Here is a 56631-nt window from a genome sequence, read left to right on the forward strand (position 1 = left end):
AAGGGCTGGACGCGGTCCGCAAGCGGCCCGGCATGTACATCGGTTCCACGGGCGAGCGCGGTCTGCACCACCTGGTCTACGAGGTCGTCGACAACTCGGTCGACGAGGCGCTGGCCGGATACGCGGACACGATCGACGTCACGATCCTCGCCGACGGCGGCGTCCGCGTCGTCGACAACGGCCGTGGCATCCCGGTGGGCATCGTGCCCTCCGAGGGCAAGCCGGCCGTCGAGGTCGTGCTGACCGTGCTGCACGCGGGCGGCAAGTTCGGCGGCGGCGGTTACGCCGTCTCCGGCGGTCTGCACGGCGTCGGTGTGTCCGTCGTGAACGCGCTGTCCATGAAGGTCTCCGTCGAGGTGAAGACGGACGGTCACCGCTGGACGCAGGACTACAAGATGGGCGTCCCGACGGCCCCGCTGGCCAAGCACGAGGCCACCGAGGAGACCGGCACGACGGTGACCTTCTGGGCCGACCCGGAGATCTTCGAGACCACCGAGTACTCCTTCGAGACGCTGTCGCGGCGTTTCCAGGAGATGGCGTTCCTCAACAAGGGTCTGACGATCAAACTCACCGACGAGCGCGAGTCGGCGAAGGCGACCAGTGGCGCGGACGAGGCGGGTGCGGACGAGAAGGCCGAGGTCAAGACCGTCACGTACTACTACGAGGGCGGCATCGTCGACTTCGTGAAGTACCTCAACTCCCGCAAGGGAGAGGTGGTGCACCCCACCGTCATCGACCTGGAGGCGGAGGACAAGGACAAGAGCCTGTCCCTCGAGGTCGCGATGCAGTGGAACAGCGGCTACAGCGAGGGCGTGTACTCCTTCGCGAACATCATCCACACCCACGAGGGCGGTACGCACGAAGAGGGCTTCCGCGCCGCGCTGACGTCGCTGATCAACAAGTACGCACGCGACAAGAAGCTGCTGCGCGAGAAGGACGACAACCTCACCGGTGACGACATCCGTGAGGGTCTGACCGCGATCATCTCGGTCAAGCTGAGCGAGCCGCAGTTCGAGGGCCAGACGAAGACCAAGCTGGGCAACACGGAGGCCAAGACCTTCGTGCAGAAGGCGGTCTACGAGCACCTCAACGACTGGCTGGACCGCAACCCGGTCGAGGCCGCGGACATCATCCGCAAGGGCATCCAGGCGGCCACCGCGCGCGTGGCGGCCCGCAAGGCACGCGACCTGACCCGCCGCAAGGGCCTGCTGGAGTCGGCGTCCCTGCCGGGCAAGCTCTCCGACTGCCAGTCGAACGACCCGACCAAGTGCGAGATCTTCATCGTCGAGGGTGACTCCGCCGGCGGCTCGGCCAAGTCCGGCCGCAACCCGCAGTACCAGGCGATCCTTCCGATCCGCGGCAAGATCCTCAACGTGGAGAAGGCCAGGATCGACAAGATCCTGCAGAACCAGGAGATCCAGGCGCTGATCTCGGCCTTCGGCACGGGTGTGCACGAGGACTTCGACATCGAGAAGCTCCGCTACCACAAGATCATTCTGATGGCGGACGCCGACGTCGACGGCCAGCACATCAGCACCCTGCTGCTGACCTTCCTGTTCCGCTTCATGCGGCCGCTGGTCGAGGCCGGGCACGTGTACCTGTCCCGTCCTCCGCTGTACAAGATCAAGTGGGGCCGGGACGACGTGGAGTACGCCTACTCGGACCGTGAGCGCGACGCCCTGATCGAGATGGGCCGCCAGCGCGGCAAGCGCGTCCGCGAGGACTCGATCCAGCGCTTCAAGGGCCTCGGCGAGATGAACGCCGAGGAGCTGCGCGTGACCACGATGGACCAGGAGCACCGGGTCCTCGGCCAGGTCACCCTGGACGACGCCGCCCAGGCCGACGACCTGTTCTCGGTCCTGATGGGCGAGGACGTCGAGGCGCGCCGCCAGTTCATCCAGCGCAACGCCAAGGACGTCCGCTTCCTCGACATCTGAGTCGGTCTCAGCTGACCGCACCAGGAAGGATCTTCACCAGCAATGGCCGACGAGAACACCCCGCAGACCCCCGAGACCGAGGGCGGCGAACTCGTGATGCGCGTCGAGCCCGTCGGGCTCGAGACGGAGATGCAGCGCTCGTACCTGGACTACGCGATGTCCGTCATCGTGTCCCGTGCGCTGCCCGACGTCAGGGACGGCCTCAAGCCCGTCCACCGGCGCGTGCTGTACGCGATGTACGACGGCGGCTACCGCCCCGACCGCGGCTTCTACAAGTGCGCCCGTGTCGTCGGTGACGTCATGGGCAACTACCACCCGCACGGCGACAGTTCGATCTACGACGCCCTGGTGCGCCTCGCCCAGCCGTGGTCGATGCGGATGCCGCTGGTGGACTCCAACGGCAACTTCGGCTCCCCGGGCAACGACCCGGCGGCCGCCATGCGGTACACCGAGTGCAAGATGGCGCCGCTGTCGATGGAGATGGTCCGCGACATCGACGAGGAGACCGTCGACTTCACGGACAACTACGACGGCCGTTCCCAGGAGCCGACCGTCCTGCCGGCCCGCTTCCCGAACCTGCTGATCAACGGCTCGGCCGGTATCGCGGTCGGCATGGCGACCAACATCCCGCCGCACAACCTGCGCGAGGTCGCGGCCGGCGCCCAGTGGTACCTGGAGAACCCCGAGGTCTCGCACGAGGAGCTGCTTGATGCGCTCATGGAGCGCATCAAGGGCCCGGACTTCCCGACCGGCGCCCTGGTGGTGGGCCGCAAGGGCATCGAGGAGGCGTACCGCACCGGGCGCGGCTCCATCACGATGCGCGCGGTGGTCGAGGTCGAGGAGATCCAGGGCCGGCAGTGCCTGGTGGTGACCGAACTGCCGTACCAGGTAAACCCAGACAATCTGGCGCAGAAGATTGCCGACCTGGTCAAGGACGGCAAAATCGGCGGTATCGCCGACGTCCGTGACGAGACCAGCTCCCGTACGGGCCAGCGGCTCGTCATCGTCCTGAAGCGGGACGCGGTCGCCAAGGTCGTGCTGAACAACCTGTACAAGCACACCGACCTGCAGACGAACTTCGGCGCCAACATGCTGGCGCTGGTCGACGGCGTGCCACGCACGCTGTCCCTGGACGCGTTCATCCGCCACTGGGTGACGCACCAGATCGAGGTCATCGTCCGCCGCACCCGCTTCCGGCTGCGCAAGGCCGAGGAGCGCGCGCACATCCTGCGCGGCCTGCTGAAGGCCCTGGACGCCATCGACGAGGTCATCGCGCTGATCCGGCGCAGCGAGACCGTCGAGGTCGCGCGCAACGGCCTGATGGGTCTGCTCGAGATCGACGAGATCCAGGCCAACGCGATCCTCGAGATGCAGCTGCGCCGCCTGGCGGCCCTGGAGCGGCAGAAGATCGTCCAGGAGCACGACGAACTCCAGGCGAAGATCAACGAGTACAACGAGATCCTCGCCTCGCCCGTCCGCCAGCGCGGCATCGTCAGCGAGGAACTGGCCGCGATCGTCGAGAAGTACGGCGACGACCGCCAGACCAAGCTGATCCCCTACGAGGGCGACATGTCCATCGAGGACCTGATCGCCGAGGAGGACATCGTCGTCACGGTCACCCGCGGCGGCTATGTCAAGCGGACCAAGACGGACGACTACCGGGCGCAGAAGCGCGGCGGCAAGGGTGTGCGCGGCACGAAGCTGAAGGAAGACGACATCGTCGACCACTTCTTCGTCTCCACCACGCACCACTGGCTGCTGTTCTTCACCAACAAGGGCCGGGTGTACCGGGCGAAGGCGTACGAACTGCCCGAGGCCGGCCGGGACGCGCGCGGTCAGCACGTGGCGAACCTGCTCGCCTTCCAGCCGGACGAGGCGATCGCCGAGATCCTCGCGATCCGCGACTACGAGGCTGTGCCCTACCTGGTACTGGCCACCAAGTCCGGCTTGGTCAAGAAGACGCCTCTGAAGGATTACGATTCGCCTCGCTCGGGCGGCGTGATCGCGATCAATCTCCGTGAGCGCGAGGACGGAACGGGCGACGAACTGATCGGCGCCGAACTGGTCTCGGCCGACGACGATCTGCTCCTGATCAGCAAGAAGGCACAGTCGATCAGGTTCACCGCCTCCGACGACTCCCTGCGCCCGATGGGCCGCGCCACCTCCGGCGTGAAGGGAATGAGTTTCCGCGAAGGCGATGAACTTCTGTCGATGAATGTTGTTCGACCCGGTACGTTCGTGTTCACTGCCACAGACGGCGGGTACGCGAAGCGGACCCTCGTCGACGAGTACCGCGTCCAGGGCCGCGGTGGCCTCGGCATCAAGGCCGCCAAGATCGTGGAGGACCGTGGTTCGCTCGTCGGGGCGCTGGTCGTCGAGGAGACTGACGAGATCCTTGCGATCACTCTCTCCGGCGGCGTGATTCGTACGCGAGTCAACGAGGTCAGGGAGACGGGCCGTGACACCATGGGCGTCCAACTGATCAACCTGGGCAAGCGCGATGCCGTGGTCGGGATCGCACGTAACGCCGAGGCGGGGCGCGAGGCGGAGGAGGTCGACGGCGAGGAGGCTGTCGACGCCGCCGAGGGTGCCGCGACGATCGGCACGGACGAGGGTGAGACGCCCTCGGCCGAGTAGCACGAGGAGAGAGTCATCGTGAGTGGAGCCACGGGCGCCGGATCGGCCGGTACCTCCCCGGGTACCGAAACGGACGGCGGCGGCCGTGGCTCCGCCGCGCACGGGGCGGGTGCGGGGAGCACGACCGACCCGCACACGACCAACCTGAAGCCGGTGAAGGTGTCCGAGCAGGGCTCCTCCGGCACATCTGGAACCCAGGGGGGAACTGTGGCGGACACCCGAGGCCCGGCCGCGGCCGGCGAGGCACAGTCGTCGTCGCCGCTCCCCGGGGAGCGGCGCCCGGAGCAGCCCGCCGGGCCGTACCACCCGCCGCAGGCCTATCCGGCGCAGGCACCGGCCGGTGCCGTACGGCGGCCGCGTACGGGCGCGCGGACGGCACCGCGCACCCGTAAGGCGCGGTTGCGGGTGGCCAAGGCGGACCCGTGGTCGGTGATGAAGGTCAGCTTCCTGCTCTCCATCGCGCTGGGCATCTGCACGATCGTCGCCTCGGCGGTGCTGTGGATGGTCATGGACGCGATGGGTGTGTTCTCGACGGTGGGCGGCACGATCTCGGAGGCGACCGGCTCGAACGAGGCGAACGGCTTCGACCTCCAGGCGTTCCTGTCGCTCCCCCACGTCCTGATGTTCACGACGGTCATCGCGGTCATCGACGTGGTCCTGGCCACGGCGCTCGCGACGCTCGGCGCGTTCATCTACAACCTCTCCGCGGGCTTCGTGGGCGGCATCGAGCTGACCCTGGCCGAGGACGAGTGAGTCGCTCGGTGCTGCGCGCAGTGCCGAGCCGACGGTCCCCCGACAACCGATTTTGGGACTGACGTGGTCGTGCGCTAATCTTCAGGAGTCAGCGCGCGGGACACACACCGCAGAGCGCGGCGGGGCTATAGCTCAGTTGGTTAGAGCGCATCCCTGATAAGGATGAGGCCACAGGTTCAAATCCTGTTAGCCCCACCAGCAGAAAGACCCCCTACCGATCACGGTTGGGGGTCTTTGGCATCTACGGACCACCGGGTCCACCGGGCGACAGGGCCGGTGGCCATGAGACGAGCATCGCACAGAGCGGCCCGCGGTCCCGGTGGCCATGAGACGAGCACCGCACAGAGCGCCTGCAGCCCACACGGCTGTGAGACCGGCCAGTTCTCCGTATGGATCTTCGTGGAGGTGATCCGGCTGGTCTTGCAGGCCGAATCGCGGTGATCCCTGCGCTGAAGCCCCTCGCTCGTGCCCGACGCGGGGAGGACGCCGACACCAGCGCCTGACGCCGACAGGCGGCATGCAGCGGGTGTCTCAGGTCCGGATCCTGCCGGAGTCGCAAGGAAAAGGCCAGCTCAGGCGCATCTACCGGGGTCGCCGGTGTCCAGAGCTCGCGGGGGCCGACGGGCATGGAAAGGCCCGATCGCTGGCGACGGGGGATGCACCAGCGATCGGGCTGTGGCCAAGGGTAACAAGCCTGAGCGCCTCGCGGGGCAAGTCGAGCAGGAATAAGTCAGGTTGGCCGATCAACGACCGCATGGAGGGTCGTAGGAGAGGCGGGGCAGGTACTCGTGCCACTTCTGCGGGGTCAGTACGCCCCGGGTGTCCGAGCAGATATGCCCGATCGCCGCATCGGCCTCCAGGCTCCACAGACGGACCGTATCGGTGCCGCTGGAGACCCCGAGGACGCGGCTCTCGGGGCTGAAGGACAGGAAGTTGCCCGTCTTGGCGTTGGGGCTCATCGACTGGCCGATGGGCGTCGCCGAGGCGGGGTCGGTGACGTTCCACAGCCGGACCGTGTTGTCGTCGCCGCCGCTGGCCAGGGTGCGCCCGTCCGCGCTGAACGTCAGTGACGTCACCGCCTCGGTGTGGCCGGTGAGCGGCTTGCCGGAGGCGGTCGCCGAGGCGGGGTCGGAGACGTTCCACAGCCGGACCGTGTCGTCGTCGCTGCCGCTGGCCAGGGTGCGCCCGTCCGGCGTGAACGCGAGAGCGTTGACCGGCCCGGAGTGCTCGGTGAGGGGGGCGCCGAGCCGGGTCGGCCGGGCCGGGTCCGTGACGTTCCACAGGCGGACGGTGCTGTCCGCGCTGCCACTGGCGAGCGTGCGGCCGTCCGGGCTGAAGACGAGCGCGTTGATGTATCCACGGTGGCCGGGGACCGGCTTGCCCAGCGGGGCGGCGTGCGCGGGGTCGGCCACGTTCCACAGCTGGAACCGGTGGTCGTCGTAGGCGGTGGCCAGGGTGCGCCCGTCCGGGCTGTACGCCAGGGCGTCGGGCCCCATGAAGCGGGTCTGCAGGGTGAGCGGCGGTCCGGCGGGAACCGGACGCGCCGGGTCGGAGACGTTCCAGAGGTACACCTTCCGCTCGCCGGTGAGGACGGCGAGCGTGTGGCCGTTCGGCGAGAACACCATCGTGTCGGCGCCCTCTCCGCTCAGAAACGGCCGGCCCAGCAGTACGGGCCGGCCGGGCCGCGCCGCGTTCCACAGCCGGATCCGGCCGTCGCGTGCCGCCGTGGCCAGCACCCGTCCGTCCGGCCGGAACGCCCCGCTGCGGCCGATCATGTCCGAGGTCGGGACCGACCACAGGCGCACCTTGCTGTCGCCGCTGCCGGTGGCCAGGGTCCGCCCGTCGGGACTGAATCCGAGGGCGTACATCTCCCCGCTGCTGCCCGTGAGCGGCTCGCCGACCTGCGACGGGGACGCCGGATCGCTCACGTTCCACAGACTCGCCGTGCTGTCCGCGCTCGCGGCGGCCAGCCTGCCGCCGTCCGGGCTGAACGCCACCGACCAGATCGGACCGGTGTGACCGGTCAGCGGGGAGCCCAGCGCGGACGGACGGCCGGGGTCGGCCACGTCCCACAGCCGTATCGTGGCGTCCGCGCTGCCGCTGGCCAGGGTGTGCCCGTCGGGACTGAACGCCACCGAGTGCACGAGGTCCGTGTGGCCCTTCAGCGCCGTGCGGTACTGCTTCGGGTGGCGCGGGTCGGCCGTGTTCCACAGCAGGATCGTGTCGTCGTCACCGCCCGCCGCGAGGGTGTGTCCGTCGGGGCTGAACGCGACGCTGCGCACCGCGGCGGTGTGGCCGCGCAGGGCCCCGAGTTCGCTCGGCCGGTGCGGGTCGGCCACGTTCCACAACCGCACCGTGCGGTCCTCGCCGGCCGAGGCCAGCGTGCGTCCGTCCGGACTGAAGGCGACCAGGTAGATCGTGCCCCGGTGACCGGTGAGCGGCTTGCCGATCGGTGACGGGTGGGCGGGGTCGGCCACGTTCCACAGCCGGATGGTCCCGTCGTCGCCGGCGCTGGCGAGGGTGCGTCCGTCCGGGCTGAAGACGGCGCTGCTCACCCAGCTGGTGTGCCCGGTCAGCGGCCTGCCGAGGGGCTTCGGCCGGTGCGGGTCGGCCACGTCCCACAGCCGGACCGTCCGGTCGTAGCTGGCCGTGGCCAGTGTTCTGCCGTCGGGGCTGAAGGAGGTGAGGTAGACGGCACCGGTGTGGCCGGACAGCGGGGTGGCGAGCGGCGCGTTCACGATCGAGATCAGCCTGCTGTACGTCCCTTCGTCGTCCGGCCGCAGCTGATGCGCGACCAGGTCGAGCTGGGCGGACAGGGACGGATCCGTGCGTTGTACCCGGTCGGCCTCGGCGAGCACCTGTTCGAACACGGCGTCGTCGCGCTGCTGCCAGGCGATCACCGCCGAACCGCCCGCGACCAGCGCCAGCACCACCAGCGCCGCCACCGCGGCCCGGCTGAGCCACACCGAGCGCTTGCGCAGCCGGACCGCAGCGGCCAGGAACTCCACCGCACTGCGCGTCAGATACGTGTCCCCGGCCGACCTCGCCCAGCCGCGTGCCTGCTCCAGCCGGGAGCCCCGATAGAGCAACGAGCTGTCCCGGCCCGAGTCCTCCCAGGCGCGGCCGTCCTCCTCCAGCCGCTGACGCAGCAGCTGGTCGCCCCGGTCGTCGTCGATCCAGTGCCGCAGCCGGGGCCAGGCGTGCAGCAGCGCCTCGTGGGTGATCTCCACGGTGTCGGCGTCCAGCGTCACCAGCCGGGCCCGCACCAGGGCTTCCAGGGACTCCTCCGTCTTGCCCGGGTCCGCCGACTCCGCCGCCAGCTGCCGTCGGGTACCCCGCCGGCGCGTGGCCTGGGTGTCCTCGCCCAGCCGGACCAGCCGCAGCAGGAGCAGCCGCGCCGCCGTGCGGGCCGCGGGATCCAGCCCCGACCAGGCCCGTTCGGCGGTCGCCGCGACCGCTCCCTGGATGCCGCCCGCGGCACGGTAGCCGGCCAGGGTCAGCCGCCCGGCCTTGCGGCGCTGCCAGGTGGCGAGCAGGGCGTGCGAGAGGAGCGGGAGCACGCCCGCGTCATGCGCACCGCGCGGTCCGTCGGCGCTCACCTCGCGGACGATGAGCTCGGCGAGCCCCGGCTCCAGCTCAAGGCCCACCGCCTTGGCCGGACCGGTCACCGCGTCACGCAGCTCGGCACTGGTCAGAGGGCCGAGCACCATGTGCCGGTGCTGGAGCGCGTCGGCCAGCTCGGGATAGCCGAGGCACTGTTCGTAGAAGTCGGCGCGGATACCGAGGACGACGAGTACCGGAGCGGGTCCCCAGGTGCCGGCGGGTGGGGTGCAAACGGCGTGCAGGAGCTGGATGAAGCTACGGCGGTCGGCCTCGTCGGAGCAGAGGGTGAACGCTTCCTCGAACTGGTCCACGATGACGACCGGCCGGCACCCCTCGGGCGTCTCGCGACGGGCCCACTCCGACAGGGCATCGCGGGCGGCCTGGGCGACGCGGGGAGAATCGGAGCCGGGGACCGCCGGGTCCTCCGTGGCCTCCTGCTCGGCCCGGCGCGCGTCGGCCGCGACGTCGGAGAGGTCGGGGATCCGGCGCACCAGCTCGCCCAGGGGGTCGGCGCCGGGGACGAGGTGGAGGACGCAGTCGGCGGTGGTTTCCCGTGGGTTCTCGGCTGGTGCGGCGGTCGGGTCGGGTGTGTCGGGAACGCGTCTCTCGCGCAGGGCGCCACTGCGAAGGGCCGGGACCAGGCCGGCGTTCAGCAGGGAGGACTTCCCCGCTCCCGAGGCGCCCACCAGCATCACCAGACCGCCGGTGCGTTCGGCGGTGCGCAACTGGGCGACGAGCGCGCTCGTGCTCCGTTCCCGGCCGAAGAACCACCGGGCGTCCTCCTGCCGGTACGGGGCGAGCCCCCGGTAGGGGCAGACCCCTCCGGCAACCGGCGCGGCCTCGGCGGTGGGCCGAGGGTTCTCTTCGGCGGGTGGTGCGGGCCGGTCGCCGACCGGGTCGGCCAGTGCGCGCTCCCACAGCCGCTGCCAGTGGGCGAGGTCGTACAGGCCCACGGAAACCGGTGCGGGCCGCAGCCGCCGTGCCTCCGGGATCAGGATGTGGAGCACCGCCACGAGTGCCGTGAACTGGGCCGGCACATTCTTGGCCCGGCGCCAGTCGCTGATCCGTTGCGCGGACACCCGCACGGGCCGTCCGCGCTCGTCGATCCGCTGCAGCCGTACCACGGCCTCGGCGACGCTCTTGAGGGGAGGGTTTCCAGCCTCCTTGTACAGCAGCGCAAGGCGCTCGGCGAAAGCTGTGCGTGCCCCTGAGTCGGAACTCAAGGTCCCACCCCTTTACTTTCCCCCCGCATCTGGACGTCCGGACCGGAAAACCCACCTTATACGCCTGACCTGCGATTAAGGGCCGGACCGGAGGTCGCGGTCTCCTCGTGACGGGCAACAGATGGCAGGATCCGGACCTGGTAGCGACCCCGTCACACACCGTCCGGACAGGCCACGGCCCCGTGCTCGGAGAGACAGCTCATGGCGCCGAAACATCTCGGCCAACTTCCATCACATACAGACGGACCGGTCCCACCGAGGCCGTCCCGGCGGTTTTCGCCCCGGACCGGACGGCGCGCCCGCGATCGTCGCATGAGCGGGTGAGCCCTTCGGGCGGGCTGCTTCTTCGACCCTGCCGAGCCGACGTGGCACGGGTCGGGAACCCACCGTTCGGCACCGGTCCCCACGAGGGGAGGGACCGGTGCCGGGCGGGCAGGGTGGGTGATCTGTTCCTGGCGGACCGGGTGACATGTGGGCATTTCACGTTTCACGTGAAACACCGCCCGGTGTCGCGTTCAGCCGAGCCATCCGGCAGCGCGGGCCGTGGCCACGGCGTGCCGCTCCGCCTCCTCGGCAGCGGTGTTCAGGGCCGCGTCCTGCCCTCGAGCGCTGCCGCCGGCCGCGACCGCGGCGGCCTGCGAAGCCACGAGGGCCGCGCGCAGGGCCGCGGCGGAGGCGGTAGGGACCGCAGCGGCGGAGTCCCTGGCTTCGTCCGTGGCTGAGCCCGTTGCGGGATCCGTGGCCGAGCCGGTGACCGAGGCCGTCGTCGACGCCCATGCCGAGCCCGTATCGCCGCCGTCCCGCGCCGCGGCCACCTGGGCGGCCAGTGCCGCGGTGGCGGCGGTGTTGCGGGCGCAGCGGGCGTCCGCCGCGGGGTTCGGGGCGGACGTGTCCAGCGCGGCGAGCGACTGGGCCGACAGTCGCAGCGCGTTGGCGACCCGGCCGACCGGGTCCCTGGGGACGAACTCGGCCGCCTCCCGGCCGACACCGGCGTACCGGCACGCGGCGACCGCACGGTCGTAGGCGCTGCGCGCGCGGGCCCGGTGCGGCCCGTGCGGTGGCTCGGCCTGCGGAACCGCTCCGGTCGCTGTCCGTTCCCGTCCGCTCATCCTCGGCCTCCCTCGTCCGGGACGACGCCTCACCCTGGTCCTGGGTGCGGGCAGGGTGCCACGTCGGCCGTGAAGAGACCAGAAGCACGCGGTGATTCAGGTCGGCGCGCCCTGGTTATCTGATGGGTCGTCAGATACGGTGCCTCCGCCGGCTGTTCCCGCAGGGGCGAGCGTCCTGTTCCCGAAGGGGTGAGTGTCATGCAGAACCGTCCCCCGTGCCCGCGACCGCCCGGCGCTCCGCGCTGGGTCGCGATGTTCCACCGGCCCTCCCAGGACTCCTGGACGGTGGGCGCCGAGTCTCCCGACCGGGCTCCGGTGCTGTACGCCGTCGGAGACATGACCCAGACCCTGCGGGCGCGCGGCGAGGAGGTGGCGGTCGCGCTGTGGGGACCCGAGGACGGCGCCTGGCACCTCTTCGGCGCACCGGCCGCCAGGGCAGCCGCCCCCGCGCCCGCCGGCCCGGCCGATCGGCCCGCCTCCGGCGGCGGCGAACCGGCCAGGCTCGTGGAGCGCATGAGGGACCGCCGGCACCAGGTGCTCCTGGCCGGTCTGAGCAAGGCGGGCCTGTACGACCTGAGTTCCGAGGACGACGAGGCGGTACGGGCGCTGGTGGAGTTGCTCGACGAACCCACGGTCCGCCGGGTGGCCCACTGGCTCTCGGTGGCGGGCGGCGAGCGGTAGCGGGAAGAGTCCCGGTTCGGCGGGCCGTCCGAGGGGCAGTGACGTCCTGGAACGCACCGCCTACGGCTGGAGGACGTATGAAGGTCTCCGTCGACCGCGCCCTGTGCTACGGCTCTGCCGAGTGCGCGCACCGGGCGCCGGCCGTGTTCGCGTTCGAGGACGGCTACGGCGTCGTACGGTCCGGCCAGGAGGAATCGGCGGACGACCCGCAGGTGCGGGAGGCGGCCGAGAGGTGCCCCTCGCAGGCGATCGCGCTCACGGAGTAGGCGATCGGGCCGGACCGCACCGGCCGAGAGGGGGGAAGCCGGCCGTCGGACCGTCGGGCAGCAGGTCGAGGACCCGTGACGTGCTCCGTCCGGCTGTGGGCTGCTGGATCGACGGATCCGGGCGACAACAGCGCGAGACCCCCGGCCGAACCCGGCCGGGGGTCTTTCCGTGTCGACTGATGCGTACGCAAGTCGCCTGATGTCGAGACGTTGCGGTACTGCCTGGGACGGCGGCTCAGCAGTCGAGCGTGGCCGCCGCGTGCTCTTCGGGGCTGGTCTCGTTCTCCGCCTGGGTGTCGGTGAGGGGACGGCGCCGGCAGCTCGGGGACTTTCCGTGGGCCTCGGCCCGGATGCGCTGCTTCATCGTGGGGGGCAGCAGTCTGGCGTGGGACCAGGCCCAGTGACGGGGTGCCGGGACCGTCGCCACGGGCTGTTGCGCGGTGTCGGGGCTCTCGGTCCGGGGTGCGGCCGCCGCGGTCGTGGCGGTCGCGGCGGTGACGAGTCCGAGCGCCGTGCACAGCGCGAGGAAGGCGGTGACGATGGCGGTCCACAGCTTCATGACCTTGTTCTGGGTCATGGCCCCTCACTTTCGGGTTGGGCGATTTGCGTACTTTGCTCATGATGTGTATGTGGGCCGGGAAGTGGTGGACCGACGCTCGTGATGCGTCGATGTTCGGATGAACACCACCCGGATGGCCGCAAGGGGGTCGTAAAACCCTCAAAACCTGGTGAGCATGAGCGAAGGGGGAGCAAAGTGACCGACTGTGGGCGTGTGGTCACCCTGTGCCCGCAGAGGCCCCCGACCTGGGCTATTGCGCTGTCGGAGGCGGGAGTTGAGGCCCGGCGCAGGTCACCGATCGATATCGGTCGGTGTGTATAGTCGGGCGCCAGAGGTCCCCTACGTCAAGGAAAGACGAGGTCGCGCGGTGAAGAAGCTGCTCCTGGTCGCACTGGCCGCCATCGGCGGGCTCCTCGTGTACCGCCAGATCCAGGCGGATCGCGCCGAGCAGGATCTGTGGACGGAGGCGACTGACTCCGTGCCCACGGGTTCGTGAGTGCCGATATCAAAGTCTGACAACGGGCCCCGACCGCGCCTTTCGCGGTCGGGGCCTCGTGTTGCCCCGGGGACCGTCCGCCACGTGGGTTCTGTTGCTCGTGTTGCGTGGGAGCGCCGGGTGCTGTAGGCGTTCAGCAGGCCGCTCGGACGGTACGGCGGACAGGGGAGGGCGGCACGTGCGGCAGCGAGGGCGGAGTACGGCGTGGTGGCGGCGGCACGGCCGCCGGGGGGTCGGCGGCGCAGTGAAGACGGCTCTGGTGCCGGCACTGTGCGCACTGCTCGTCCTGCTGACCGGTACCGCGTCCGCGTACGGCACCGCCGCCGAGGACGCCGCGGCGCAGCCGTACGCCTTCTCGCCCGGCGCCCGTGGCGTCGCGGGCGCGGCCGGCATGGCGACGGCCGCACGGCTCGACGCGGGAGACATCTACCGCAGCTCCCTGCCGAGGAACGGCGAGCTCTACTACCGGCTCGAACTCGCCGCCACCGACACGGCCTACGTCCCCGTCACCGCGGTACCTCCGGCGGACGCCACCGTCTCCGCCACCGACGGCATCAGCGTGTCGATCCAGGACGCGCACGGCACGCCCTGCTCCTACGCCGCCGCCCGGTTCGGCGCCGGCCTCAGCCCACGCCCGGTGACCGCACTGGGGGAACGGGAGACCGGCAAGGCGCTGTGCCAGGGCGGGGGGACGTACTACGTGGTCGTCCGGCGCCTCGACACGCAGGGCTCCGGCACGTCGGGCCCGGCCCAGCGCTGGGACCTGGAGATCGCGCCCGCCACGGAACCGCGCCCGGCGCGGGCCGGGGCCACCTCGGCGCCGCAGGCCTGGGACTCCGCCACGCCCGAGCCGCTCACCGGGGACCCCCGCGACCGTTCCGGCGGCACCGGCTTCGCCTCGGCCGGCCCGCTGGGCGAGGGAGTCTGGCGGACCGAGCTGGTGCCCGGCGAGACCCGGTTCTACAAGGTGCCGCTCGACTGGGGCCGGCAGCTGCACGCCTCCGCCGAACTGGCCGGTGCGGCGGGCCACGGGTATGTGGGCGGTGCCCTCGACCTCTCGGTCTACAACCCCGTCCGCGGCCACGTGGAGGACGCCGCCCTCGGCTACACCGGCACGCAGAAGTCCGCCGTGCTCGCGCCGCTCCCGCCGGTGGAGTACGCCAACCGCTACGCCGTCACCGCCGGGGTCACCTCCGTCCGTTTCGCAGGCGACTACTACCTGGTACTGCACCTCAGCGAGCAGATGGCCGGCACCTTCGGACGGGGGCCGTTCGGTGTGACACTGCGGGTCCGGGTGGCCGGGCAGGCGCACGCGGGCCCCGAGTACAGCGGGCGTCCCGTGCCGGGCGGCGTGTTCACGGTCACGGAGCACGACCGGCAGGCGGCCCTCACCGGGAGCGGCGCGAGCGGGAGCGAGCCCGTCATGAGGGTGATCGCGATCTGCGGGATCGGTCTGGGGACCGTGCTGCTGTTGGTGCTGGGGGTGTGGACGGCGGCGGCGCGGCGGGCTCAGACGCGGGTCAGCGCCCAGAAACCCACGGCGTAGCAGGCCAGCGCCAGTAAGAGGATCGGGATCGCAACCCTCGCCGGCGGGCCGGGCCGCCGAGCACGGTTCGCACGGCGCGCACCGCTCGCACGGTGTGCTCTGCGTCCCTGCGCGGGCGCCCCGGCGACCGGCTGAGCCGGACCGGGAAGCCGGTGGTCCTGAGCGGTGTACGAAGCAGTGGGGGCATCGACACGATGCCCCTCCATCGCACTCGGGGACGGAACGGGGCTCCAGAGGGCTTGGGGGACCTGGGGGACCTGGGGGACATAGGGCGCATGGGGGGCATGGGGAGCCTGTGGGACTTGCGGGTCCCGGCCGCTCTCGGCCGGCGGAGATACGTACGGCGCGTGGAGCGGGAGTCGAGGGGGGTGCTGTGGGGGGTGGACGGGTGTGGGATGCGAGGACGGATCCGCACCCTGATGCGCCTGCCGCTCGTCGTACCGGCCCTGAACGCCGGCTCGTTGGGACGCCGGCGGGGCGTACGACCCGGAATCCTGGGGTCGTTGCACGTAGGTCGAGGGCTCGGGGGGTGGCGGCAGCCGGAAACTGCCGGTGTCCGACAGGGAACAACTGCCGGTGCCGGAGGGGGAGTCGCCCCTTGCCGCCGACCCCGTACGGGCGCCGGCCGCAGAATGACCAGGGGAACCACCGGCCGCATCAGCACCCGTACCGGCATCCGGATCCGTGCCGGCGCCGGTATGCGTGACCGGACTTCCCTCCGTGCCCTGAACGTCGGCGCCCTGGACGTCCGCGCCCTGGACCAGTTCCGAGGCCACTTTGGTGGCTCTCTGGAGAGGACCGTCGGGACCGAAACCGGGTGGGAGCGGCCCGAGTTGATCGAAGACCTCGATCAGCTCGTCGTCGGGTTCGGGCTCGGCAAGGAGCTCCGCGGCGGAGGCGAGCGCCTTGCGTGCGCCCGTGGCGGTGCGGAAACGCGCGGCAGGGTCGGGCTGGAGCAAGCCCGCGACGACCTGCCAGAGCGGTTCCGGAATGCCCTTGGGCGGCCCGGGCGTGCCGTTCTCCGCGAAGTGCTGCACGAGAGCCTTGGCGTCCGGCTTGGCGCCTTCGAGGAGATACAGCGCGACCAGGCCCACGGCGAACAGGTCGGCGGGAAAGTCGGGTTCGGCGCCGAGCATCTGCTCGGGAGCCAGATAACCGGGCGTTCCCACCACGAGGTTGGTCTCCGTCAGGCGGGGCTCGCCGAGCCGCATGGCGATGCCGAAGTCGGACAGCCGCAGCCGCGGCCGGCCGGTTCCGGTCGCTTCGAGGAGGACGTTGGCGGGCTTGATGTCCCGGTGGATGACGCCCTCGGCGTGCACGGCCGCGAGACCGGACAGGAGCTGGTCGAGCAGGGCGCAGACGAACGCCGGAGGCAGCGGGCCGTAGTCGCCGACGAGGTGGACCAGGGAGCCGCCGGCCACCAGGTCCATGGTGAACAGCACCTTGTCGTCGTCGGCGGCCCAGCTGGCCGGGGCGAGGACATGGGGATGGTCGATCCGCAGGGCCTGCTCCCGCACGAAGCGCAGCAGGGAGTGGGCGTCGCGCTGCTGGAGCACCTTGGCGGCCACATAGCGCCGTCGGCGGTGGTCCCAGGCCCGCCACACGGCGCCCACACCCCCACGTCCGATCGGGTCGGCCAGCTCGTACCGTCCGGCGAACACCTCACCCATGGCAGCCCATCGCTCCTCCCCCTCGAACCCGCGCCGGTCCCCCTGCCCCTTGCTTCCCCGCTCGGCGTCGTTCTTCCCCCGTCTCCCCCGTGATGAGTGATACGACCCCGCGCCCCACCCCCGGACCGGTCCACCCCCATGGACCGTCCCCGCGCCCGGCCGGCCCCCACCGGCGCCGGCTGCGGCCCGGCCCCGGACCCCCTCCGTGAACCGGGCCGCGGGTCCTAGTTCTGGTGGGACTGGTAGTGCGCGACGGCGTCGGAGGTGCGCCCGGCGCCGTAGACGCGGAGGAACTCCGCCAGTTCCGGATGGGACGGGGCGAGGCTCTCCGCAGCGTCGATGATGTCGCCGGCGGCGGCCACCGACCGCAGCAGCGACTGGATCTCGCGGACCACGCGCTTGACCGTCGGCGCGCCCGAACCGCTCGTGGTCTGGGTGGTGTTGTTGAGCACGGATCCCCCCTGCGACTTCTTGATCTCGTCCATGCGCTCGGTCGCCTCGGCGGCGCTCACACTGCCGTCGGACGCCTGGGCCGCCAGCTCCTGCAGCTGCTGCACCCGCTGGACCACGGCAGGATTGCCGATCTTCGCGCGCTGGCCGCTCATCAGCTGCGACAGCATCGGCGCGGACAGCCCCAGCACCGCAGCCAGACGGGCCTGATTGAGCCCGAGATCATCGATGAGCTTACGGAAGAGCGCCCCCAACGGCTCCCCGTACCAGTTCCGCTGCAGCTCCCGCGCTCTCGCGGTGGCTTCCTGCTGTGCGGCGTCCATTGCGTCTCCCCATCGCTTCCCCTGACAGACCGCGGTTCGCGGTAGCGAACCACGTCGAGCATCTTACGGAGAGTGGTCATTCGCGGGGACCCCCCAATCTTTTTGCGGGATACCGGGGGTGACCCGGTACTCTGGTCTGCGGCACCCACCGGAACGCGGTTCCTCCGGCTGGTCGCTGCATCCCGGGGCCTTAGCTCAGTTGGTAGAGCGCCGTCTTTGCATGGCGGATGTCAGGGGTTCGACTCCCCTAGGCTCCACTCTTTTGACCCCTCTGACCTGCGGAAACGTGGTCGGAGGGGTCTTTTTTGTCGCCTTTCCGCGGCGCCGCCCGGCGGTGGCAGGCCAAGAAGGCGGATGATCAGTGTCATCTGCGAGTCGATCGGGACCTCCGCCTCCATGCGCGAGCAGGGCATGCGACGGTTCCCACGCCGGCCACGGGCCCTCTTGCGGAGCTGCTGAGCCTGACCGGGGCTCGGTCCACCGGTCTGTTTCACGTGAAACGGGCCGGACGGCAGCGAGTGTCAACTCCCTGCCGCCACGGCCCGTTTGGTGCCGGCCACATCCCGCAGTGCTCAGCGATACCCGGTCACGTCAGGCGCCTCGCGGCCGGCCGGGACCCGGCTACTCCTCGTCGTCGCGGTCCGAGGCCTCCTCCTCGGCCTGCTTCGCCTGGACCTCGGGGTCCAGTACCGAGGTGCCGCTGCCGTCCACCGAGCTCAGCCCACCGCCCGACTCGGGCACCTCGGTGGCAGCGGGCGGTTCGACCAGCCAGTCCGGGTTGGCCTGCTTGTCCCACCATTTCCAGGCGGCGAAGGCGCCGCCGGCCAGCGCCGTCAGCAGCGCCAGCATCTTCACGGCCCGGCCGGCCCTGCACCGGCGCTCATTCCTGCGCGCCAGCTTGCGGATATCCTCCGCCGAGACCTGACCACGCAACGCGGCCAGGGCGGCCGCGCCTCGTGCGGCGGCCTCGTCACGGACCGGACCGGCCGCTGCCACGGCCTGCTCGATCTTCGGACGTGAGTAGTCGGCGGCCTGCCGAGCTGCCTTGCGGGCCCGGACGGCGGCCTCCTGCGCTGCCAGGTCCACCTTCGGCGGTACATGCGCACGAGCCTGCTCAAGACGCGGGGCGAGCCGGGCGTCGTACTGCACGCGGGCCTGTTCGGCGGCCTGCGACATCACGGGCGCCAGCCGTACGCGTGCCTCCTGCGCGTAGAGCGCTGCACGCTCCTTGGCCGTGTCGGCGTAGGGCGCCACCACTTCCGCGGCGTGCAGCACGCTGTCCTTCGCCGAGCCGGTCGCGGCGCGCACGCTGTCGATGCGGGTCACGGGTTCCTCCTCCTCGGTGGCGTACGGTATTTCGACTTTCCACCCTTTTACGGATCATGCCTGTCAACGGTCTGCCCGGCATGCGAGGGCGGGCATATGGGTGCCGATCGATCTCTTCGGCTCGATTCCGGGTGAATACCGGGCAACCCGAGCCTGTCGTCGACACTGCCACGAATCGCCGCCGCGCGCTGCCTTCCGGGCGCAACTCGTGGCTGCCGGGCGACGCACGGGCCCGGCCGTGCGAGGATCGGGGAGTCACAGAAAGACAACGGAAGGCAGATCGTGGCCGAGCAGCTTTACGCCACCCTGAAGACCAACCACGGCGACATCGTGGTCCGGCTTTTCCCGAACCACGCGCCGGAGACGGTCAAGAACTTCGTCGAGCTGGCTCAGGGCGGGCGCGAGTGGACGCACCCCGGCACGGGTGAAAAGAGCAACAAGCCGCTCTACGACGGCACGATCTTCCACCGTGTCATCAGCGGCTTCATGATCCAGGGCGGCGACCCGCTGGGCAGCGGCATCGGCGGCCCCGGTTACAAGTTCGGGGACGAGTTCCACCCGGACCTGTCCTTCAACAAGCCGTACCTGCTGGCCATGGCCAACGCCGGCCCGGGCACCAACGGCTCGCAGTTCTTCATCACCGTCGCCCCCACGACGTGGCTGAACCGCAAGCACACCATCTTCGGCGAGATCACCGACCCGGCCAGCCAGAAGGTCGTCGACGCCATCGCGGCCGTGCCCACCGGCCGCAACGACCGTCCGGTCAACGACGTCGTCATCGAGTCGGTCGTCGTCGAGAAGCGCGAGGGCTGAGCGCCCCACCGGCCGGTACATCCCGCAGGGAACCAAACGCCCCGCTCGTCCGTACCAAGGATGAGCGGGGCGGGGCCTTGCCGGGGGCAGTCCCAGGACGAACAAGGGGAACAGATGGAAGAGGCCGCAGCCGGCATGCACGGCACCCACCGCGCGCCCGTGTGCTATCGGCACCCGGACCGCGAGACGGGCGTGCGCTGCGCCCGCTGTGAGCGCCCCATCTGCCCCGAGTGCATGGTCAGCGCCTCGGTCGGTTTCCAGTGCCCCGAGTGCGTGCGCGGCGGCAGCGGCACAGGGCACCCGCCGACGGCCTCCCGGCCCCGTACCCTCGCCGGCGGCACGATCACGGCCGACCCCCGGCTGCTCACCAAGGTGCTGATCGGCATCAACCTCGCCGTGTTCCTGGTGCAGCAGGCGGTGGGAAGCAGCTTCACCGATCACTTCGAGCTGATCGGCCGGGCCCAGTACTACCAGTTCGGCCCCTTCGAGGGCGTCGCCGAGGGTCAGTACTACCGCCTGCTCACGGCGATGTTCCTGCACTCGCCGACCAACTACACGCACATCCTGTTCAACATGCTCAGCCTCTGGTGGATCGGCGGCCCCCTGGAAGCGGCCCTCGGCCGCGCCCGCTACCTCACCCTGTACTTCGTCTCCGGTCTGGCCGGCAGCGCGCTCACCTATCTGGTCGCCGACCCGCGCCTGCCCTCGCTCGGCGCCTCCGGCGCGATCTTCGGCCTCTTCGGTGCGACCGGCGTGCTGATGCGCCGCCTCAACTACGACCTGCGCCCGCTCATCGCCCTGCTGGTCGTCAACCTGATCATCACCTTCACCCCGGGATTCAACATCGCCTGGGAGGCCCACATCGGCGGCCTCGTCGCCGGTGTCGCCGTCGGCTTCGCGATGATCCATGCCCCGCGCGACAAGCGGACGCTGGTCCAGTACGGCGCCTGTGCGGTCGTACTCGCCGTCGTAGTGGTCCTCACGCTGGTCAGGACCGCTCAGCTCGCCTGATCCGAGCCCGATACCGAACCGTTGTCCACAGCGTGTGGCGGATCTTGTGCACCGTGTGCGGACACAGCTGCGCCCCCTGTCGCTCGGATGTGAATCCGCAGGTCAGACAGGGGGCGAACGTGTGTGTGGCGGTTGGTACGGCAGTCACACCGGCGTCAACCTCCGATGAGTTATCCACAGATCGTCGTTCTTTTCCCCACCGTGTGGACAACGACTGTGGATAACTCAGCGGATAGCCCTGGGCAGAGCTACTTCCACTGCGTGGAGACACCGAAGCCGGCGGCGATGAAGCCGAAGCCGACCACGATGTTCCAGTTCTTCAGCGCATGGATGGGCAACGAGCCGTCGGTCACGTAGAAGACGACGATCCAGGCCAGGCCGATGATGAACATGGCCAGCATGACAGGCGCGACCCAGCCGCGGCTGCCCAGCTTGATCGCCTGCGCCTGCTTCGCCGGCGGCGGCGTGTAATCGGCCTTCTTGCGGATACGTGACTTCGGCACGAGGGTCTCTCCTGTCGATGCGCTGCGTGGCCGCGCAGGTAACTGGGTCGGGCTCGGGGTGGCGTACAAGGGGCCAACACGACGACTCTGTGTGCTCCCCCGGGCGTCCGTTAGCGTAGTGCTTCCGTGGCGCCGAAGGAGATAAGGGTACGTTGAGCAATTCTGCCGACTCCCGGGGGACGCGATCAATGGGCTCAGGCCCTGGTCGCCGCCTGCGTGTGCGCCCCGTGCGGGTGCTCACGGCGGCCGTCTTCGCCCTCGCGGGGCTGATCTTCTTCACCAGTTTCAACACGGCCAAGGGCACCGACATTCGCCAGGACGGCTCCCTGCTGAAGCTGTCCGACCTGATCCAGCAGCGCAGCCGTAAGAACAAGGGCCTGGACGAGTCCAACGCGGCGCTGCGCGGGAGCGTGGAGTCCCTGGCCGAGAGCGACGACGGGAGCAGCAAGGCGCAGGACCGCAGGCTCAGCGGCCTGGAGAAGAGCGCCGGCACCCAGAAGCTCAGCGGCCGGGCCGTCACCGTCACCCTCAATGACGCTCCGCCCAACGCCACCGCCAAGCTGCCCGGCTATCCGGAGCCGCAGCCCGACTACCTGGTCATCCACCAGCAGGATCTGCAGGCCGTGGTGAACGCCCTGTGGCAGGGCGGTGCCAAGGGGATCAAGGTCATGGACCAGCGGCTGATCTCCACCAGCGCGGTGCGCTGTGTGGGCAACACCCTGATCCTCCAGGGCCGGGTCTACTCGCCGCCGTACAAGATCACGGCGGTCGGGGACCCGGACAAGCTGCAGCAGGCGCTTGCGGCGAGCAAGGCGATCCAGACGTACATGGTGTACGTCAACGTGTACGGCCTCGGCTGGAAAGTCACCGACGACGGGACGGTGACTCTTCCCGGCTACTCGGGCACAGTGGATCTGCACTACGCGAAGCCCGTGCAGTAGCCGTCCGTCAGCCGTCCGCCGCTGGAGGCGCCGGTGCGCGTGATCGTCCGGACCGTCAGCGAGCTGTGCATCACCGTCGGCGCCCTGATCGTGCTCTTTGTCGCCTATGCGCTGTTCTGGACGGGAGTGCGGGCCGACGGCGCCATGAACGACCAGATCGACCAGCTGCACCGGCAGTGGTCGAAGGGCAGTACGCGGCCGACGGCCACTGCGGGCACGAAGACGGGCGCCACGGGAAACAGAGCGGGCGCCGCGGGTGGGCAGACGGCCGCCGTGAGCGCACCGGCGCCGTACCACTACGGCAAGGCCTTCGCGATCATGTACGTCCCGCGGCTCGGTTTCACGTGGAACAAGCCCGTGCTGGAGGGCACCGGCCGGGACGTGCTGGCGAAGGGCCTGGCCCACTACCCGGGCACCGCCCGGCTCGGCCAGGAGGGAAACTTCGCGGTGGCCGGTCACCGGCGCACGTACGGCGACCCGTTCAAAAACTTTCCCGAACTGCGACCCGGGGACGCCGTCGTCCTCACGGACGGGACGACCTGGTACACGTATCGGATCGACAAAGGGCCCTACAAAACGGTGCCGACGGACGTTGAGGTGATCGACCCTGTGCCACGTAAGTCCGGGTATACGCGTCCGGGCCGGTATCTGACGCTGACCACGTGCGAACCGGAATGGGGGCACAGTCACCGTCTGATCGTCTGGGCGCACCTGGACTCCACACAGTCTGTGGAGGCAGGAGAACCGAGGGCTCTGCGCCGTTAGTCTGGTGGCGTACGGCGTGAGTCAGGTGCCGTGGGAGACGGAAGGAACGGCATGTACGGCTGGATCTGGCGGCATCTGCCCGGGAACGTATGGGTGAAGGCACTCGTCTCGCTGCTACTGGTCCTGGCCGTGGTCTACGTCCTCTTCCAATACGTCTTCCCGTGGGCCGAACCGCTGATGCCTTTCAACGATGTGACGGTGGACAACCAGTGAGCGCGCGGATTCTCGTCGTCGACAACTACGACAGCTTCGTCTTCAACCTCGTCCAGTACCTGTACCAGCTGGGTGCAGAGTGCGAGGTGCTGCGCAATGACGAGGTGTCCACGGCGCACGCCCAGGACGGCTTCGACGGTGTGCTGCTCTCGCCCGGGCCCGGGACGCCGGAGCAGGCGGGGGTGTGCGTGGACATGGTCCGCCACTGCGCCGCGACCGGCGTGCCGGTCTTCGGGGTGTGCCTCGGCATGCAGTCCATGCAGGTGGCGTACGGCGGTGTGGTGGACCGTGCGCCGGAGCTGCTGCACGGCAAGACCTCGCCTGTGGAGCACGAGGGCAAGGGAGTCTTCGCGGGCCTGCCCTCGCCCTTCACGGCGACCCGCTACCACTCCCTCGCCGCGGAACCGGCGACCGTCCCGGCCGAGCTCGAGGTGACGGCCCGTACGCACGACGGCATCATCATGGGCCTGCGCCACCGTGAACTTCCGGTCGAGGGCGTGCAGTTCCACCCGGAGTCGGTGCTGACCGAGCACGGGCACCGGATGCTGGCCAACTGGCTGGTCGAGTGCGGCGATCAGGGTGCCGTGGCGAGGTCGACGGGGCTGGCCCCGGTGGTGGGCAGGGCCACGGCGTGACCGCGCTGCGCCCGGAGCGCGAGACCGATGCCTCGTACGGGGATCAGTCGTACGAGGCTTCCGGTGCGCCAGGGGACTGGGACTCGGCGGGCGCGGCATCCCAGAAGCGGTACGACGAGCGGTACGCGGAGCCGTACGGCGAGCCGTACGAGCGGTCGTACCCGGAGCCGTACGAGGAGCCGTACCGGCCCGGACTGGACGACGAGACGATGGCGCTGCGGGTGCCCGATCCGTCGGCGGGCCCGGAGAGCGGGCGCGTACGCGCCTCTGGGGCCCCTTCGGGCTCCTCCGCCACAGGACCCGCGGCGGGTGGCCGTGCTGCCCGCAGAAAGGCCGCCAAGCGGCGCGGCGGGCGTCATGGCGGCGGCCGCGAGGCGGCATCCGCGGAGACGGAGGAGCCGGCCCGGCCACTGTCCCGGGTGGAGGCGCGGCGGCGGGCGCGGCTGCGCAGGCCGAGCCCTGCCGTCATCGCCAGCCGGGCGATCGGCGAGGTGTTCATCACCACCGGTGTGCTGATGCTGCTGTTCGTCACCTACCAGCTGTGGTGGACCAACGTCCGGGCCCAGGCGCAGGCGGGCAGCGAGGCGCACCAGCTCCAGAACGACTGGGCGAGCGGCAAGCGCAACCCGGGTGTCTTCGCGCCGGGGCAGGGTTTCGCCATCCTGCACATCCCCAAGCTGGACGTGGTCGCGCCGATCGCGGAGGGCGTCAGCACCGAGAAGGTGCTCAACAAGGGCATGGTCGGGCATTACGGGGAGCCTCCGCTGAAGACGGCGATGCCCGATGCCAAGACCGGCAACTTCGGTCTGGCAGCCCACCGCAACACGCACGGTGAACCGTTCCGGTACATCAACAGGCTCAAGCCCGGTGACGCGGTCGTGGTCGAGACGCAGGACACGTACTTCGTGTACAAGGTGACCTCGACGCTGCCGGTGACCTCGCCGTCCAACACGAGCGTGCTGGACCCCGTCCCGAAGGGCTCGGGATTCACCAGGCCCGGCCGTTACATCACCCTCACCACCTGTACGCCGGAGTTCACCAGCAAGTACCGGTTGGTCGTCTGGGGCAAGATGGTCGAGGAACGCCCGCGCAGCAAGGGCAAGCCGGACGCGCTCATCGAGCAGGGCTGAGCAGAGTAAGGGCAGAGGCAGAGGAAACTGTGGCAGCGACCGCCGACGACACCGAAGAACACACGGACGCGTCCGATTCGACACCCGCCCCGCGCGGCCGGCGTCACGGCAGGATAGCGACGGCGGTCAGCGTCTTCGGTGAAATCCTCATCACGGCGGGGCTGTTGCTCGCCCTGTTCGTCGTCTACTCCCTGTGGTGGACGAACGTGATAGCGGACCGCAAGGCCGACAAACAGGCCGACAAGGTCCGCGAGCACTGGGCGCAGCACTCCGGGGGCTCCGGGCCGGGTGCGCTCGACACCAAGGACGGCATCGGGTTCCTGCACGTGCCGGCGATGAAGAACGGCGAGGTCCTGGTCGAGAAGGGCACGGGCACGGACGTCCTCAACGACGGTGTGGCCGGCTACTACACGGAGCCGGTCAAGGCCACGCTCCCCATGGCCGGCAAGGACGGCAACTTCACCCTCGCCGCCCACCGCGACGGTCACGGCGCCAAGTTCCACAACATCGACAAGGTGAAGACGGGCGACCCGATCGTCTTCGAGACGCGGGACGACTGGTACGTCTACAAGGTCTTCTCGGTCCTCCCCGAGACCTCGAAGTACAACGTCAAGGTCCTCTCCCAGGTCCCGGAGGAGTCCGGCAAGAAGAAGCCGGGCCACTACATCACCCTGACGACCTGCACGCCCGTCTACACCTCCGAGTACCGGTACGTGGTGTGGGGCGAACTGGTCCGGGTGCAGAAGGTGGACAGCAAGCGGACGCCGCCGAAGGAACTGCAGGGCTGACAGACGCTGTGCCGGGGGCCTGTCCTCCGGCAGCCCTCGCGGCGATGCGGTGATGAGGACAGGCCCCTGCCGGTGAGTACCGGCAGGGGCCTCCTCGTGTGGGCGGGGCGTCAGCCGTTGATGCCGCCGAAGATGCCGCCGTTGTTGCCGCCGTTGTTGCCACCGCCGCCGAAGTCCACGGTGGTGAGGACGATCTGGGTGTTGTTGGGATCCGCCTGGGTTCCCGGGGGCGGATTCTCGGTGACGACCCGGGCCTTGTCATCGGTGGGTCCGTTGACCTGGATGTTGTTGAAGCCGTGCTGCTGAAGCGTCTGCTGGGCCTGCTTGAGAGGCTGGGTCGTGACGTCCGGCACCTGGCCCTGCGTCTGGCCGCCCTGGAACTGGCCGACGGTGAGTGCGATCGGCGTGTTCTTGGCGACCTGCTGCCCCGCCTGCGGGTTGGTGCCGGTGACCTTGCCGTTGTCGTCGGGGTTCTGCGTGGGGGTGTTGTTGCAGGTCGGCACCAGGCCCAACTGGCTCAGCTCGGCCTTCGCGTCGTCGCAGGACTTGCCGACGAGGTCACCGGGGACGGTGACCTTGTCCTCGGCCTTGGCGACCGTCAGGGTGATCTTGGAACCCTTCTCGACCTCCGTGCCGAGGTCCGGGTTCTGCTTGATGACCGTGCCCGCCGGCTGCGCCGACACCTCGTCCTTGCGGATGACGTCGAACTTGTACTTGTCGCCCTCGAGCGTCGTCTTGGCGTCGTCGAAGGTCCGGCCGAGGAGGTTCGGCACCGCGACCTTGGGCGCGCCCGTCGACACGGTCAGGTTGACCGTGGTGCCCTTGTTCACTTCCGTCCTGGCCGTCGGGTTCTGGTCGCAGACGTCACCCTTCGGCTGGTTGTCGCAGGGCTTCCTGGTGATCGACACCTTCAGGTCGACGTTGTCGGCCATGCTCCTGGCCGTGTTCACCGGCTGGCCGACGAAGCTCGGCACCGGCACCTTGCCGTTGCCCGAGTTGCCGCCGCTGGCGACCCACTTGCCGATCAGGATCGCGCCGATCAGGACCAGGATGCCCGCGACCACCAGAAGGATCGTGGAGGTGTTGGACTTCTTCTGCTGACGGCCGCGGCGGCCGCCGTGGCCGTCGTCGTAGCCGTAGCCGCCGTCGTCCGGGTTCATCGGCGGGAGCATGCTGGTCGCTCCCGCGCCGGCGTCCGGGCGCAGGGCCGTCGTCGGCTGGTCGTCGGGGTAGCCGCCGTAGCCCACCGCGCCCATCGCGGCCGTCGCCGCGACCGGCTGACCGTCCAGGCAGGCCTCGATGTCGGCGCGCATCTCGTCGGCCGACTGGTAGCGGTAGTTCGGGTCCTTGACCAGCGCCTTCAGGACGATCGCGTCCATCTCCGGCGTGATCTCCGGGTCGAAGACCGACGGGGGCTGCGGCTCCTCGCGGACGTGCTGGTAGGCCACGGCCACCGGGGAGTCGCCCACGAACGGGGGGCGCACCGTCAACAGCTCGTACAGCAGGCACCCGGTCGAGTACAGGTCCGACCGGGCGTCGACCTGCTCGCCCTTCGCCTGTTCCGGCGAGAGGTACTGCGCCGTGCCGATCACCGCGGCCGTCTGGGTCATGGTCATGCCGGCGTCGCCCATGGCACGGGCGATCCCGAAGTCCATCACCTTGACCTGGCCGTTGCGCGTCAGCATGACGTTGGCCGGCTTGATGTCGCGGTGGACGATGCCGTTGCGGTGGGCGTACTCCAGGCCCTGGAGGATGCCGATGGTCATCTCCATCGCGCGCTCGGGCAGGAGCTTGCGGCCGGAGTGAAGAAGCTCACGGAGCGTGGAGCCGTCGACGTACTCCATCACGATGTACGGGATCGAGACCCCGTCGATGTAGTCCTCGCCCGTGTCGTAGACCGCGACGATGGCGGGATGGTTGAGCGAGGCGGCCGACTGGGCCTCCCGGCGGAACCTGGCCTGGAAGGAAGGGTCGCGTGCCAGATCGGCGCGCAGGGTCTTCACTGCCACGGTGCGGCCCAGGCGGGTGTCATGCGCGAGGTAGACCTCGGCCATGCCACCACGGCCGAGCACCTGGCCCAGCTCGTACCGGCCGCCGAGGCGACGCGGCTCTTCCATAGCTACCTACCAGCCCTCTCCGTCGGTCCCGGCCGCACAGTGGTGTGCGGCCGGAGGCTGCCGTCCGGGCCTACGGTACCCGGCTCGCTTTGTATGACCTGGCCAAGCCCGGAACCCGATACAGGACCGGTATCGCAACGTGCAGCGATGTGAAGGCGACGTGAGCGGCGTCACTTTCTGGGGTGGGCGAAGGTCACTTCTTGGACTTGATGACCGCCTCCATGACGTTCTTCGCGATCGGCGCGGCCAGGCCGCCACCGGAGATGTCGTCACGGTTGGCCTGGTCGTCCTCGATGACCACGGCCACGGCGACCGGCGAGCTGCCGTCGGGCAGCTTGGCGTAGGAGATGAACCACGCGTAGGGGTTGGCGCTGTTCGCCACACCGTGCTGCGCGGTACCGGTCTTGCCGCCGACGGTGACGCCCGGGATCTGGGCGTTCGTGCCGGTGCCCTTCTGGACCACCGTCTGCATCATGTCCTGCAGGATCTGGGCGTTGGCCGGCGACAGCGGTTGGCTCATCTCCTCCGGCTGGGTCTTCTCCACCGGGTCGAGGTTCGAGGACTGCAGCGAGTCGACCATGTACGGCTTCATCAGCTTGCCGTCGTCGGCGACCGCCGAGGCGACCATGGCCATCTGCAGCGGGGTCGCGGCGGTGTTGAACTGGCCGATGGAGGACAGCGCGGTCTGCGACTGGTTCATGTTGTCGGAGAACACCGACGCGTTGGAGCGGACCGGGGTGAACTGCTCGGAGTCGAAGCCGAACTTCTTCGCCTCGGCCAGCATCTTGTCGTTGCCGAGGTCGGCGCCGACCTTGCCGAAGACGCTGTTGCAGGACAGCCGCAGCGCCTCACGCAAGGACACGTTCTTGCACTGGATGTTGCCCTCGTTCTTCAGCGGCGTCGTCGTGCCCGGCATGATCCAGGGCAGCGGCGAGTTCGTGTGCTCGTCGGCCGACTTGTACAGCCCGTTCTCCAGCGCGGCCGCCGCCGTGACCACCTTGAAGGTGGAGCCGGGCGGGTACGTCTCGCGCAGCGCCCGGTTCAGCATCGGCTCGGCCTTGCTGTTCTTCAGGGTGTTCCAGGCCTTGGCGTCCTTGTCGGAGTACCCGGAGAAGGACGAGGGGTCGTACGACGGGTACGAGGCCAGTGCGAGGATCTTGCCGGTGGACGGCTCCAGGGCGACGACCGCGCCCTTGCCGCCCCGCTGCGACAGCCCGTCGTACGCCGCCTTCTGCGCGGCCGCGTTCAGCGTGGTGACGACGTTGCCGCCCTGCTGCGGCTTGCCCGTGATCATGTCGAGGGTCTTGCGGAAGAAGAGCCGGTCGTCGTTGCCGGTGAGGATGCCGTCGTCGAGCTTCTCCAGCTGGCTGCCGTCGAAGGCCTGCGAGGAGTAGCCGGTCACCGGGGCCCACATGGGCCCGTTCTTGTAGGTGCGCTTGTACTTGAAGTCGCCGCTCTTGGACTCGGCGGAACCGGTTATCGGGTTGCCGTCGACGATGATGTCGCCGCGCGGGTGGGCGTAGCGCTCGATGGCGACCCGGCGGTTGTCCTTCTCGCTCGCCAGCTGGTCGGCCTTGACGTACTGGAGGTAGTTGTCGCGGATCAGGAGGGCCAGGACGAGCAGGCCGCAGAAGATCGCGATCCGGCGCAGGGGCTTGTTCATGACGGGCGGACCACCTGGGTCATCTCGGCGTCGGGGTTCGAGGCGGGAGTGGGCGCCGGGCGGCGGGCGGTGTCGCTGATGCGGATGAGGATGCCGATGAGCGCCCAGTTGGCCAGCACGGAGGAACCGCCGGATGCCAGGAACGGCATGGTCATACCGGTCAGCGGGATGAGGCCCATCACACCGCCGGCGACGACGAACACCTGCAGGGCGAAGGCGCCGGACAGGCCCACGGCGAGCAGCTTGCCGAACGGGTCGCGGGCGGCGAGCGCGGTGCGCACGCCGCGCTCCACGATCAGGCCGTAGATCAGCAGGATCGCCATGATGCCGGCGAGGCCCAGCTCCTCGCCGAAGGTCGCGAGGACGAAGTCGGAGTTCGCGGCGAACTTGATCAGGTCGGAGTGGCCCTGGCCCCAGCCGGTGCCGAGGGTTCCGCCGGAGCCGAACGCCCACAGGGACTGCTGCAGCTGGTCGGAGTGGAGGATGCCGTCGTGGGTGACCTGGCGGCTGAGCTGGTACTCGCGCATCGGGTTGAGCCAGGCCTGCACACGCGTCTGGATGTGCGGCTCGAAGCTGGCCACGCCGACGGCGCCGACCGCGGACATCAGCAGACCGAACACGATCCAGCTGGTCCGCTCGGTGGCGACGTACAGCATGATGACGAACATTCCGAAGAACAGCAGCGAGGTGCCGAGGTCGGTCTCGAAGACCAGGATGAGGATCGAGATCGCCCAGACGACCAGGATCGGGCCGAGGTCGCGGCCACGCGGCAGGTACAGGCCCATGAAGCGGCGGCTGGCGAGGGCCAGGGCGTCGCGCTTCACCATCAGGTACCCGGCGAAGAAGATGGCGAGGATGATCTTCGCGAACTCACCGGGCTGGAGGGAGCCCAGACCGGGGATCCTGATCCAGATCTTGGCGCCGTAGATGTTGGCACCGAGGCCCGGCACCAGCGGCAGGATCAGCAGGACCAGGGCGGAGAACATCGAGATGTAGGTGTAGCGCTGCAGGACCCGGTGGTCCTTCAGGAAGATCAGCACCGCCGCGAACACGGCCATGGCCAGCGCCGTGTACAGCAGCTGGCGGGGTGCGGCCGGAGAGAAGCCGCGCAGCGACTGCAGCAGCTTCGACTGGTCCAGCCGCCAGATCACGACGAGTCCGAGCCCGTTGAGCAGGGTGGCCAGCGGCAGCAGCAGCGGGTCGGCGTACGGGGCGAACTTCCGTACGGCGAGATGGGCCACGCCGGCCAGCAGACCGAGGCCGAGGCCGTACTCCAGCAGTCCCGCGGGCACCTGGTTTTCGATGGCCAGGCCCACGTTGGCGTAGGCGAACACCGGGATGGCCACGGCGAAGACCAGCAGGGCCAGCTCGGTGTTGCGGCGGCTCGGTGCGCCGATCGCGCCGATCGTGGACGTGTGGTGCGTCGGCGAGTTAGTCGTACTGCTCATCGTGTGATGGGGCCTCTCGCGGCTCGGCTACTGCTTGCCGCACTGATCGACGACCTTCTGCTCATCCTCGGAGAGGCTCGGGCCGGGATTCGGGGTGGGCGACGTGGACGGGGACTTCGAGGGCGGCGTGGGCTTCTTCGACGCCGTCGCGTTCGGCGTCGGTGATGCCTTGGACGTGAAGGCGGTACGGGTGGTTCCCGTGGTGCCCCCGGCCTCGCCCTGGCCCGTCCTGGTGTTCCGCTCGGACTCGGCAGCCTGGCGCTCCGCCTGCTTCCGGCACGCGGAGGCCTGCACGGACAGTGCCTCGATCTTCGCCTGCGCCTGCTGCAGACCACCCTCCGCGATCGTGTTCTTGACCTGCTTCTGCTGGTAGGGCGGCAGGTACTTGAGTTCGATCTCGGGGTGGTCCTTCTCCACCTTCGACAACGACACCCAGGCCAGGTCCTGGCTGATCCCGCGGTAGAGCGCCACGTGCTCGTCCTTGGCGCCGACGTAGTACTGCGTCTGCGTCCAGCGGTAGCCGCCGTAGAGGCCGCCCCCGATCACGGCGAGGGCGAGGGCGCCGTAGAAGGATCTCTTCAGCCACCTGCGGCCGCCGCGCGGCTTGGTGAAGTCGCCGTCGGCGTAGTCGCCGAAGCTGCCCGCCGGGACGTACCCGGTGGTGTCGCCGGAGCCGGGCGGGCCGAACTCGCCGCCGCCGTGCCCGGGCGCCTGCCGGCCCAGGTGGGAGGCGCGGCCGGCCGGGGTCTGCATGATGCCGTTGTCGTGCAGGTGGTGCTGGTTCTCGGCGACGGCGCCGACCACGACCGGCTGGTCGGACAGCTGCCCGGCGAGGGTGTCGCCGGTGTCCAGGTCGAGGACGTCCGCGACGATGACGGTGATGTTGTCGGGGCCGCCGCCGCGCAGCGCGAGCTGGATCAGCTCCTGCACGGTCTCCTGCGGGCCCTGGTAGCTGGCGAGGGTCTCCTCCATCGTCTGGTGGGAGACGACACCGGACAGACCGTCGGAGCAGATCAGATAGCGGTCGCCGGCGCGGACCTCGCGGATCGACAGGTCGGGTTCGACGTGGTCGCCGCTGCCGAGGGCGCGCATCAGCAGGGAGCGCTGCGGGTGGGTGGTGGCCTCTTCCTCGGTGATCCGGCCCTCGTCGACGAGCCGCTGCACCCAGGTGTGGTCCTGGGTGATCTGGGTGAGGACTCCGTCACGCAGCAGGTAGGCGCGGGAGTCGCCGACGTGGACGAGGCCGAGCCGCTGGCCGGTCCACAGCAGCGCGGTGAGGGTCGTCCCCATGCCCTCCAGCTGGGGGTCCTCCTCGACCATGGCGCGCAGCTGGTCGTTGGCGCGCTGCACGGCCACGCCGAGGGAGGTGAGGATGTCGGAGCCGGGCACGTCGTCGTCGAGCGTGACCAGGGTGGAGATGACTTCGGAGGAGGCGACCTCGCCGGCCGCCTGGCCACCCATGCCGTCGGCGATCGCGAGCAGACGGGGACCGGCGTAACCGGAGTCCTCGTTGCCCTCTCGGATCATGCCCTTGTGCGATCCGGCGGCAAAGCGCAGTGACAGACTCATGCGCACCTCGCCCGTCGGCTCCGAATGCAGCCGGTCGTGTCGAGCCACACTGCCCACCCTCCGGTCGGGAGCGCGCCGGCGGCCGGGTGGCGGCCTGCCGCTGCGTGCTCGCTCCGCTCGCTCATTGTCGTACTACTTCCGCAGCTCGATGACGGTCTTGCCGATGCGGATCGGCGCGCCCAGCGGGATCGGCGTGGGAGTCGTCAGCCGGGACCGGTCCAAGTAGGTGCCGTTGGTGGAGCCCAGGTCCTCGACGATCCACTGACCGTCGCGGTCCGGGTAGATCCTGGCATGCCGGCTGGAGGCGTAGTCGTCGTCCAGCACGATCGTCGAGTCGTGCGCCCGGCCCAGGGTGACGGTCTGGCCCTGGAGCGCGACCGTGGTGCCGGTGAGTGTGCCTTCGGTCACGACCAGCTTGGTGGGGGCATTGCGCCCGCGGCGGCCGCCGGCCTGCTGGCTCCGCTGCTGCGGGGGCGCGGCCTGCTGCCGGGCAGCCTGCTGCCGGCCGGGCTGCTGGGCACGCCCGGCCTCCCTACGCGATCCGCGCTGGGTGACGCGCGTACCGAACAGGTCGCTCCGGATGACCTGCACGGCCACGATCACGAACAGCCACAGTACGGCCAGGAAACCCAGCCGCATGACCGTGAGGGTCAGCTCTGACATTGCCCCCGCTTCACCCTTCGGCTTGCCGGTAAATGATGGTGGTGCTGCCCACGACGATCCGCGAGCCGTCGCGGAGCGTAGCGCGGGTGGTGTGCTGCCCGTCCACCACGATGCCGTTGGTGGAGCCGAGATCCTGGATCGTCGAGGGCGTTCCGGTCCGGATCTCGCAGTGTCGGCGCGAGACGCCGGGGTCGTCGATCCGCACGTCGGCGTCGGTGCTGCGGCCCAGCACGAGCGTCGGGCGGGAGATCTGGTGGCGGGTGCCGTTGATCTCGATCCAGTGGCGGGTGCGTCCGCCGCTCATCGGCGCGGCCGAGGGCCGCTGCGTGGCGGGCTGGGGATAGCCGTAGCCGCCGGGGCGCGCGCCGGGCGGCGGCGCGGACGGCATCGGGGGTGCGCCTGCGGGCGTGGCGGGCGGGTAGCCGTAGCCGCCGGGTGCGCCCTGTCCGGGGCGGCCGGCCGCCGGGCCGGCCGGCGCCTGCGGGGCGCCCTGCTGGCTGCTGGAGGAGGCGAGGGTGCGCGAGCGCACCCGGTACAGGCCGGTGTCCAGGTCGTCGGCCTTCTCCAGGTTGACCTTGATCGGGCCCATGAAGGTGTAGCGCTGCTGCTTGGCGTAGTCGCGCACCATGGCGGCCAGCTCGTCACCCAGCTGCCCGGAGTAGGGGCTGAGGCGCTCGAAGTCCGGCGCGCTCAGCTCCACGATGAAGTCGTTGGGTACGACGGTCCGGTCGCGGTTCCAGATCGTGGCGTTGTTGTCACACTCGCGCTGGAGCGCGCCGGCGATCTCCACGGGCTGGACCTCGGACTTGAAGACCTTGGCGAAGGTGCCGTTCACCAGACCTTCGAGACGCTGCTCGAACTTCTTCAGGACTCCCATGGGGCACCTCCTCCGTCCCTGCCGTTGTCTTGCCCTGTTGTGTGCGCTGCCTTGCCGGTACTGCTGGTACTGCTCACTGATCGTATCTACGCGCCCGGCAATCAGCCGGTTCCCCCAGCGACTCCCCTTCGAACTCCCGGTGCGCACTGCTGTTGCCTTGGATCGTAGAGGGGGTCGAAGACCAGTGTCCCGCACCCGGCTGTGGACCCGGTCCGCCTCCTGGACAGATGCCCGGGACCGGTACGAGGTTGATACGTGAAGCACGTCTCCTCGATACGTGCGGGACCGATGCGCGGGTAGGAGAGCGCGCCCGCGGGAGCCGGCGGGGCGCCGCGGGGGCCGGAAGGGAGGGCCGGTGCGGGCCGGTGCGGGCGGGTCGGGGCCGCTGGGAAGGGATGTGAACCCACCCCGTACGGCGTGCTAATGTTCTGGATGTCGGAAGGGGCCAGCCCGAAAGGGCCGGAACCGGAAGACACACCCAATGCGCGGGTGGCGGAATAGGCAGACGCGCTGGATTCAGGTTCCAGTGCCCGCAAGGGCGTGGGGGTTCAACTCCCCCCTCGCGCACAGAGAAACCGAGAAACGGGTCTTTGTCGGTGACGGAAGTCACCGACAAAGACCCGTTTCTCGTTGTGTCCGGGTTTGTGAGGGATCGCACAGCCTGGAGGCCAACGTACGTTGGCCTGCACGTGAGCTATCTCACGGACGTGCCAAGGGGTTTGCTGCGGGTGATGCCGTGTTGTTACTGGGGGTGTGGGCTTTTGAGGACCTCCACCCCGGGAGCCAGGGTCTGCCGGCCCGCAGGGCACGCCGGCTCCGGTTCGATTCGACGTAGCTGATCACGGCGACACCCGCGCCGAGCACGATCAGCGGGACGCCGATGGTACGGCGGCCCAGGAGATCCCGGGGAGGGGCGGCAGGAGCTGAGTGACGGCCGGGTCCCGCCGCCACCAGTGCCAGTGCGGTGCGGCTGCACGCCAGGAACGTGCGTTCGCAGGCGTAGGTGAACCGCGGGTCGGGATCGGTGCGCTCGTCGGAGACGGCTCGGGCCAGGAGCCGCGCACCTGTACATGACGGTCTCCCGGTATGAGGAAGTTCTCGTCCGGTCGCCCGTTGTCCGGCTACCGGCGGCCGGCTGCGCGGCGCCCGTTGTCCGGCTACCGGCGGCCGGCTGCGCGGCGCCCGTTGTCCGGCTACCGGCGGCCGGCTGTACGGCGCACCTTGTCCGCAGGGAGTCGTCCGTCGGTCGTCCATGGTTGTCCGCAGGGGGTCGTCCGGGGTCGTCCATGGTTGTCCACAGGGGGTCGTCCGGGGTCGTCCACGGTTGTCCACAGGGGGTCGTCCGGGGTCGTCCACGGTTGTCCACAGGGTCTGACGCGTTCCCGGCGCCGGTTGTACGGTCTGCACGAGTTGATGTTCGGGTCGGACTTCGTGCCGACGGATGTTCGGGGGAGGCGGTCGAGATGACCGGAACCGGTGTGGAAGTCACGGACGCGGCCGGGGGGTCCGACGGGCCCGGCGGGTCCGGCGGGTCCGACGGATCGGCCCGGCCCGACGCGGGGACACGCCGGCTGCCGTGGGTGCGCGGGTTCGCCCAGTGGCCCGGGCAGGGCTCGCCCAAGCAGGAGGGCAAGGCCCTGCGGACGAGCGTGCCGCGCAGCGCGCACCGCACGCTCGACCTGGACGCCGCCCGACCCGACGCGGTGAGCGCGGTCACGGAGTCCAACGCCGGCCGCATTCCGGAGCTGACCCCGATCCGCGTCGGACGGATGGCGGCGACCCCCTTCGCCTTCCTGCGCGGCTCGGCCGGACTGATGGCGTACGACCTGGCCCGTACTCCCATGACCAGGATCGGCACCCAGATATGCGGTGACGCGCACGCGGCCAACTTCGGTCTGTACGGCGACGCCCGCGGCGGCCTCGTCATCGACCTCAACGACTTCGACGAGACCGTGCACGGCCCCTGGGAGTGGGATCTGAAGCGGCTGGCCGCCTCGCTGGTGCTCGCGGGCCGGGAGGCCGGTGCCGACGAGGACACCTGCCGCGCGGCCGCGCAGGACGCGGTCGGCGCCTACCGCCGCACCATGCGCCTGCTGGCCAAGCTGCCGGTGCTGGATGCGTGGAACGCCATCGCGGACGAGGAACTGGTCTCCCACACCGACGCCCACGACCTGCTCGGCACCCTGCAGCGGGTCTCCGAGAAGGCCCGCGCCAACACCAGCGGCCGCTTCGCGGCCAGGTCGACCGAGACGGTGGCGGACGGCGGACGGCGGTTCGTGGACGCCTCGCCGGTCCTGCGCCGGATATCCGATGCCGAGGCCCACGCGGTCGCCGCGTCCCTGGAGTCCTACGTCCACACCCTCAGCGAGGACCGGCACCCCCTGCTCGCCCGGCACGCCGTGCACGACGTGGCCTTCCGCGTGGTCGGCACGGGCAGCGTCGGCACCCGGTCCTACGTCGTGCTCCTCCTCGACCACCGTGAACAGCCGCTGGTGCTGCAGGTGAAGGAGGCCCGCCCCTCCGCCCTGGTCCCGCACCTGGCCGCCGCCGGGTTCGAGGCGCCGCCCGTGGAGCACGAGGGCCGCCGGGTGGTCCTCGGCCAGAAGCGGATGCAGGTCGTCAGCGACATCCTGCTGGGCTGGACGACCGTCGACGGCCGCCCCTTCCAGGTGCGCCAGTTCCGCAACCGCAAGGGCAGTGTCGACCCCGCCGCCCTCGCCGCCGACCAGATCGACGACTACGGCCGCATGACCGGCGCCCTGCTGGCCCGCGCCCACTCCCACAGCGCCGATCCGCGGCTGATCGCCGGGTACTGCGGCAAGAACGAGGAGCTGGACGAGGCGATAGCCGCCTTCGCCGTCACCTACGCCGACCGCACCGAGGCGGACCACGCCGAGCTGCTCACGGGGATCCGCGCGGGACGCATCGCGGCCGAACCGGGAGTGTGAGGCGGGGCCGGGCACCGAGCCACGGTCCTGCGGTGAGACACCGCACCCCCGGCCCCGGCCGAGGGCACCGCTACGCTGGGCGAGTGGTGAGTACTCCGGAAGCCGAACAGGCACCGCGGCCCGAGGAACGGCTCGAGCAGGCCGTGCGGGCCGCCGAGCAGGCGTTGATCGAGTACGAGATCGCCGTGGAGACGTTCCGCGTCGAGGTCGAGAACTTCTCCCGGCTGCACGAGCAGCGGCTCGGCCCGCTCTACGTTCGCATCGAGGAGCTGGACGCCGAGATCGCCGAGGCGAAGGCGGCCCGCACCGGCGATCCGGAGGACGTCCGCCGCGCCGAGGAGGCCCGTGCCCGGGTCCTGCCGATCCCCGGCGTGGAGGAACTGCTGCACGGCTGGATGGACGGTCACGGCCTGTACCCGGAGGCCGCCGCCATGCTCACCGACCAGGCGGTACGGCCACCGGAGCGGGTGCGGCCCAGCGAGGAGGCCCGCAAGCTCTACCGCGAGCTGGCCCGCAAGGCCCACCCCGACCTCGCGCAGGAGGAAGAGGAGCGGACGCGGCGTGAGGAGTTCCTCACCCGTGTCAACGCCGCCTACGCCCGCGGCGACGCGGCCCTGCTGAAGGAGCTGGCCGAGGAGTGGGCGGCCGGCCCGGTACCGCCCGAGCGGCGCCCGAGCCCCGCCGAGGAGCTGTACGACCGTCTCGAGTGGCTCGCCCAGCGCAAGGAGCTGCTCTCTCTCGTCGCCCGCGAACTGGAGGACGGAGCGATCGCCGGCATGCTCCGGCTCGCCCCGGACGATCCGGACGGGCTGCTCGAGGAGATCGCCGGCAGGCTGCGCTCCGACATCGCCCAGCGGGAGGCGGAGCTGGCGGCCCTGCTGGGAGAGGGCTGAGCCGCGGCTCGTCCGGATGGCTCGGCGCCGTCGGGTAGCGTCGGGGACATGAGTTTCGGAGCTGGTGTGCCCACGGTCGAGGTCACGGACCTCAAGGACGGCGACTTCCTGCTGGACGTCCGCGAGGACGACGAGTGGCAGGCGGGCCATGCCCAGGGAGCGCTGCACATCCCCATCAGCGAGTTCGTGGCCCGGTACGGCGAGCTGACCGAGGCCGCCCCGCAGGACGGCCGCGTCCACGTCATCTGCCGCTCCGGCGGCCGCTCGGCCCAGGTCACCATGTATCTGGTCCAGCAGGGCATCGACGCGGTGAACGTCGACGGCGGCATGCAGGTCTGGCAGGCCGCCGGCCGCCCGGTGATCACGGACGAGGGCCGGCCCGGCCACGTCCTGTAGCCCACCTCGCCGTCCGCGCCCGCAGCTCGCCCGGGCTGCCGGGACCGTACTCCCGGCCCGGCGCCGGGAGTCAGCCCAGCGGGTGCGCGGCCAGCAGGTCCCCGAGTCTCTCCTCGTGGGCCGCCGCCGGGCCGAGCGCCAGCTCCAGGTGTTTGGCCCAGGCGTGATACCGGTGCAGCGGGTAGTCGGTGTCGGCCCCGAATCCGCCGTGCAGATGCTGCGCCGTCTGCACCACCCGGCGCACGCCCTCCGCCGCCCAGATCTTCGCCACCGCGACGTCCCCGGCCGCGGGCAGCGCCCCCGGCGCGCCGGAGGCGATCCGCCAGGCGGCCTGCCACAGCGTGGCCTCCATGGCACGCAGATCGATGTACCGGTCCGCGGCCTGCACGGCCACCGCCTGGAAGGTCGCGATCGGGTACCCGAACTGCTCCCGCTTGCCGGCGTACTCGGCGGTCATGGCCAGCACCCGTTCACCCAGCCCGAGCGCCAGCGCACAGGTGCCGGTGGTGAGCAGCGCGTGCAGCCACTCCCAGGCGCCCTCGGCCTCGATGACATCGCCCGCGTCGAGCCGCACGGACACGAGCCGCAGTTCGGCCAGCCTCTCCCCACTGGTGGACACCTGCTCGGCGAGGGTCACCCCCTCGAGCTCGCGTGGTACCAGCGCGAGCACGGTCCGCTCGGCAGCGGTGCCCTCCAGGTGCGCCGGTACGACGACGAGGTCCGCGTCGTACGCCCACGGCACCGCCGTCTGCACCCCGTCCAGCACCCAGGCCGTGCCGTCCCGGCGTGCGCCGACGGCCAGTTCGGCCGGGTCGTGGCCGGTACGGCCGTGCGCCGCGACCGTGAGCACCAGCTCACCCCGGCCGGCCCGGGCCAGCATCGCCGCCGGTTGCGCGCCGCCGTAGGCCTGCATGGCCGCTGCGGCCGCGCAGTGCTCCAGCAGCGGTACCCGGGCGAGGACCTTGGCGGACTCGCGCAGCACCAGGAACAGAGCGATCGCGTCCAGACCGGAGCCGCCGTGCGCCTCGTCGAGGAGCAGACTCAGCAGGTCCGCCCCGGCCAGCCGGGTCCACAGCTCCCGGTCCAGGCCCTCGGCCACGGCACCGGTGGTGAGCGCCGGGCTGGGCACCGCGTCCGGTACCACGCCGGCGAACACCCCGCGCGCCGCCTCGGCCGCCGCCCGCTGCTCCTCGGTGAAGGTGAAGTCCACGGCCTGTCCCTCCGACGGTGCGGTCACCTGACGGTCCGTCAAGATAGAACAGGTTCTATGAGAAGGGAACGGCGAGGTGCCGACTTGGGCGACGCACCCCGGGGCGGCTCTCGGCCGCTGCGGGCACCGCGGGGCGGGCGGCTGCGGCCGGTGCCGTCGCCGTACCGCGTGGCGAGGACCACGGCCGTCCTCCGTACCCGGGGCTGCGCCCGGTGGCCGGGGCTGAGTACCGTTCCGTGCGGACGCCGCTGAGTGGCGTGCGTGAAGAGTGGGGCGCTCGTGTCGGGCGCCGCATCACCGAGCTTGACCATTGAGCCGAACGACTGAGCCGAACGATCGAGCCGAAACGGGGGACGGGGCCGAATGGACGCGTACGACGAGGACCCGGGGGCCGGACCCGGCCCCGGCGGGCCGGCCGGGGCGCGTCTCCCCGATGCTCCGCCGGCCGACCTCGGCTCCCGGGCCGGCACCGACGCGGGGGAGGCTGAGCCCGCGGAGTCGAGCGGGGACGCCGGGGATGCCGGTGGCGCGGGCGGCGAGCAGCCGGTCCTGCTGGCGCAGCGACCGCGCCAGGAGCAGGCCGACCCGACGTCCGGGCCCGGTCACGGGACGCCTGCGGAACAGACGGCCCGGACGGCCCCCTCGGCGCAGACCGCCGGGCCGGACGAGCCCGCCCCCGTGCCGTCCGCCACCCCCCGGAGGGGCGTGGCCGCTCTCTCCCCCCGCTACCAGATCGCGGCGGCGCTGGCCCTCGCGGTGGTCGGTGTGGCCGTCGGTGTGCACCTGCTGATGGTGTTCCTCAGCCTCGCCCCCGCCAACACCGTGACCAAGCAGCACGGCAAGGCGGTCGAGGAGTGGGTGTACCCGGAGTTCGAGCAGAACTGGAAGCTGTTCGCGCCGAACCCGCTGCAGCAGAACATCGCCGTCCAGGTGCGCGCCGTGGTGCGGGTGAAGGACGGCGGACTGCGCACCACCGGCTGGACCGACCTCTCCGCCCAGGACGGTGCCGCCATCGACGGGAACCCGGTGCCGAGTCACACCCAGCAGAACGAGCTGCGCCGCGCCTGGGACTTCTTCGTCGCCACGCACAGCACCGACAACCGCCCGGTGGGTATGCGCGGCGCCCTCTCCGAGCAGTACCTGCGCCGGATCGTGGTGATGCGCCTGTACCGGACCTATCCGGCCGGCCGGGACGGTGTCGTCCAGCGCGTGCAGATCCGTTCCAGCACCACCAATGTGCAGCCACCCGAGTGGAGCCGTGAGCGCGTGTCCGACAAGCCTGTCTTCCGCGTGCTGCCATGGTGGACCGTGACGGCTGACGAGGCTGCGGGAGGTGTCCGGTGAACCGGCTCTCCCTCACCTTCTCGCGCGCTATCGCCCGCGTCACCGATTCGGCGCTCGGGCCCTACCAGAGCGCCGTCGTCCGCATCGGGTTCGCCGGGACCTGGCTGCTGTTCCTGCTGCGCGAGTTCCCGCACCGCCAGGAGCTCTACGGCCCGGCCGGACCCTGGGGCTGGAAGCTCGCCAAGGAGCTGACCGCCGACAACCACGCCTTCTCGGCCCTGCTGTGGTCGGACGGGCAGCTGTGGTTCGAGTGCTGCTACGCGCTGGCCGTCCTCGCCGGCGCGGCGCTGCTGGTCGGCTGGCGCACGAGGACGGCGTCCCTGCTGTTCATGGTGGGCGTGCTGTCGCTGCAGAACCGCAGTGTCTTCGTGGGTGACGGCGGCGACAACGTCCTGCACCTGATGTCCTTCTATCTGGTGTTCACGCGCTGCGGGCAGGTGTGGTCCCTGGACGCCCGGCGGGCGGCGCAGGCGCAGGCGGCACGCGCGCGTGGGGAGCGGGTTCCCGCCGACCGGGTGGGGCCCGCCCTGTGGGCGGTGTCCGGCCTGGCACTGCTCATAGCGACGTTCACCGGCCGGTTCGACAACGGCCGGCTGATCCCCGTGCTGCTGTGGACGGCCTGGGTGGTGCTCGGGCTGTGGTGGGCCGTCGGCCGCCGGGCGAAGTCCCCGGAGCCGAAGATCCTGCTGGACGTCGTCGCCAACGTCCTGCACAACGGCGCCCTGTTCGTGATCATGGCGGAGGCCTGCCTGATCTACGCGACCGCCGGCTGGTACAAGATCCAGGGCTCGCGCTGGCAGGACGGCACTGCCGTCTACTACCCGCTTCACCTGGACTACTTCTCGCCCTGGCCCGGACTCGCCGACCTGATGTCCTCCAGTGGAACGATCATGATGGCCGTCGCCTACGGGACGGTCATGGTGCAGGTCGCCTTCCCGTTCAGCGTGTTCAACCGGCGGGTCAAGAACATCCTGCTGGTGCTGATGATGATCGAGCACTCGGTCATCGCGGTCGTGCTCGGCCTGCCGTTCTTCTCACTGGCGATGATCAGCGCGGACGCCGTCTTCCTGCCGACGTCGTTCCTGCGCCGGGTGGGCGGGCTGGTGGCACGCGCGCGTGGCCGGCTCGTCCGGCGCGAGAGCCGTACGGTGCCGGAACCGGGCTCCCCGGCGCCGGCTGCGGTGGAGTCGCAGGAGAGCCCGCAGGGCCGCGTAGGGTTCACGGCATGAGCGACCCGCTGACCCGCTGGCGCCGGTGCGCCGGTGCCGCCGTGCTGCTCGACGGCTTCCACGCCGTCAAGCACGCGCTGCGCTTCGGGGCCGAGGTCCCGGTGGCGGTCACCACCGACAAGCGGGCCGCGCTCGCCCTCGCCGAGGAACTGGCCGGGGACGTGCGGGACGTCCTGGACGCGCTGCTCACCCAGGTGCCCGCCGAGACGTACGCCTCCCTCGTCCCGCGGCCCCACCCGACCGGCGTGGCGGCGCTCGCCGTACGGCCGTCGCGCGAGGCCAACCTGCGCACGCTCGCCCGCACGCCCCGCACCGCGCCCGTCGTGGTCCTGGACGATCCCCGCAACCTGGGCAACGCCGGCGCCGTGATCCGGCTGGCCGCCGGTTTCGGGGCGGCCGGAGTGGTCACCACGGGCACGCTCGACCCCTGGCACCCCACGGTGGTGCGCGGCGGCGCCGGACTGCACTTCGCGACCGCCGTGGAACGCCTCGGCGTGGACGAACTGCCCCCAGGCCCCCTGTTCGCGCTCGACCCCGAGGGCGAGGACATCCGGGGCACCAAGCTGCCCGACTACGCGGTGCTGGCGTTCGGCTCGGAGCGCAGCGGTCTGTCGGCCGAGCTGCGCGCGCGTGCCGACCAGCTGCTGGCGCTGCCGATGCGCCCCCAGGTCTCCAGCTACAACCTCGCCACCAGCGTGGCGATGACGCTGTACCACTGGAGCGCCACCGGGGGCGCACCCGGCGCTTCCTAGGCCTGCCGGCGCACCTCGACCACCCGGAAGCGGTTCGCCACGAAGGCTCCGTCGCACAGCGCGGCGTTCGCCGCCGGGTTGCCGCCCGAGCCGTGGAAGTCGGAGAAGGCTGCGGTCTGGTTCACATAGACCCCGCCGGTCAGGTTGAGCGAGAGCTGGGCCGACTCCTCCAGGCACACCTCCTCGACAGCCTGCTCGACCTCGGCGTCGGTGGTGTAGGCGCCGACCGTCATCGCGCCCTTCTCACGGACCGTGCGGCGCAGCAGCTCCACCGCGTCGGCGGCCGAGTCGACCGCGACGGCGAAGGAGACGGGGCCGAAGCACTCGCTCATGTAGGCGGCCTCGTCGTCCGGCTTGGCGCCGTCCAGTTTGACGATGACCGGGGTGCGCACGACCGCGTCGGGGAACTCCGGGTTGCTGATCTGGCGCGAGGCGAGGGCGACCTCCCCGAGACCGGCGGCTGCCTCCAGACGGGCCTTGACGTCCGGGTTGACGATCGCACCCAGCAGGGCGTTCGCACGGGCGTCGTCGCCGAGGAGGCCGTCGACCGCGCGGGCGAGGTCGGCGGTGACCTCGTCGAAGGTCCTGGGGCCCTCCTCGGTGCGGATGCCGTCCCGGGGGATGAGCAGGTTCTGCGGGGTGGTGCACATCTGGCCGCTGTACAGGGACAGCGAGAACGCCAGGTTGGACAGCATGCCCTTGTAGTTGTCCGTGGAGTGCACGATCACCGTGTTGACGCCGGCCTTCTCGGTGTAGACCTGCGCCTGGCGGGCGCTGGCCTCCAGCCAGTCGCCGAAGGACGTCGACCCGGTGTAGTCGATGATCCGGATCTCGGGCCGGGTGGCGAGGGTCTTGGCGAGGCCCTCGCCGGGGCGCTCGGCGGCCAGCGCGACCAGGTTGGCGTCGAAGCCGGCCTCGGCGAGCACGTCGCGGGCGATCCGCACGGTCAGCGCGAGCGGCAGCACCGCGCGCGGGTGGGGCTTGACCAGGACCGCGTTGCCGGTGGCGAGGGAGGCGAACAGGCCCGGGTAGCCGTTCCAGGTCGGGAAGGTGTTGCAGCCGATGACCAGGGCGAGGCCGCGCGGCACCGCCGTGAACTGCTTGGTCAGGGCCAGCGGGTCGCGCTTGCCCTGGGGCTTGGACCACTCGGCCGTGCCGGGCGTGCGGACCTGCTCCGCGTACGCGTACGCCACCGCCTCCAGGCCGCGGTCCTGGGCGTGCGGGCCGCCCGCCTGGAACGCCATCATGTAGGCCTGTCCGCTGGTGTGCATGACCGCGTGCGCGAACTGGTGCGTACGGTCGCTGATGCGCTTGAGGATCTCCAGGCACACCATCGCCCGGGTCTCGGCGCCCGCGTCCCGCCAGGCACGCTGGCCGGCCTTCATCGCGGGCAGCAGCACGTCGATGTCCGGGTGCGGGTAGGTGACGCCCAGGTCGATGCCGTACGGCGAGACCTCGCCGCCCACCCAGTCGTCGGTGCCGGGCTGGTCGGTGAGGTCGAGCCGGTTGCCCAGCAGGGCGTCGAAGGCGGCCTTGCCCGCCGCCGCGTCCAGGCTGCCGTTCTCACCGTAGGCCTTGGGATGCTCGGGGTGCGGGGACCAGTACGCGCGCGTGCGGATCGCTTCCAGCGCCTGGTCCAGGGTGGGCCGGTGCTTCGCGATCAGCGCCTGGGCGGTCAGTTCGGCGGCCATTCGGGACCAACTCCTCGTCTGGAGGACTCTTCGTCGAGTACGTCGACCTGGCGGAAAGAGCAGCGGGATCGGGCGGTCAGAGCTAGAGTAACCGAACGATCGGTCGGGACAAGGGGGTCCGCCGCATCTGTGGAAAACGTCGTGCGGGAGGATCGCGCACATGACAGCACTCGACCTCAGCAGCCCCGTGGCCGTCGTCGGCACCGGCACCATGGGCCAGGGCATCGCCCAGGTCGCGCTGGTCGCCGGGCACCCCGTGCGGCTGTATGACGCCGCGGCCGGGCGCGCCCGGGACGCGGCGGCGGCGATCGGCGCCCGGCTCGACCGGCTCGTGGAGAAGGGCCGGCTCGGCGCCGCCGACCGGGATACGGCCCGCGCCCGTCTCAAGCCCGTGGAGAGCCTTGCCGAGCTGGCGGACTGCACGCTGGTCGTCGAGGCCGTCCTGGAGCGGCTGGACGTCAAACAGCAGCTGTTCGCGGAGCTGGAGGAGATCGTCGCCGAGGACTGCCTGCTCGCGACCAACACCTCCTCGCTGTCGGTGACGGCCGTCGGCGGTGCCCTGCGCCATCCCGGCCGCCTCGTGGGCCTGCACTTCTTCAATCCGGCACCGCTCATGCCGCTCGTCGAGGTCGTCTCCGGGTTCGCCACCGACGTCACGTCGGCCACGCGGGCGTACGAGACCGCACGCGCCTGGGGCAAGACCCCGGTGGCCTGCGCCGACACCCCGGGTTTCATCGTCAACCGGATCGCCCGGCCGTTCTACGCCGAGGCGTTCGCCGTCTACGAGGCCCAGGCCGCCGACCCGGCCACCATCGACGCGGTCCTGCGCGAGTCCGGCGGTTTCAGGATGGGCGCCTTCGAGCTGACCGACCTGATCGGACAGGACGTCAACGAATCCGTCACCCGTTCGGTGTGGCAGTCCTTCTTCCAGGACGTGCGCTTCACGCCGTCCCTGGCCCAGCGCCGGCTGGTGGAGTCCGGCCGCCTCGGCCGCAAGACCGGCCACGGCTGGTACGACCACGCCGAAGGCGCCGAGCGGCCCGAGCCGCACACCGCCGACAAGGAGCAGCCGCCCGCGTACGTCGTCGCCGAGGGCGGCCTGGGCCCGGCGGCCGAGCTGCTCACCCTGATCCGCGAGGCGGGCATCCAGGTGCGCGAGGAGGACGAGGACAACGGCACCCGGCTGGTGCTGCCCGGCGGCGGTCAGCTGGTCCTCGCCGACGGCCAGACCGCCGCGGAGTTCCGCGACGTCGTCCACTTCGACCTCGCCCTCGACTACCGCACCGCCACCCGCATCGCCCTGTCCGCCTCCCAGGAGACCTCGCCGCAGGCGCTCGCCGAGGCCATCGGCCTCTTCCAGGCCCTCGGCAAGGACGTCAGCGTCATCGGCGACGTCCCCGGCATGATCGTCGCCCGGACGGTGGCCCGGGTCATCGACCTCGCCCACGACGCGGTCGCCAAGGGTGTCGCCACCGAGGAGGACGTCGACACGGCCATGCGTCTCGGCGTGAACTACCCGCTCGGCCCGTTCGAGTGGGACCGCAGGCTGGGCCGCGAGTTCGCCTTCGACGTCCTGGACGAGATGCACGAGCGCGACCCCTCCGGACGCTACGCGCCCTCCCTCGCGCTCTACCGCCGCGCCTACGCCGTCGACGACAAGCGGGAGGGCGACGAATGACCACGGCCAGACGCGACACCTACACGCCCGAGACGCTGCTCTCCGTGGCCGTCCAGGTCTTCAACGAGCGCGGCTACGACGGTACTTCCATGGAGCACCTGTCCAAGGCGGCCGGCATCTCCAAGTCGTCGATCTACCACCATGTCAGCGGCAAGGAGGAGCTGCTTCGCCTGGCCGTCAGCCGCGCCCTGGAGAGCCTGTTCGCGATCCTCGACGAGGAGCACGCGCGCGTGGGGCGCCCGGTCGACCGGCTGGAGCACGTCGTACGGCGCATGGTCGAGGTGCTCATAGGCGAGCTGCCGTACGTGACGCTGCTGCTGCGGGTGCGCGGCAACACCGAGACCGAGCGGTGGGCGCTGGAGAAGCGGCGCGACTTCGACCACCGGGTCGCCGAGCTGCTCAAGGCCGCGGCCGCCGACGGGGACGTACGCGGCGACGTCGAGGTGCGGCTGGCCACCCGGCTGGTCTTCGGAATGATCAACTCGATCGTGGAGTGGTACCGGCCGGACCCGGGGGGCGCCGGCTCCCGCGAGGTGGCCGACGCGGTGGTCCGGCTGGTGTTCGCGGGCCTGCGCGCGGGCTGACCCCGGGCCCCGCCCGCCCTCAGGTCTCCGGCTCCAGGTCCTCCTCCTCGAACACCAGCAGGGTGCGGGTGCTGAGCACCTCGGGGATCGCCTGGAGCCGGGTGAGCACCAGCTCGCGCAGCGCCCGGTTGTCGGGCGTGTGCACCAGCAGCAGCACGTCGAAGTCGCCGCCCACGAGAGCGATGTGGGAGGCGCCGGGCAGTTGCCGCAGCTGCTCACGGACCGTGCGCCAGGTGTTCTGGACGATCTTCAAGGTGACGTACGCCGACGTGCCGTGCCCCGCACGCTCATGGTCCACGCGCGCGCTGAACCCGCGGATGACGCCGTCCTCGACGAGCCGGTTGATGCGGGCATAGGCGTTGGCGCGCGAGACGTGGACGCGTTCGGCGACCGACCGTATCGAGGCGCGGCCGTCCGCCTGGAGGATCTTCAGGATGTCCTGGTCGATGGCGTCCAGCGGGCGGGGCGGCAGCGAGGCGCCGTCCTGCGGTCCGTCGGCCATTTGTTCAGTTGCCATTGCCCCCCGCTCCCTCGACGTGGACGTCCTGCGTTCATTCCAGGCTGTGGAGAACCGTTTGTCCACAGCCTGGAGGGGGCTGTAGCCAAAATGTGCCGACGACCGAACAATCGGTTGGTGAGGCGCTTCACAGCCGACGCGTCTCCCGTAGCCGCTCCCACGAGGAGGTGCCGTCATGACGGTCATGGAGCAGCGGGGCGCGTACCGGCCATCCCCGCCGCCCGCCTGGCAGCCCCGTATGGACCCCGCGCCCCTGCTGCCCGACGCCGAGCCGTACCGCGTCCTCGGCACCGAGGCGGCCGCCAAGGCCGACCCGGACCTGCTGCTCCGGCTCTACGCCCAGCTGGTGCGCGGCCGCCGCTACAACACGCAGGCCACCGCACTCACCAAGCAGGGCCGCCTCGCCGTCTACCCCTCCAGCACCGGTCAGGAGGCCTGCGAGGTCGCCGCCGCCCTGGCCCTCGAAGAGCGCGACTGGCTCTTCCCCAGCTACCGCGACACCCTTGCCGTCGTGGCCCGAGGCGTGGACCCCGTGGAGGCCCTCACCCTGCTGCGCGGCGACTGGCACAGCGGCTACGACCCCTACGCCCATCGCGTCGCCCCCCTCTCCACCCCGCTGGCCACCCAGCTGCCGCACGCCGTGGGCCTCGCGCACGCCGCCCGCCTCAAGGGCGACGACGTGGTGGCGCTCGCCCTGGTGGGTGACGGCGGCACCAGCGAGGGCGACTTCCACGAGGCACTGAACTTCGCCGCCGTCTGGCAGGCGCCGGTCGTCTTCCTCGTCCAGAACAACGGCTTCGCCATCTCCGTCCCGCTCGCCAAGCAGACCGCCGCCCCCTCCCTGGCCCACAAGGCTGTCGGATACGGCATGCCGGGCCGCCTGGTCGACGGCAACGACGCGGCGGCGGTGCACGACGTCCTCAGCGACGCGGTACGGCACGCGCGTGCCGGCGGCGGACCCACCCTGGTGGAGGCGGTGACCTACCGGATCGAGGCCCACACCAACGCCGACGACGCCACCCGCTACCGCGGCGACGCCGAGGTCGAGGCCTGGCGCGCCCACGACCCGATCGAGCTGCTCGACTCCGAGCTGACCGCGCGCGGCCTGCTCGACGAGGCCGGCCGCGAAGCCGTACGGGAGGACGCGGAGGCGATGGCGGCGGATCTGCGGGAACGCATGAACCGGGACCCCGAACTCGACCCCATGGAACTCTTCGACCACGTCTACGCCGAGACCACCGCCCAACTGCGCGAACAGCGCGCCCTGCTCAGGGCCGAGCTGGAAGCCGAGCAGGAGCGGCACGGCGAGCAGGAAGGCGGCGCCCGATGACCACCGTCGCCGTCAAGCCCGCCACCATGGCGCAGGCCCTCACACGCGCGCTGCGCGACGCCATGGCCGCCGACCCGACCGTGCACGTCATGGGTGAGGACGTCGGCACGCTCGGCGGAGTCTTCCGGGTCACCGACGGCCTCGCCAAGGAGTTCGGCGAGGACCGCTGCACCGACACCCCGCTCGCCGAGGCCGGCATCCTCGGCACCGCCGTCGGCATGGCCATGTACGGCCTGCGCCCGGTGGTGGAGATGCAGTTCGACGCCTTCGCCTACCCGGCGCTCGAGCAGCTGATCAGCCATGTCTCCCGGATGCGCAACCGCACCCGCGGGAAGATGCCCCTGCCGATCACCGTCCGCGTCCCCTACGGCGGCGGCATCGGTGGCGTCGAGCACCACAGCGACTCCTCCGAGGCCTACTACATGGCCACGCCGGGACTGCACGTGGTCACGCCCGCGACCGTCGCCGACGCCTACGGCCTGCTGCGCCGGGCCATCGCCTCCGACGACCCGGTCGTCTTCCTGGAGCCCAAGCGGCTGTACTGGTCGAAGGACTCCTGGAACCCCGAGCAGCCCACGGACGTGGAGCCCATCGGCCGCGCGGTCGTCCGCCGCCCCGGCCGCAGCGCCACGCTGATCACCTACGGTCCCTCCCTGCCGGTCTGCCTGGAGGCCGCCGAGGCCGCACAGGCCGAGGGGTGGGACCTGGAAGTGATCGACCTGCGCTCCCTGGTGCCGTTCGACGACGAGACGGTCTGCGCGGCCGTGCGGCGCACCGGACGCGCGGTCGTCGTGCACGAGTCCACCGGGTTCGGCGGGCCGGGCGGCGAGATCGCGGCCCGGATCACCGAGCGCTGCTTCCACCACCTGGAGGCGCCGGTGCTGCGCGTGGCCGGCTTCGACCTCCCCTACCCGCCGCCCATGCTGGAGCGGCACCACCTGCCCGGCGTCGACCGCATCCTGGACGCCGTGGCCCGGCTGCAGTGGGAGGCCGAGGGCTGATGGCACAGGTGCTGGAGTTCAAACTGCCCGACCTCGGCGAGGGACTCACCGAGGCGGAGATCGTCCGCTGGCTGGTCGAGGTCGGTGACGTGGTCGCCGTCGACCAGCCGGTCGTCGAGGTCGAGACGGCCAAGGCGATGGTCGAGGTGCCCTGCCCGTACGGCGGTGTGGTCACCGCCCGCTTCGGCGAGGAGGGCACCGAACTGCCCGTCGGCGCACCGCTGTTGACGGTGGCCGTGGGCGAAGCGGCGCCGGACACCGAGCAGGAGGGTTCCGGCAACGTTCTGGTCGGTTACGGCACCCAGGCCCCTGCGGCCCGGCGGCGCCGGGTACGGGCCGCGATCGCGGCCACCGCCGAGCGGAACGGCGAGGCACGGCAGCCGGAAGCCGCCGGGCCGGCGAAGCCCGCCCGGAACGCACGGCCCCGGCAGGCCGCGCCCGCCGCCCACGCGCGCGTGACGGCACCGGTGCTCGCCGACGGGCCGGTTCCGGTGATCTCCCCGCTCGTCCGCAGGCTCGCCCGGGAGGGCGGCGTGGACCTCAGGCAGCTGTCCGGCTCCGGCCCGGACGGGCTGATCCTGCGCGCGGACGTCGAGGGCGCGCTGCGGGCCCGGGCCACCCGGGCACCCGCGGTGCAGGAGCCGGTCCGCGTCGCCACGCCCGCGCAGGAGGGAGTCCGCATCCCCCTGAAGGGCGTGCGCGGTGCCGTCGCCGACAAGCTCTCCCGCAGCCGCCGGGAGATCCCGGACGCCACCTGCTGGGTCGACGCCGACGCGACCGAACTCATGCGCGCGCGTACCGCCATGAACGCGTCCGGAGGGCCGAAGATCTCCGTCCTCGCGCTGCTCGCCCGCATCTGCACGGCCGCACTCGCCCGGTTCCCCGAGCTGAACTCCTACGTCGACACCGAGGCCCGCGAGGTCGTCCAGCTCGACCACGTCCATCTCGGATTCGCCGCGCAGACCGAACGCGGCCTGGTCGTGCCGGTCGTCCGGGACGCCCATGCGCGCGACGCCGAGTCGCTGACCGCCGAGTTCGCCCGGCTCACCGAGGCCGCCCGCGGCGGGACGCTCACGCCCGGTGAACTGACCGGCGGGACGTTCACGTTGAACAACTACGGGGTCTTCGGTGTCGACGGCTCCACGCCGATCGTCAACCACCCCGAGGCCGCCATGCTCGGCGTCGGCCGGATCGTCCCCAAGCCCTGGGTGCACCAGGGCGAGCTGGCGGTCCGTCAGGTCGTCCAGCTGTCGCTCACCTTCGACCACCGGGTGTGCGACGGCGGCACGGCGGGCGGCTTCCTGCGGTACGTGGCGGACTGCGTGGAACAGCCGGCGGTGCTCCTGCGCACGCTGTGACGCACGGGACCCGAGGGAAGGCCCCGCGGAAGACACGAGCGGGGCCGCTCGGGACATACTCGGGGGATGACCGACAACGCCCCCACCGCCCTCGGGACGCCCGTGCCGTACGACGCCGTCGTGCTGGCCGGCGGCGCCGCCCGGAGGCTCGGCGGGGCCGACAAGCCCGGTCTGCGGGTCGGGGGCCGGGCGCTGCTCGACCGCGTGCTCACGGCCTGTGCGGGCGCCGGGACGACCGTCGTCGTCGCCGACCGGCGGCCCACCGCGCGGCCGGTGCGCTGGGCGCGCGAGGAACCCCCCGGCGCCGGACCGGTCGCCGCGCTGGAGGCCGGCCTGCGGCTCACCACTGCCGAGCACGCCGTCGTGCTCTCCGCCGACCTGCCCTTCGTGCAGTCCACGACGTTGCAGCGCCTGCTGGGCGCTCTGCGTGACACCGGAGCCGACGGGGCGCTGCTCACCGACGCCGATGGCCGCGACCAGCCGCTCGTGGCCGCCTACTGCACCCTCGCGCTCCGCCGCGGGCTGGCCGCCCTCGCGACCGGGCCCGACGGCCTGACCGGCCTGCCCCTGCGCCGGCTGACCGGCGCCCTTCGCCTCACCCGCGTCCCGGACCCGCTCGCGTCGTTCGACTGCGACACCTGGGACGACCTCGTCAACGCCAGGGCACGCATCAGGGAGCATGGGCACGTGTTGGATGAATGGATCTCCGCAGTCAAGGACGAGCTGGGCATCGACCTGGACGTCGACACCCGCGCTCTGCTCGACCTGGCCCGTGACGCCGCGCACGGTGTGGCCCGGCCCGCCGCGCCGCTGACCACCTTCCTCGTCGGCTACGCCGCGGCCCAGGGCAAGGGCGGCCCCGAGGCCGTCGCCGAGGCCTCCCGCAAGGCGGCCGCCCTCGCGCTGCGCTGGGAGCAGGAGAACAGGGAAACGGACAACGGGGGCGGAAGCCGGAACAGCGGGGGCCAGGGCGCCCCGGACGCCGGATGACCGCCCCCGGGACGCGGGCCGGAGCGCCCGCCGAGGACAGTGACGACCTGGACGTCGAGGAGGCTTTGGCCCTCGTGAGGGAAGCCAAGGACGACCATGCGGGCCAGGTCCCCGCTCCGGCGCCGGAAGCGCACGGCGAGCGGCACCGGGCCACCCCCTGGCCCCAGGCCCGCGTCATCGCCGCCCGTGCCGCACGCTCCCAGGGCCGCCGCGCCCCCGTCTCCGTGCCGCTCGGCGATGCCCTCGGGCTGGTGCTGGCCGCCCCTCTCGACGCGCTCACCGATCTGCCCTCCTTCGACACCTCCGCGATGGACGGATGGGCCGTCGCCGGACCGGGGCCCTGGGAGGTGCGCGACGAGGGTGTACTCGCCGGGCACGCGCAGCCCGAGCCGCTCACCGACGGGGAGGCGGTCCGTATCGCCACCGGCGCCCGCATCCCGGCGGACACCACCGCCGTCCTGCGCAGTGAACACGGCCGCACCGACTCGCAGGGGCGGGTCCATGCCACCCGGGAGATCGTCCACGGCCAGGACATCCGCCCGCGCGCCCAGGAGTGCCGCACCGGCGACCAGCTGCTGCCCGTCGGCACCCGGGTCACCCCCGCCGTCCTGGGTCTCGCCGCGGCGGCCGGATACGACACCGTCACCGCCGTACCCCGGCCGAGCGCCGAAGTCCTCGTACTCGGTGACGAGTTGCTGACCGAGGGTCTGCCGCACGACGGCCTGATCAGGGACGCGCTCGGGCCCATGCTGCCGCCCTGGCTGCGGGCGCTCGGTGCCGAGGTCGTCGCGGTGCGCCGGATCCGCGATGACGCCAAGGCCCTGCAGAAGGCGGTGAAGGGCTCGACAGCCGACCTGATCGTCACCACCGGCGGCACCGCGGGCGGGCCGGTCGACCACGTCCATCCCACCTTGGAACGCCTCGGCGCCGAGCTCCTCGTCGACGGTGTCAAGGTGCGCCCGGGCCACCCCATGCTGCTGGCCCGCACCAAGGAGGCCCAGCACCTCGTCGGCCTGCCCGGGAATCCCCTCGCGGCCGTCTCCGGCCTGCTGACGCTCGCCGAGCCGCTGTTGCGCACCCTGGCCGCCCACCCGGCACCCGAGCCCTACACGCTGCCGCTCAGCCAGGCGGTGCAAGGGCATCCCTATGACACCCGGCTCATCCCCGTGGTGCTGCGCGGCGACCGTGCCGTACCGCTGCGCTACAACGGTCCGGCCATGCTCCGCGGCATCGCCGCCGCCGATGCGCTGGCCGTCGTACCGCCTGGTGGAGTCCGGCAGGGTGAGGAGACGGAGTTGCTCGACCTGCCGTGGGCGGCCGCGGGAATCGAGGTGTGTTTCACGTGAAACGTCCGGCCGTGACGGCAGCGCCCGCCAGTCGGGCGATCATCCGGTGACCCGTCGGAAGTGAGCGGGGTCCACCCCGGTGGCGCTTTCCTCGGGGAGTAGCGTCACAGGCATGCATGCGATCACGATTCCCGAACCTGGTGGTCCCGAGGCGCTGGTGTGGGCGGAGGCCCCTGATCCGGTGCCCGGCGAGGGTGAGGTGCTGGTCGAGGTGGTGGCCAGCGCCGTCAACCGTGCCGACATCCTGCAGCGGCAGGGCTTCTACAACCCGCCACCCGGCGCCTCCCCCTACCCCGGTCTGGAATGCTCCGGCAGGATCGCCGCGCTCGGCTCGGGAGTGTCCGGCTGGGCCGTCGGTGACGAGGTGTGCGCGCTGCTCTCGGGCGGCGGTTACGCCGAGAAGGTCGTCGTACCGGCCGGGCAGCTGCTGCCCGTGCCCGAGGGCGTCGAACTCAGGCAGGCGGCCGCGCTGCCCGAGGTGGTCTGCACCGTCTGGTCCAACGTGTTCATGATCGCCCATCTGCGGCCCGGCGAGACGCTGCTCGTCCACGGCGGGTCCAGCGGCATCGGCACCATGGCGATCCAGCTCGCCAAGGCCGTCGGGGCCAAGGTCGCGGTGACGGCCGGCACCAAGGAGAAGCTGGAGCGCTGTGCCGAGCTGGGCGCGGACATCCTCATCAACTACCGCGAGCAGGACTTCGTCGCCGAGATCAAGCAGGCCACGGGCGGTGCGGGCGCCGACGTCATCCTCGACAACATGGGCGCGAAGTACCTCGACCGCAACGTCCAGGCGCTCGCCGTCAGCGGGCGGCTCGCCATCATCGGCATGCAGGGTGGGGTGAAGGGCGAACTGAACATCGGCACGCTGCTCAGCAAGCGGGCCGCGATCAGCGCGACCTCGCTGCGGGCACGGCCGCTGAGTGAGAAGGCGGCGATCGTGGCGGCTGTGCGCGAGCACGTGTGGCCGCTGTTCGCCGGTGGTCATGTCCGTCCGGTCGTGGATCGTGAGGTGCCGATGGCGGAGGCGGCCGAGGGGCATCGGGTGGTGGAGGCGAGCGGACACGTGGGGAAGGTGCTGCTGGTTACGTCGTAGCGCCATGCCACGTATGTCATAGCGCCTGCGCCATGCCACGTGTGTCGTAGCGCCTGCGCCACGGCACGTGTGTCATAGCGCCTGCGCCACGGCACGTGTGTCATAGCGCCTGCGCCACGGCACGTGTGTCATAGCGCCTGCGCCACGCCACGCACGTCGTAGCGCCCGCGTCACGCACGTCGTGCGGCCACGCCCCGCAGGCACGGTGGCCCGCAGCCGCGGTGGGGCCGGCATCGGTGTCAGTTCCTGCGGAGTCTCAGGCCGAGGAAGGCCAGGCCCAGGCCCAGGCCGATGAGGACCAGGCCGGTACCGAGCGGGAGGATCTGGAGGACCGGTTCGTTGCCGTTCTCGTCCTCGGGGGCGGCGTTCTGGGTCGGGCGGTCGGCGGGGTTGACACCGGCCTCGTCGGGGACGGTGGAGGCGGTGGGTGTCGCGGACGGGAGGTTCGCGGTCTCCGGGTCCTCGGCCCGGCCGGTGCCGGCGGCCCGGGTGGGCACCGGATCGTCGTCGCCCTCCACCTCGGCCGCGGGCCCGTCCACGTCCGGCCGGCCCGGCCGCATCCGGCCCTCGCCCGCCCAGCTGCCCGCACGGGTCGGCTGGACGGCTGTCGCCGAGTGGTACGAGGCGGAGGCGGAATCGGAGGGCACCGGTATCGGCGCCGGGTCGTCGGGGAACGACCCGCGATGGCGGTGATCGTGACCGTGACCGTGATCGGCGGGGTCCGGGAGGCGGAAACGGGGACCGTCCGGATCCTCGCGGGCCGTGGGCTCCGGGTGGGCGGGACGGTCCGGGCCGTTTGCTCCACCGCGGGCGGAGTGGTCCGCGTCTTTGGGCGCGGGCCGGTTCGGATGCCCTGGGCCGGCGGAGCCTCCCGGCCCGGACTCGGCCGCGGACGCGCCGGTGGCGTACCCGGTGACGATGTCGTACGCGGGCAGGGTCGCCGCGAGAACGAGCAGCAGCCGTATGCAGCGGAATGTGATGCGCAGCCATGGAGTCACGTCGGTGACCTCCCGGGGGCCCGGATGTCGTGATCGGTGGAAAACCGACGGAAACAAGCCTCACATTCAATGGCAAACGGGGCATTCCAGATTGGGCCGTCGGGTCTAAACGGTGGATCAGCCCCACGAGGGGGCACCACGGTGATGAGGTGTAGGCGTGCGAGAGAATGGCGGCATGGAGATGCCGAGGAACGAACGGTTGCCGGAGAACCCCCAGATCCTCGTCGTGGGCCAGGACGGGATGGCGCTCGGCGGTGCGGACGACGAGTCCCGTGAGATCCCGGTGACGGAGCAGGTGGAACAGCCGGCCAAGGTCATGCGGATCGGCAGCATGATCAAGCAGCTCCTGGAGGAGGTGCGCGCGGCTCCCCTGGACGAGGCCAGCCGGGTGCGGCTGAAGGAGATCCACGCCAGCTCGGTGAAGGAGCTGGAGGACGGCCTCGCGCCGGAGCTGGTCGAGGAACTCGAGCGGCTCTCTCTGCCGTTCACCGACGACGCCACGCCGAGCGACGCGGAACTACGGATTGCGCAGGCGCAGTTGGTGGGCTGGCTGGAGGGCCTCTTCCACGGGATCCAGACGACGCTGTTCGCCCAGCAGATGGCGGCGCGTGCCCAGCTGGAGTCGATGCGCCGTGCGCTCCCGCCGGGTGTGACCGCTCACGAGGGCGGCGACGACCCCCGTGCCACAGGCCGCTCGGGCGGACCGTACCTGTAACGAGCGGAGCGACAAGTGGAGCCCGGCACCACAAGGTGCCGGGCTCCGGTCGTATGCGCGCAGAAGGCCGCTGTCAGGCCTGATCGCTGTCAGGCGGGGTTGCCCGTCGAGACCGTGAGGTCGATCGTCCCCGGGTCCTTCTTGCCGACCTCCGTGCCCTCGGCCGGGAACTGGTCCAGGACGGTGTCCTTGCCCCAGGTGTTGTCGTTCTGCGAAGTGATCTTGTACTTCCAGCCCGCGGCGTGGAAGCAGGCCTTCACCGAGTCGATGTCCTTGTACCGGAAGTCGGGCAGCAGCACCTTGTCCGCGTCGTTCCAGGACTCCGTCGGATCCGAGCACTTGGTCTTGTCGATCACCCGGGACCGGTCCGGCCCGCGGTAGCCCGCCGGGTGGGAGGTGGACGCCGAGGCGCTCGCACCGCCGCTGCCACCCGTGTCGTCACCGCCGCTGTTCAGCGTCAGCGCGACGATCAGGGCGATCACCGCGACGAGCGACACCGCGACCGAGCCGATGATCACCGGCTTGTTGTTCCTGCCGCCGGAGCCCGCGGCAGGGTGCTGCGGAGCCGTCTGCGGCGAGAGCCCGTACGGCGGCGGGGTCTGCGGGGTCTGCGGGCCGTACCCCATCGGAGGCGGCGTCTGGTAGCCGCCCTGCTGCGGGTAGCCGTAGGCCGGGGCGGGCGTCTGCGGCGTGCCGTACGGGCCCGGCTGGTACGGCGTCTGCACCGGTCCTGCGGGTGCCGGGGCCGCCCGGTCGACCGGCGGGAACACCGCGGAGCCGACACCCTGGCCGCTCTGCGTCGGCGCGGCGCCCGGAACGATGCTCGGCGCGGCCGCCTGGAAG

Annotated in this window: 49 protein-coding genes and 3 tRNA genes (2 of these 52 only partly in view); 33 read left to right on the top strand and 19 right to left on the bottom strand. The window is 71.1% G+C overall.

From position 1 onward, the window contains the following. The 4 genes from gyrB to ABZ919_RS10315 form a co-directional block, all read left to right on the top strand. A protein-coding gene (gene gyrB / locus ABZ919_RS10300) for a DNA topoisomerase (ATP-hydrolyzing) subunit B (RefSeq protein WP_361245751.1) crosses the window boundary here: on the top strand, positions 1-1937 show its 3' portion. 133 nt of this gene lie to the left of the window's left edge; the window shows 1937 of its 2070 coding nt (coding positions 134-2070); its start codon lies beyond the left edge, outside the window; its stop codon occupies positions 1935-1937. 42 nt (positions 1938-1979) lie between these two features. Then, entirely contained in the window at positions 1980-4574 is a 2595-nt protein-coding gene (gyrA, locus tag ABZ919_RS10305; protein ID WP_361245100.1) for a DNA gyrase subunit A, read from the top strand. An 18-nt stretch (positions 4575-4592) separates the two neighbouring features. After that, positions 4593-5327, top strand: coding sequence for a DUF3566 domain-containing protein (locus ABZ919_RS10310; protein ID WP_361245103.1), 735 nt, complete (start codon positions 4593-4595; stop codon positions 5325-5327). A 121-nt stretch (positions 5328-5448) separates the two neighbouring features. Continuing rightward, positions 5449-5525, top strand: a tRNA-Ile gene (locus ABZ919_RS10315). A 545-nt stretch (positions 5526-6070) separates the two neighbouring features. Here ABZ919_RS10315 and ABZ919_RS10320 read toward each other — a convergent pair. Together ABZ919_RS10320 and ABZ919_RS10325 are read right to left on the bottom strand one after the other, a co-directional pair. Then, positions 6071-10153 carry an AAA family ATPase gene (locus ABZ919_RS10320; RefSeq protein ID WP_361245106.1) on the bottom strand — a complete coding sequence of 1361 codons (4083 nt, stop codon included), beginning with the start codon at positions 10151-10153 and terminating at the stop codon, positions 6071-6073. Positions 10154-10668: 515 nt separating this feature from the next. Then, the gene (locus ABZ919_RS10325; RefSeq protein WP_361245109.1) at positions 10669-11262 is read right to left on the bottom strand and encodes a hypothetical protein; all 594 of its coding nucleotides are present in this window, start codon (positions 11260-11262) and stop codon (positions 10669-10671) included. A gap of 198 nt (positions 11263-11460) precedes the next feature. Between ABZ919_RS10325 and ABZ919_RS10330 the strand changes: the two genes are divergently transcribed. Then, entirely contained in the window at positions 11461-11943 is a 483-nt protein-coding gene (locus ABZ919_RS10330; RefSeq protein ID WP_361245111.1) for a hypothetical protein, read from the top strand. 77 nt (positions 11944-12020) lie between these two features. Beyond that, on the top strand, positions 12021-12209 hold the full coding sequence (locus ABZ919_RS10335) for a ferredoxin (protein ID WP_361245114.1): 189 nt from the start codon (positions 12021-12023) through the stop codon (positions 12207-12209). A gap of 235 nt (positions 12210-12444) precedes the next feature. Here ABZ919_RS10335 and ABZ919_RS10340 read toward each other — a convergent pair whose 3' ends face one another. Beyond that, positions 12445-12786 carry a DUF6344 domain-containing protein gene (locus tag ABZ919_RS10340; RefSeq protein WP_361245117.1) on the bottom strand — a complete coding sequence of 114 codons (342 nt, stop codon included), beginning with the start codon at positions 12784-12786 and terminating at the stop codon, positions 12445-12447. A gap of 349 nt (positions 12787-13135) precedes the next feature. On the opposite strand from ABZ919_RS10340, the gene ABZ919_RS10345 reads away from it, so the two are divergent. Next, positions 13136-13264, top strand: coding sequence for a DLW-39 family protein (locus tag ABZ919_RS10345; RefSeq protein WP_003999697.1), 129 nt, complete (start codon positions 13136-13138; stop codon positions 13262-13264). Between the two features lie 244 nt (positions 13265-13508). After that, the gene (locus tag ABZ919_RS10350) at positions 13509-14810 is read left to right on the top strand and encodes a hypothetical protein (RefSeq protein ID WP_361245120.1); all 1302 of its coding nucleotides are present in this window, start codon (positions 13509-13511) and stop codon (positions 14808-14810) included. Here ABZ919_RS10350 and ABZ919_RS10355 read toward each other — a convergent pair. After that, a complete protein-coding gene (locus ABZ919_RS10355) occupies positions 14774-16480 on the bottom strand; it encodes a protein kinase (protein ID WP_361245123.1) in 1707 nt (568 codons plus the stop codon). The genes ABZ919_RS10350 and ABZ919_RS10355 overlap by 37 nt on opposite strands. 224 nt (positions 16481-16704) lie before the next feature. Next, positions 16705-17253: a DNA-binding protein gene (locus ABZ919_RS10360; RefSeq protein WP_361245125.1), complete on the bottom strand. Its 549-nt coding sequence runs from the start codon at positions 17251-17253 to the stop codon at positions 16705-16707. 184 nt (positions 17254-17437) lie between these two features. Here ABZ919_RS10360 and ABZ919_RS10365 point away from each other — a divergent pair. After that, positions 17438-17510: transfer RNA gene (locus ABZ919_RS10365), tRNA-Ala, on the top strand. 364 nt (positions 17511-17874) lie between these two features. On the opposite strand, the gene ABZ919_RS10370 is transcribed toward ABZ919_RS10365, so the two are convergent. Further along, entirely contained in the window at positions 17875-18579 is a 705-nt protein-coding gene (locus ABZ919_RS10370) for a DUF5324 family protein (protein ID WP_361245128.1), read from the bottom strand. 282 nt (positions 18580-18861) lie between these two features. On the opposite strand from ABZ919_RS10370, the gene ABZ919_RS10375 reads away from it, so the two are divergent. Together ABZ919_RS10375 and ABZ919_RS10380 are read left to right on the top strand one after the other, a co-directional pair. Beyond that, entirely contained in the window at positions 18862-19392 is a 531-nt protein-coding gene (locus ABZ919_RS10375; RefSeq protein ID WP_361245131.1) for a peptidylprolyl isomerase, read from the top strand. A 114-nt stretch (positions 19393-19506) separates the two neighbouring features. Beyond that, a complete protein-coding gene (locus ABZ919_RS10380; protein ID WP_361245133.1) occupies positions 19507-20403 on the top strand; it encodes a rhomboid family intramembrane serine protease in 897 nt (298 codons plus the stop codon). A 248-nt stretch (positions 20404-20651) separates the two neighbouring features. Here the strand turns inward: ABZ919_RS10380 and crgA are convergent, their stop codons facing one another. Further along, on the bottom strand, positions 20652-20906 hold the full coding sequence (crgA, locus tag ABZ919_RS10385; RefSeq protein WP_361245135.1) for a cell division protein CrgA: 255 nt from the start codon (positions 20904-20906) through the stop codon (positions 20652-20654). A gap of 152 nt (positions 20907-21058) precedes the next feature. Here crgA and ABZ919_RS10390 point away from each other — a divergent pair, with 152 nt between their 5' ends. From ABZ919_RS10390 to ABZ919_RS10415, 6 genes are read left to right on the top strand one after another with little or no spacing between them, the layout of a single operon-like run. Beyond that, positions 21059-21847: a DUF881 domain-containing protein gene (locus ABZ919_RS10390; RefSeq protein WP_361245137.1), complete on the top strand. Its 789-nt coding sequence runs from the start codon at positions 21059-21061 to the stop codon at positions 21845-21847. Positions 21848-21880: 33 nt separating this feature from the next. Continuing rightward, a complete protein-coding gene (locus ABZ919_RS10395) occupies positions 21881-22612 on the top strand; it encodes a class E sortase (protein ID WP_361245139.1) in 732 nt (243 codons plus the stop codon). A gap of 30 nt (positions 22613-22642) precedes the next feature. Next, complete coding sequence (locus tag ABZ919_RS10400; protein ID WP_361245784.1) at positions 22643-22825, top strand: hypothetical protein; 183 nt, start codon at positions 22643-22645, stop codon at positions 22823-22825. Next, complete coding sequence (locus tag ABZ919_RS10405; RefSeq protein ID WP_361245142.1) at positions 22822-23460, top strand: aminodeoxychorismate/anthranilate synthase component II; 639 nt, start codon at positions 22822-22824, stop codon at positions 23458-23460. The genes ABZ919_RS10400 and ABZ919_RS10405 overlap by 4 nt, the downstream gene beginning before the upstream one ends. Beyond that, the gene (locus ABZ919_RS10410) at positions 23457-24590 is read left to right on the top strand and encodes a class E sortase (RefSeq protein ID WP_361245145.1); all 1134 of its coding nucleotides are present in this window, start codon (positions 23457-23459) and stop codon (positions 24588-24590) included. The genes ABZ919_RS10405 and ABZ919_RS10410 overlap by 4 nt, the downstream gene beginning before the upstream one ends. Before the next feature lie 29 nt (positions 24591-24619). Next, positions 24620-25378 (top strand): class E sortase, encoded by a 759-nt coding sequence (locus ABZ919_RS10415; RefSeq protein WP_361245147.1) that lies wholly within the window; start codon positions 24620-24622, stop codon positions 25376-25378. A 110-nt stretch (positions 25379-25488) separates the two neighbouring features. On the opposite strand, the gene pknB is transcribed toward ABZ919_RS10415, so the two are convergent. From pknB to ABZ919_RS10445, 6 genes are all read right to left on the bottom strand, one after another. Beyond that, entirely contained in the window at positions 25489-27495 is a 2007-nt protein-coding gene (gene pknB / locus ABZ919_RS10420; RefSeq protein WP_361245150.1) for a Stk1 family PASTA domain-containing Ser/Thr kinase, read from the bottom strand. 193 nt (positions 27496-27688) lie between these two features. Continuing rightward, complete coding sequence (locus ABZ919_RS10425) at positions 27689-29158, bottom strand: penicillin-binding protein 2 (RefSeq protein WP_361245152.1); 1470 nt, start codon at positions 29156-29158, stop codon at positions 27689-27691. Then, positions 29155-30606: an FtsW/RodA/SpoVE family cell cycle protein gene (locus tag ABZ919_RS10430; protein WP_361245155.1), complete on the bottom strand. Its 1452-nt coding sequence runs from the start codon at positions 30604-30606 to the stop codon at positions 29155-29157. The genes ABZ919_RS10425 and ABZ919_RS10430 overlap by 4 nt, the downstream gene beginning before the upstream one ends. Before the next feature lie 27 nt (positions 30607-30633). Continuing rightward, a complete protein-coding gene (locus tag ABZ919_RS10435) occupies positions 30634-32175 on the bottom strand; it encodes a Stp1/IreP family PP2C-type Ser/Thr phosphatase (RefSeq protein ID WP_361245158.1) in 1542 nt (513 codons plus the stop codon). A gap of 132 nt (positions 32176-32307) precedes the next feature. Next, complete coding sequence (locus tag ABZ919_RS10440; RefSeq protein WP_361245162.1) at positions 32308-32838, bottom strand: FHA domain-containing protein; 531 nt, start codon at positions 32836-32838, stop codon at positions 32308-32310. Between the two features lie 10 nt (positions 32839-32848). Then, positions 32849-33715, bottom strand: a complete 867-nt coding sequence (locus tag ABZ919_RS10445) for a DUF3662 and FHA domain-containing protein (protein ID WP_361245165.1) — start codon at positions 33713-33715, stop codon at positions 32849-32851. Between the two features lie 483 nt (positions 33716-34198). Here ABZ919_RS10445 and ABZ919_RS10450 point away from each other — a divergent pair. Continuing rightward, positions 34199-34282 (top strand) — tRNA-Leu (locus ABZ919_RS10450). A gap of 132 nt (positions 34283-34414) precedes the next feature. On the opposite strand, the gene ABZ919_RS10455 is transcribed toward ABZ919_RS10450, so the two are convergent. Beyond that, entirely contained in the window at positions 34415-34969 is a 555-nt protein-coding gene (locus tag ABZ919_RS10455; protein ID WP_361245168.1) for a DUF202 domain-containing protein, read from the bottom strand. A gap of 209 nt (positions 34970-35178) precedes the next feature. On the opposite strand from ABZ919_RS10455, the gene ABZ919_RS10460 reads away from it, so the two are divergent. The 3 genes from ABZ919_RS10460 to ABZ919_RS10470 all read left to right on the top strand — a co-directional run bounded on the left by ABZ919_RS10460 (position 35179) and on the right by ABZ919_RS10470 (position 37952). Beyond that, complete coding sequence (locus tag ABZ919_RS10460; protein WP_361245171.1) at positions 35179-36663, top strand: DUF2252 domain-containing protein; 1485 nt, start codon at positions 35179-35181, stop codon at positions 36661-36663. 86 nt (positions 36664-36749) lie between these two features. Further along, positions 36750-37556, top strand: a complete 807-nt coding sequence (locus ABZ919_RS10465; RefSeq protein WP_361245174.1) for a hypothetical protein — start codon at positions 36750-36752, stop codon at positions 37554-37556. A 66-nt stretch (positions 37557-37622) separates the two neighbouring features. Next, on the top strand, positions 37623-37952 hold the full coding sequence (locus ABZ919_RS10470; RefSeq protein ID WP_361245753.1) for a rhodanese-like domain-containing protein: 330 nt from the start codon (positions 37623-37625) through the stop codon (positions 37950-37952). 70 nt (positions 37953-38022) lie between these two features. Here the strand turns inward: ABZ919_RS10470 and ABZ919_RS10475 are convergent, their stop codons facing one another. After that, positions 38023-39162: an acyl-CoA dehydrogenase family protein gene (locus ABZ919_RS10475; protein ID WP_361245756.1), complete on the bottom strand. Its 1140-nt coding sequence runs from the start codon at positions 39160-39162 to the stop codon at positions 38023-38025. A 363-nt stretch (positions 39163-39525) separates the two neighbouring features. Here ABZ919_RS10475 and ABZ919_RS10480 point away from each other — a divergent pair, with 363 nt between their 5' ends. Genes ABZ919_RS10480 through ABZ919_RS10490 form a run of 3 tightly spaced genes read left to right on the top strand, consistent with a single transcriptional unit; the run spans position 39526 to position 42487 of the window. Continuing rightward, positions 39526-40506 (top strand): DUF5819 family protein, encoded by a 981-nt coding sequence (locus ABZ919_RS10480; protein WP_361245177.1) that lies wholly within the window; start codon positions 39526-39528, stop codon positions 40504-40506. Beyond that, positions 40503-41735, top strand: a complete 1233-nt coding sequence (locus tag ABZ919_RS10485) for an HTTM domain-containing protein (protein WP_361245180.1) — start codon at positions 40503-40505, stop codon at positions 41733-41735. The genes ABZ919_RS10480 and ABZ919_RS10485 overlap by 4 nt, the downstream gene beginning before the upstream one ends. Beyond that, a complete protein-coding gene (locus ABZ919_RS10490) occupies positions 41732-42487 on the top strand; it encodes a TrmH family RNA methyltransferase (protein ID WP_361245182.1) in 756 nt (251 codons plus the stop codon). Before ABZ919_RS10485 ends, ABZ919_RS10490 begins: the two co-directional genes overlap by 4 nt. On the opposite strand, the gene paaN is transcribed toward ABZ919_RS10490, so the two are convergent. Then, entirely contained in the window at positions 42484-44178 is a 1695-nt protein-coding gene (paaN, locus tag ABZ919_RS10495) for a phenylacetic acid degradation protein PaaN (RefSeq protein WP_361245185.1), read from the bottom strand. The two genes, ABZ919_RS10490 and paaN, sit on opposite strands and share 4 nt — an antisense overlap. A 160-nt stretch (positions 44179-44338) precedes the next feature. Between paaN and ABZ919_RS10500 the strand changes: the two genes are divergently transcribed. Continuing rightward, the gene (locus ABZ919_RS10500; RefSeq protein ID WP_361245188.1) at positions 44339-45856 is read left to right on the top strand and encodes a 3-hydroxyacyl-CoA dehydrogenase; all 1518 of its coding nucleotides are present in this window, start codon (positions 44339-44341) and stop codon (positions 45854-45856) included. After that, a complete protein-coding gene (locus tag ABZ919_RS10505; protein ID WP_361245191.1) occupies positions 45853-46440 on the top strand; it encodes a TetR/AcrR family transcriptional regulator in 588 nt (195 codons plus the stop codon). The genes ABZ919_RS10500 and ABZ919_RS10505 overlap by 4 nt, the downstream gene beginning before the upstream one ends. Positions 46441-46459: 19 nt before the next feature. On the opposite strand, the gene ABZ919_RS10510 is transcribed toward ABZ919_RS10505, so the two are convergent. Then, entirely contained in the window at positions 46460-46942 is a 483-nt protein-coding gene (locus ABZ919_RS10510) for an Lrp/AsnC family transcriptional regulator (protein ID WP_361245759.1), read from the bottom strand. Positions 46943-47132: 190 nt separating this feature from the next. Between ABZ919_RS10510 and pdhA the strand changes: the two genes are divergently transcribed. The 6 genes from pdhA (at position 47133) to ABZ919_RS10540 (ending at position 54075) form a co-directional block, all read left to right on the top strand. Beyond that, the gene (gene pdhA / locus ABZ919_RS10515; RefSeq protein WP_361245193.1) at positions 47133-48287 is read left to right on the top strand and encodes a pyruvate dehydrogenase (acetyl-transferring) E1 component subunit alpha; all 1155 of its coding nucleotides are present in this window, start codon (positions 47133-47135) and stop codon (positions 48285-48287) included. Continuing rightward, on the top strand, positions 48284-49288 hold the full coding sequence (locus ABZ919_RS10520; protein ID WP_361245196.1) for an alpha-ketoacid dehydrogenase subunit beta: 1005 nt from the start codon (positions 48284-48286) through the stop codon (positions 49286-49288). The genes pdhA and ABZ919_RS10520 overlap by 4 nt, the downstream gene beginning before the upstream one ends. Then, positions 49288-50646 carry a dihydrolipoamide acetyltransferase family protein gene (locus tag ABZ919_RS10525; protein WP_361245199.1) on the top strand — a complete coding sequence of 453 codons (1359 nt, stop codon included), beginning with the start codon at positions 49288-49290 and terminating at the stop codon, positions 50644-50646. The genes ABZ919_RS10520 and ABZ919_RS10525 overlap by 1 nt, the downstream gene beginning before the upstream one ends. A gap of 66 nt (positions 50647-50712) precedes the next feature. Next, positions 50713-51636 carry an NTP transferase domain-containing protein gene (locus ABZ919_RS10530; RefSeq protein ID WP_361245202.1) on the top strand — a complete coding sequence of 308 codons (924 nt, stop codon included), beginning with the start codon at positions 50713-50715 and terminating at the stop codon, positions 51634-51636. Continuing rightward, positions 51633-52982, top strand: coding sequence for a molybdopterin molybdotransferase MoeA (locus tag ABZ919_RS10535; RefSeq protein ID WP_361245205.1), 1350 nt, complete (start codon positions 51633-51635; stop codon positions 52980-52982). The genes ABZ919_RS10530 and ABZ919_RS10535 overlap by 4 nt, the downstream gene beginning before the upstream one ends. Before the next feature lie 112 nt (positions 52983-53094). Further along, positions 53095-54075 (top strand): NAD(P)H-quinone oxidoreductase, encoded by a 981-nt coding sequence (locus ABZ919_RS10540; RefSeq protein ID WP_361245208.1) that lies wholly within the window; start codon positions 53095-53097, stop codon positions 54073-54075. A 239-nt stretch (positions 54076-54314) separates the two neighbouring features. Here the strand turns inward: ABZ919_RS10540 and ABZ919_RS10545 are convergent, their stop codons facing one another. Continuing rightward, on the bottom strand, positions 54315-55073 hold the full coding sequence (locus ABZ919_RS10545) for a hypothetical protein (RefSeq protein ID WP_361245211.1): 759 nt from the start codon (positions 55071-55073) through the stop codon (positions 54315-54317). Between the two features lie 175 nt (positions 55074-55248). Here ABZ919_RS10545 and ABZ919_RS10550 point away from each other — a divergent pair, with 175 nt between their 5' ends. After that, positions 55249-55788: a bacterial proteasome activator family protein gene (locus ABZ919_RS10550; RefSeq protein ID WP_361245214.1), complete on the top strand. Its 540-nt coding sequence runs from the start codon at positions 55249-55251 to the stop codon at positions 55786-55788. An 89-nt stretch (positions 55789-55877) separates the two neighbouring features. Here ABZ919_RS10550 and ABZ919_RS10555 read toward each other — a convergent pair whose 3' ends face one another. Next, positions 55878-56631: the 3' end of a protein kinase gene (locus tag ABZ919_RS10555; protein ID WP_361245218.1), read on the bottom strand. 875 nt of this gene lie beyond the right edge of the window; 754 of the gene's 1629 nt are visible here — the last part of the coding sequence; the start codon falls outside the window, past its right edge; its stop codon occupies positions 55878-55880.

Source organism: Streptomyces sp. NPDC046759 (assembly GCF_040645475.1).
In the GTDB taxonomy this organism is placed as follows: Bacteria; Actinomycetota; Actinomycetes; order Streptomycetales; family Streptomycetaceae; genus Streptomyces.

What these genes read in the sequence shown, in the direction of transcription:
- ABZ919_RS10510 (WP_361245759.1), bottom strand. Translation starts at nt 46,942, where the DNA reads ATGGCCGACGGACCGCAGGACGGCGCCTCGCTGCCGCCCCGCCCGCTG.
- ABZ919_RS10335 (WP_361245114.1), top strand. Translation starts at nt 12,021, where the DNA reads ATGAAGGTCTCCGTCGACCGCGCCCTGTGCTACGGCTCTGCCGAGTGC.
- ABZ919_RS10355 (WP_361245123.1), bottom strand. Translation starts at nt 16,480, where the DNA reads ATGGGTGAGGTGTTCGCCGGACGGTACGAGCTGGCCGACCCGATCGGA.
- ABZ919_RS10380 (WP_361245133.1), top strand. Translation starts at nt 19,507, where the DNA reads ATGGAAGAGGCCGCAGCCGGCATGCACGGCACCCACCGCGCGCCCGTG.
- ABZ919_RS10480 (WP_361245177.1), top strand. Translation starts at nt 39,526, where the DNA reads ATGGACGCGTACGACGAGGACCCGGGGGCCGGACCCGGCCCCGGCGGG.
- paaN (WP_361245185.1), bottom strand. Translation starts at nt 44,178, where the DNA reads ATGGCCGCCGAACTGACCGCCCAGGCGCTGATCGCGAAGCACCGGCCC.
- ABZ919_RS10455 (WP_361245168.1), bottom strand. Translation starts at nt 34,969, where the DNA reads ATGGACGACCGACGGACGACTCCCTGCGGACAAGGTGCGCCGTACAGC.
- gyrA (WP_361245100.1), top strand. Translation starts at nt 1,980, where the DNA reads ATGGCCGACGAGAACACCCCGCAGACCCCCGAGACCGAGGGCGGCGAA.
- ABZ919_RS10540 (WP_361245208.1), top strand. Translation starts at nt 53,095, where the DNA reads ATGCATGCGATCACGATTCCCGAACCTGGTGGTCCCGAGGCGCTGGTG.
- ABZ919_RS10325 (WP_361245109.1), bottom strand. Translation starts at nt 11,262, where the DNA reads ATGAGCGGACGGGAACGGACAGCGACCGGAGCGGTTCCGCAGGCCGAG.
- ABZ919_RS10520 (WP_361245196.1), top strand. Translation starts at nt 48,284, where the DNA reads ATGACCACCGTCGCCGTCAAGCCCGCCACCATGGCGCAGGCCCTCACA.
- ABZ919_RS10530 (WP_361245202.1), top strand. Translation starts at nt 50,713, where the DNA reads ATGACCGACAACGCCCCCACCGCCCTCGGGACGCCCGTGCCGTACGAC.
- ABZ919_RS10440 (WP_361245162.1), bottom strand. Translation starts at nt 32,838, where the DNA reads ATGTCAGAGCTGACCCTCACGGTCATGCGGCTGGGTTTCCTGGCCGTA.
- ABZ919_RS10505 (WP_361245191.1), top strand. Translation starts at nt 45,853, where the DNA reads ATGACCACGGCCAGACGCGACACCTACACGCCCGAGACGCTGCTCTCC.
- ABZ919_RS10525 (WP_361245199.1), top strand. Translation starts at nt 49,288, where the DNA reads ATGGCACAGGTGCTGGAGTTCAAACTGCCCGACCTCGGCGAGGGACTC.
- ABZ919_RS10435 (WP_361245158.1), bottom strand. Translation starts at nt 32,175, where the DNA reads ATGAGTCTGTCACTGCGCTTTGCCGCCGGATCGCACAAGGGCATGATC.
- ABZ919_RS10445 (WP_361245165.1), bottom strand. Translation starts at nt 33,715, where the DNA reads ATGGGAGTCCTGAAGAAGTTCGAGCAGCGTCTCGAAGGTCTGGTGAAC.
- ABZ919_RS10430 (WP_361245155.1), bottom strand. Translation starts at nt 30,606, where the DNA reads ATGAGCAGTACGACTAACTCGCCGACGCACCACACGTCCACGATCGGC.
- ABZ919_RS10490 (WP_361245182.1), top strand. Translation starts at nt 41,732, where the DNA reads ATGAGCGACCCGCTGACCCGCTGGCGCCGGTGCGCCGGTGCCGCCGTG.
- ABZ919_RS10500 (WP_361245188.1), top strand. Translation starts at nt 44,339, where the DNA reads ATGACAGCACTCGACCTCAGCAGCCCCGTGGCCGTCGTCGGCACCGGC.
- ABZ919_RS10360 (WP_361245125.1), bottom strand. Translation starts at nt 17,253, where the DNA reads ATGGACGCCGCACAGCAGGAAGCCACCGCGAGAGCGCGGGAGCTGCAG.
- ABZ919_RS10550 (WP_361245214.1), top strand. Translation starts at nt 55,249, where the DNA reads ATGGAGATGCCGAGGAACGAACGGTTGCCGGAGAACCCCCAGATCCTC.
- ABZ919_RS10330 (WP_361245111.1), top strand. Translation starts at nt 11,461, where the DNA reads ATGCAGAACCGTCCCCCGTGCCCGCGACCGCCCGGCGCTCCGCGCTGG.
- pdhA (WP_361245193.1), top strand. Translation starts at nt 47,133, where the DNA reads ATGACGGTCATGGAGCAGCGGGGCGCGTACCGGCCATCCCCGCCGCCC.
- ABZ919_RS10425 (WP_361245152.1), bottom strand. Translation starts at nt 29,158, where the DNA reads ATGAACAAGCCCCTGCGCCGGATCGCGATCTTCTGCGGCCTGCTCGTC.
- ABZ919_RS10340 (WP_361245117.1), bottom strand. Translation starts at nt 12,786, where the DNA reads ATGACCCAGAACAAGGTCATGAAGCTGTGGACCGCCATCGTCACCGCC.
- pknB (WP_361245150.1), bottom strand. Translation starts at nt 27,495, where the DNA reads ATGGAAGAGCCGCGTCGCCTCGGCGGCCGGTACGAGCTGGGCCAGGTG.
- ABZ919_RS10460 (WP_361245171.1), top strand. Translation starts at nt 35,179, where the DNA reads ATGACCGGAACCGGTGTGGAAGTCACGGACGCGGCCGGGGGGTCCGAC.
- ABZ919_RS10535 (WP_361245205.1), top strand. Translation starts at nt 51,633, where the DNA reads ATGACCGCCCCCGGGACGCGGGCCGGAGCGCCCGCCGAGGACAGTGAC.